The organism is Stagnihabitans tardus, assembly GCF_009925085.1.
GTDB lineage: Bacteria > Pseudomonadota > Alphaproteobacteria > Rhodobacterales > Rhodobacteraceae > Stagnihabitans > Stagnihabitans tardus.
Window position 1 is genome coordinate 1 of record NZ_JAABNR010000010.1, and the last position, 55,029, is coordinate 55,029.

General features: G+C 66.3%; 56 protein-coding genes (1 of these 56 only partly in view). 23 read left to right on the plus strand and 33 right to left on the minus strand.

All coding sequences use genetic code 11. The features are described 5' to 3' along the window. Window positions 1-229: 229 nt before the first annotated feature. The 7 genes from pheT to pyk form a co-directional block, all read right to left on the minus strand. Window positions 230-2,638, minus strand: coding sequence for a phenylalanine--tRNA ligase subunit beta (pheT, locus tag GV832_RS11460; RefSeq protein WP_168775007.1), 2,409 nt, complete (start codon window positions 2,636-2,638; stop codon window positions 230-232). 67 nt (window positions 2,639-2,705) lie between these two features. Further along, window positions 2,706-3,779, minus strand: a complete 1,074-nt coding sequence (gene pheS / locus GV832_RS11465; RefSeq protein WP_168775185.1) for a phenylalanine--tRNA ligase subunit alpha — start codon at window positions 3,777-3,779, stop codon at window positions 2,706-2,708. Between the two features lie 70 nt (window positions 3,780-3,849). Then, the gene (locus GV832_RS11470; RefSeq protein ID WP_168775008.1) at window positions 3,850-4,173 is read right to left on the minus strand and encodes a phosphotyrosine protein phosphatase; all 324 of its coding nucleotides are present in this window, start codon (window positions 4,171-4,173) and stop codon (window positions 3,850-3,852) included. 65 nt (window positions 4,174-4,238) lie between these two features. Further along, the gene (rplT, locus tag GV832_RS11475) at window positions 4,239-4,607 is read right to left on the minus strand and encodes a 50S ribosomal protein L20 (RefSeq protein ID WP_168775009.1); all 369 of its coding nucleotides are present in this window, start codon (window positions 4,605-4,607) and stop codon (window positions 4,239-4,241) included. 12 nt (window positions 4,608-4,619) lie between these two features. Continuing rightward, a complete protein-coding gene (gene rpmI, locus GV832_RS11480; protein ID WP_168775010.1) occupies window positions 4,620-4,820 on the minus strand; it encodes a 50S ribosomal protein L35 in 201 nt (66 codons plus the stop codon). Window positions 4,821-4,923: 103 nt separating this feature from the next. Next, window positions 4,924-5,148: a hypothetical protein gene (locus tag GV832_RS11485; protein ID WP_168775011.1), complete on the minus strand. Its 225-nt coding sequence runs from the start codon at window positions 5,146-5,148 to the stop codon at window positions 4,924-4,926. Between the two features lie 36 nt (window positions 5,149-5,184). Next, window positions 5,185-6,630 (minus strand): pyruvate kinase, encoded by a 1,446-nt coding sequence (gene pyk, locus GV832_RS11490; protein WP_168775012.1) that lies wholly within the window; start codon window positions 6,628-6,630, stop codon window positions 5,185-5,187. A gap of 229 nt (window positions 6,631-6,859) precedes the next feature. On the opposite strand from pyk, the gene GV832_RS11495 reads away from it, so the two are divergent. Then, entirely contained in the window at window positions 6,860-7,582 is a 723-nt protein-coding gene (locus GV832_RS11495) for an N-formylglutamate amidohydrolase (RefSeq protein WP_168775013.1), read from the plus strand. Further along, window positions 7,579-7,890 carry a DUF1244 domain-containing protein gene (locus GV832_RS11500; protein WP_168775014.1) on the plus strand — a complete coding sequence of 104 codons (312 nt, stop codon included), beginning with the start codon at window positions 7,579-7,581 and terminating at the stop codon, window positions 7,888-7,890. Before GV832_RS11495 ends, GV832_RS11500 begins: the two co-directional genes overlap by 4 nt. A 253-nt stretch (window positions 7,891-8,143) precedes the next feature. Here GV832_RS11500 and GV832_RS11505 read toward each other — a convergent pair whose 3' ends face one another. Next, on the minus strand, window positions 8,144-9,004 hold the full coding sequence (locus GV832_RS11505) for a D-amino-acid transaminase (RefSeq protein ID WP_168775015.1): 861 nt from the start codon (window positions 9,002-9,004) through the stop codon (window positions 8,144-8,146). Window positions 9,005-9,187: 183 nt separating this feature from the next. On the opposite strand from GV832_RS11505, the gene GV832_RS11510 reads away from it, so the two are divergent. Then, complete coding sequence (locus tag GV832_RS11510) at window positions 9,188-10,147, plus strand: L-malyl-CoA/beta-methylmalyl-CoA lyase (protein WP_168775186.1); 960 nt, start codon at window positions 9,188-9,190, stop codon at window positions 10,145-10,147. 174 nt (window positions 10,148-10,321) lie between these two features. On the opposite strand, the gene GV832_RS11515 is transcribed toward GV832_RS11510, so the two are convergent. After that, the gene (locus GV832_RS11515) at window positions 10,322-11,155 is read right to left on the minus strand and encodes an AraC family transcriptional regulator (RefSeq protein ID WP_168775016.1); all 834 of its coding nucleotides are present in this window, start codon (window positions 11,153-11,155) and stop codon (window positions 10,322-10,324) included. Between the two features lie 112 nt (window positions 11,156-11,267). Between GV832_RS11515 and GV832_RS11520 the strand changes: the two genes are divergently transcribed. Then, complete coding sequence (locus GV832_RS11520) at window positions 11,268-12,227, plus strand: acetyl-CoA carboxylase carboxyltransferase subunit alpha (RefSeq protein WP_168775017.1); 960 nt, start codon at window positions 11,268-11,270, stop codon at window positions 12,225-12,227. A gap of 249 nt (window positions 12,228-12,476) precedes the next feature. Here the strand turns inward: GV832_RS11520 and GV832_RS11525 are convergent, their stop codons facing one another. From GV832_RS11525 to GV832_RS11535, 3 genes are read right to left on the minus strand one after another with little or no spacing between them, the layout of a single operon-like run. Next, window positions 12,477-13,199 carry a lysophospholipid acyltransferase family protein gene (locus GV832_RS11525; protein ID WP_168775018.1) on the minus strand — a complete coding sequence of 241 codons (723 nt, stop codon included), beginning with the start codon at window positions 13,197-13,199 and terminating at the stop codon, window positions 12,477-12,479. After that, window positions 13,199-14,080, minus strand: a complete 882-nt coding sequence (locus GV832_RS11530) for a cell division protein FtsX (RefSeq protein WP_168775019.1) — start codon at window positions 14,078-14,080, stop codon at window positions 13,199-13,201. Before GV832_RS11530 ends, GV832_RS11525 begins: the two co-directional genes overlap by 1 nt. Continuing rightward, on the minus strand, window positions 14,077-14,748 hold the full coding sequence (locus GV832_RS11535; protein WP_168775020.1) for a cell division ATP-binding protein FtsE: 672 nt from the start codon (window positions 14,746-14,748) through the stop codon (window positions 14,077-14,079). The genes GV832_RS11530 and GV832_RS11535 overlap by 4 nt, the downstream gene beginning before the upstream one ends. A 231-nt stretch (window positions 14,749-14,979) precedes the next feature. On the opposite strand from GV832_RS11535, the gene GV832_RS11540 reads away from it, so the two are divergent. Continuing rightward, the gene (locus tag GV832_RS11540) at window positions 14,980-15,873 is read left to right on the plus strand and encodes a zinc-ribbon domain-containing protein (RefSeq protein WP_168775021.1); all 894 of its coding nucleotides are present in this window, start codon (window positions 14,980-14,982) and stop codon (window positions 15,871-15,873) included. A gap of 282 nt (window positions 15,874-16,155) precedes the next feature. Here GV832_RS11540 and GV832_RS11545 read toward each other — a convergent pair whose 3' ends face one another. The 4 genes from GV832_RS11545 to argH all read right to left on the minus strand — a co-directional run bounded on the left by GV832_RS11545 (window position 16,156) and on the right by argH (window position 21,634). Beyond that, entirely contained in the window at window positions 16,156-18,597 is a 2,442-nt protein-coding gene (locus tag GV832_RS11545) for a DUF4175 domain-containing protein (protein ID WP_168775022.1), read from the minus strand. A gap of 14 nt (window positions 18,598-18,611) precedes the next feature. Beyond that, window positions 18,612-19,871: a diaminopimelate decarboxylase gene (gene lysA, locus GV832_RS11550; RefSeq protein ID WP_168775023.1), complete on the minus strand. Its 1,260-nt coding sequence runs from the start codon at window positions 19,869-19,871 to the stop codon at window positions 18,612-18,614. Window positions 19,872-20,087: 216 nt separating this feature from the next. Continuing rightward, window positions 20,088-20,210: a hypothetical protein gene (locus GV832_RS22330; protein WP_265332511.1), complete on the minus strand. Its 123-nt coding sequence runs from the start codon at window positions 20,208-20,210 to the stop codon at window positions 20,088-20,090. Window positions 20,211-20,239: 29 nt separating this feature from the next. Beyond that, window positions 20,240-21,634: an argininosuccinate lyase gene (argH, locus tag GV832_RS11555; protein WP_168775024.1), complete on the minus strand. Its 1,395-nt coding sequence runs from the start codon at window positions 21,632-21,634 to the stop codon at window positions 20,240-20,242. A 24-nt stretch (window positions 21,635-21,658) separates the two neighbouring features. Here argH and GV832_RS11560 point away from each other — a divergent pair, with 24 nt between their 5' ends. Together GV832_RS11560 and GV832_RS11565 are read left to right on the plus strand one after the other, a co-directional pair. Continuing rightward, on the plus strand, window positions 21,659-22,186 hold the full coding sequence (locus GV832_RS11560) for a TlpA family protein disulfide reductase (protein WP_168775025.1): 528 nt from the start codon (window positions 21,659-21,661) through the stop codon (window positions 22,184-22,186). A 201-nt stretch (window positions 22,187-22,387) separates the two neighbouring features. Beyond that, entirely contained in the window at window positions 22,388-23,605 is a 1,218-nt protein-coding gene (locus GV832_RS11565) for an AGE family epimerase/isomerase (protein ID WP_168775026.1), read from the plus strand. 93 nt (window positions 23,606-23,698) lie between these two features. On the opposite strand, the gene GV832_RS11570 is transcribed toward GV832_RS11565, so the two are convergent. After that, a complete protein-coding gene (locus GV832_RS11570; protein WP_168775027.1) occupies window positions 23,699-24,625 on the minus strand; it encodes an aldo/keto reductase in 927 nt (308 codons plus the stop codon). A gap of 324 nt (window positions 24,626-24,949) precedes the next feature. Between GV832_RS11570 and GV832_RS11575 the strand changes: the two genes are divergently transcribed. From GV832_RS11575 to GV832_RS11610, 8 genes are all read left to right on the plus strand, one after another. Continuing rightward, entirely contained in the window at window positions 24,950-26,209 is a 1,260-nt protein-coding gene (locus tag GV832_RS11575; protein ID WP_168775028.1) for an ABC transporter substrate-binding protein, read from the plus strand. 101 nt (window positions 26,210-26,310) lie between these two features. Further along, on the plus strand, window positions 26,311-27,270 hold the full coding sequence (locus GV832_RS11580) for a carbohydrate ABC transporter permease (protein WP_168775029.1): 960 nt from the start codon (window positions 26,311-26,313) through the stop codon (window positions 27,268-27,270). Continuing rightward, window positions 27,270-28,103 (plus strand): carbohydrate ABC transporter permease, encoded by an 834-nt coding sequence (locus GV832_RS11585; RefSeq protein ID WP_168775030.1) that lies wholly within the window; start codon window positions 27,270-27,272, stop codon window positions 28,101-28,103. The genes GV832_RS11580 and GV832_RS11585 overlap by 1 nt, the downstream gene beginning before the upstream one ends. A gap of 3 nt (window positions 28,104-28,106) precedes the next feature. Further along, complete coding sequence (locus GV832_RS11590) at window positions 28,107-29,108, plus strand: ABC transporter ATP-binding protein (protein WP_168775031.1); 1,002 nt, start codon at window positions 28,107-28,109, stop codon at window positions 29,106-29,108. Window positions 29,109-29,204: 96 nt separating this feature from the next. Next, window positions 29,205-29,990, plus strand: a complete 786-nt coding sequence (locus tag GV832_RS11595) for a ThuA domain-containing protein (protein WP_168775032.1) — start codon at window positions 29,205-29,207, stop codon at window positions 29,988-29,990. Beyond that, window positions 29,990-31,036, plus strand: a complete 1,047-nt coding sequence (locus GV832_RS11600; RefSeq protein WP_227754389.1) for a Gfo/Idh/MocA family protein — start codon at window positions 29,990-29,992, stop codon at window positions 31,034-31,036. The genes GV832_RS11595 and GV832_RS11600 overlap by 1 nt, the downstream gene beginning before the upstream one ends. Before the next feature lie 70 nt (window positions 31,037-31,106). Further along, window positions 31,107-31,295: a CTP synthetase gene (locus GV832_RS11605; RefSeq protein ID WP_168775033.1), complete on the plus strand. Its 189-nt coding sequence runs from the start codon at window positions 31,107-31,109 to the stop codon at window positions 31,293-31,295. A gap of 58 nt (window positions 31,296-31,353) precedes the next feature. Continuing rightward, window positions 31,354-31,836 carry a cytochrome b gene (locus tag GV832_RS11610; RefSeq protein ID WP_168775034.1) on the plus strand — a complete coding sequence of 161 codons (483 nt, stop codon included), beginning with the start codon at window positions 31,354-31,356 and terminating at the stop codon, window positions 31,834-31,836. Here GV832_RS11610 and GV832_RS11615 read toward each other — a convergent pair. After that, a complete protein-coding gene (locus GV832_RS11615) occupies window positions 31,833-32,603 on the minus strand; it encodes an alpha/beta fold hydrolase (RefSeq protein WP_168775035.1) in 771 nt (256 codons plus the stop codon). The two genes, GV832_RS11610 and GV832_RS11615, sit on opposite strands and share 4 nt — an antisense overlap. Before the next feature lie 69 nt (window positions 32,604-32,672). On the opposite strand from GV832_RS11615, the gene GV832_RS11620 reads away from it, so the two are divergent. From GV832_RS11620 to GV832_RS11635, 4 genes are all read left to right on the plus strand, one after another. Then, on the plus strand, window positions 32,673-33,041 hold the full coding sequence (locus GV832_RS11620; RefSeq protein WP_168775036.1) for a hypothetical protein: 369 nt from the start codon (window positions 32,673-32,675) through the stop codon (window positions 33,039-33,041). Window positions 33,042-33,087: 46 nt separating this feature from the next. Then, window positions 33,088-33,699, plus strand: coding sequence for a TetR/AcrR family transcriptional regulator (locus GV832_RS11625; RefSeq protein ID WP_168775037.1), 612 nt, complete (start codon window positions 33,088-33,090; stop codon window positions 33,697-33,699). A gap of 78 nt (window positions 33,700-33,777) precedes the next feature. Next, the gene (locus GV832_RS11630) at window positions 33,778-34,464 is read left to right on the plus strand and encodes a PspA/IM30 family protein (protein ID WP_168775038.1); all 687 of its coding nucleotides are present in this window, start codon (window positions 33,778-33,780) and stop codon (window positions 34,462-34,464) included. A gap of 24 nt (window positions 34,465-34,488) precedes the next feature. Beyond that, window positions 34,489-34,758: a YiaA/YiaB family inner membrane protein gene (locus GV832_RS11635; protein WP_168775039.1), complete on the plus strand. Its 270-nt coding sequence runs from the start codon at window positions 34,489-34,491 to the stop codon at window positions 34,756-34,758. A gap of 196 nt (window positions 34,759-34,954) precedes the next feature. Here the strand turns inward: GV832_RS11635 and glyA are convergent, their stop codons facing one another. Beyond that, window positions 34,955-36,232 carry a serine hydroxymethyltransferase gene (glyA, locus tag GV832_RS11640; protein WP_168775040.1) on the minus strand — a complete coding sequence of 426 codons (1,278 nt, stop codon included), beginning with the start codon at window positions 36,230-36,232 and terminating at the stop codon, window positions 34,955-34,957. A 188-nt stretch (window positions 36,233-36,420) separates the two neighbouring features. Here glyA and GV832_RS11645 point away from each other — a divergent pair, with 188 nt between their 5' ends. Next, window positions 36,421-37,182 (plus strand): NAD kinase, encoded by a 762-nt coding sequence (locus GV832_RS11645; protein ID WP_168775041.1) that lies wholly within the window; start codon window positions 36,421-36,423, stop codon window positions 37,180-37,182. A gap of 176 nt (window positions 37,183-37,358) precedes the next feature. Then, window positions 37,359-38,723, plus strand: a complete 1,365-nt coding sequence (locus tag GV832_RS11650) for a DEAD/DEAH box helicase (RefSeq protein WP_168775042.1) — start codon at window positions 37,359-37,361, stop codon at window positions 38,721-38,723. A gap of 39 nt (window positions 38,724-38,762) precedes the next feature. Here the strand turns inward: GV832_RS11650 and GV832_RS11655 are convergent, their stop codons facing one another. Then, window positions 38,763-39,215: a phage regulatory CII family protein gene (locus GV832_RS11655; protein ID WP_168775043.1), complete on the minus strand. Its 453-nt coding sequence runs from the start codon at window positions 39,213-39,215 to the stop codon at window positions 38,763-38,765. A 222-nt stretch (window positions 39,216-39,437) separates the two neighbouring features. Between GV832_RS11655 and GV832_RS11660 the strand changes: the two genes are divergently transcribed. Then, window positions 39,438-40,016, plus strand: coding sequence for a thymidine kinase (locus GV832_RS11660; RefSeq protein ID WP_168775044.1), 579 nt, complete (start codon window positions 39,438-39,440; stop codon window positions 40,014-40,016). Between the two features lie 77 nt (window positions 40,017-40,093). Here the strand turns inward: GV832_RS11660 and GV832_RS11665 are convergent, their stop codons facing one another. The 5 genes from GV832_RS11665 to GV832_RS11685 all read right to left on the minus strand — a co-directional run bounded on the left by GV832_RS11665 (window position 40,094) and on the right by GV832_RS11685 (window position 46,174). Continuing rightward, window positions 40,094-41,332 (minus strand): NAD(P)/FAD-dependent oxidoreductase, encoded by a 1,239-nt coding sequence (locus GV832_RS11665; protein ID WP_168775045.1) that lies wholly within the window; start codon window positions 41,330-41,332, stop codon window positions 40,094-40,096. A gap of 45 nt (window positions 41,333-41,377) precedes the next feature. After that, window positions 41,378-42,535: an iron-containing alcohol dehydrogenase gene (locus tag GV832_RS11670; protein ID WP_168775046.1), complete on the minus strand. Its 1,158-nt coding sequence runs from the start codon at window positions 42,533-42,535 to the stop codon at window positions 41,378-41,380. A gap of 3 nt (window positions 42,536-42,538) precedes the next feature. After that, window positions 42,539-43,909: an aldehyde dehydrogenase family protein gene (locus GV832_RS11675; RefSeq protein ID WP_168775047.1), complete on the minus strand. Its 1,371-nt coding sequence runs from the start codon at window positions 43,907-43,909 to the stop codon at window positions 42,539-42,541. A gap of 65 nt (window positions 43,910-43,974) precedes the next feature. Further along, the gene (locus GV832_RS11680; RefSeq protein WP_168775048.1) at window positions 43,975-45,342 is read right to left on the minus strand and encodes a glutamine synthetase family protein; all 1,368 of its coding nucleotides are present in this window, start codon (window positions 45,340-45,342) and stop codon (window positions 43,975-43,977) included. A gap of 64 nt (window positions 45,343-45,406) precedes the next feature. Continuing rightward, a complete protein-coding gene (locus GV832_RS11685; RefSeq protein WP_168775049.1) occupies window positions 45,407-46,174 on the minus strand; it encodes an N-formylglutamate amidohydrolase in 768 nt (255 codons plus the stop codon). Window positions 46,175-46,279: 105 nt separating this feature from the next. Here GV832_RS11685 and GV832_RS11690 point away from each other — a divergent pair, with 105 nt between their 5' ends. Continuing rightward, window positions 46,280-47,137, plus strand: coding sequence for a MurR/RpiR family transcriptional regulator (locus GV832_RS11690; protein ID WP_168775050.1), 858 nt, complete (start codon window positions 46,280-46,282; stop codon window positions 47,135-47,137). Between the two features lie 70 nt (window positions 47,138-47,207). Here GV832_RS11690 and GV832_RS11695 read toward each other — a convergent pair whose 3' ends face one another. The 8 genes from GV832_RS11695 to GV832_RS11730 all read right to left on the minus strand — a co-directional run. After that, window positions 47,208-48,068, minus strand: coding sequence for a DMT family transporter (locus tag GV832_RS11695; RefSeq protein ID WP_168775051.1), 861 nt, complete (start codon window positions 48,066-48,068; stop codon window positions 47,208-47,210). A 130-nt stretch (window positions 48,069-48,198) separates the two neighbouring features. Then, window positions 48,199-49,122 (minus strand): 2-hydroxyacid dehydrogenase, encoded by a 924-nt coding sequence (locus GV832_RS11700; protein ID WP_168775052.1) that lies wholly within the window; start codon window positions 49,120-49,122, stop codon window positions 48,199-48,201. Window position 49,123: 1 nt separating this feature from the next. Then, on the minus strand, window positions 49,124-49,738 hold the full coding sequence (locus GV832_RS11705; protein ID WP_168775053.1) for a DUF1345 domain-containing protein: 615 nt from the start codon (window positions 49,736-49,738) through the stop codon (window positions 49,124-49,126). Beyond that, the gene (rodA, locus tag GV832_RS11710) at window positions 49,735-50,874 is read right to left on the minus strand and encodes a rod shape-determining protein RodA (protein WP_168775054.1); all 1,140 of its coding nucleotides are present in this window, start codon (window positions 50,872-50,874) and stop codon (window positions 49,735-49,737) included. The genes GV832_RS11705 and rodA overlap by 4 nt, the downstream gene beginning before the upstream one ends. Before the next feature lie 4 nt (window positions 50,875-50,878). Beyond that, window positions 50,879-52,822, minus strand: a complete 1,944-nt coding sequence (gene mrdA / locus GV832_RS11715; RefSeq protein WP_168775055.1) for a penicillin-binding protein 2 — start codon at window positions 52,820-52,822, stop codon at window positions 50,879-50,881. Continuing rightward, a complete protein-coding gene (locus tag GV832_RS11720) occupies window positions 52,819-53,358 on the minus strand; it encodes a rod shape-determining protein MreD (RefSeq protein ID WP_354001957.1) in 540 nt (179 codons plus the stop codon). The genes mrdA and GV832_RS11720 overlap by 4 nt, the downstream gene beginning before the upstream one ends. Beyond that, the gene (mreC, locus tag GV832_RS11725; protein ID WP_168775057.1) at window positions 53,351-54,346 is read right to left on the minus strand and encodes a rod shape-determining protein MreC; all 996 of its coding nucleotides are present in this window, start codon (window positions 54,344-54,346) and stop codon (window positions 53,351-53,353) included. Before mreC ends, GV832_RS11720 begins: the two co-directional genes overlap by 8 nt. Window positions 54,347-54,355: 9 nt before the next feature. After that, on the minus strand, window positions 54,356-55,029 hold the 3' portion of the coding sequence (locus tag GV832_RS11730) for a rod shape-determining protein (protein WP_168775058.1). Its footprint extends 364 nt past the window's final position; the window shows 674 of its 1,038 coding nt (coding positions 365-1,038); its start codon lies off the right edge, out of view — the gene reads right to left on this strand; the stop codon is at window positions 54,356-54,358.

The following is a 55,029-nucleotide window of genomic DNA, read 5'->3' on the forward strand; positions in this document are numbered from 1 at the left end:
AGCCAGCAGCGCCTACCCCTCTTCATAAGCTCATCCGGGACTCCCGGACGTGCTCACCCGTCGGTCGATCCCGCACATCAAACCGCCACAACCCCAAAATAGATGGGACGCAACCGCCGCATACGGTGGGGCTCGGGGAGGCAGCGCCTCCCCGCCGTCGTGCCAGACGACCGAGTGACGGCGGCGTCAGGCCAAGGGTTTGGGCCAGACGCGCGGTCGGGACGCCGCCTTACTTCCGCAGGGTCCCGCCGGTGGCCTTGGTCACCTTCTCGATGATCTTGGCCGAGACGGCTTCGATATCGGCATCGGTCAGGGTCTTGTCGCGGGGCTGCAGCCGCACCGAGAGCGCGATCGACTTCTTGCCCGCGCCCATCTGCGCCTCGGCCTTTTCGCCGGTGAACTGGTCAAAGACCGCGACCTTCTCGATCAGGACCTTGTCGGCGCCGAGCGCCGCGTTGACCGCCGTCAGGGCCTCGACGCGTGCGTCCACCACGAAGGCGAAGTCGCGTTCCACCGCTTGCAGGTCCGAGAGGCCAAGCGCGGGGCGCGTGGGCGTCTTGACCTTGGGGTCGGGGACATTGGCGACCGCGATGGTCAGCGCCATGGCCGGGCCCTTGACGCCCATCTGCGCCAGCACCTTGGGATGGATCTCGCCGAAGGTGGCCAGCATGTTCGGCCCAAGGCCGATCACGCCAGAGCGGCCGGGGTGGAACCAGGCGGCGACCTTGCGTGAGACTTGCATGCGGGCGGGGGCGCCCAGGGCGGCCAGGACCGCCTCGGCATCGGCCTTGACGTCATAGACATCCACCGGGCGGCGCGAGGCGAAGGGGTCACGCGCAGCGCTTGCACCAACCAGCAAAGCGGTGGCCATCAGCGCCTGCTCCCCGGGCTCACCGCCCGAGAAGACCGGGCCGACCTCGAAAAGGCCGAGGTCCATGAAGCCCCGCGCCTGGTTCCTCGCCGCAGCCCGCAGCAGACCCGGCAAGAGGTCGGGGCGCAGGTGGGTCATTTCCGACGAGATCGGGTTCTCGATCCGCACGGCGTCGGTGCCGCCTCCGAAGAGAGCGGCGTCCTGGCCGTCGATGAAGCTATAGGTCACGCATTCGTTGTAACCCAGGGCCGCCAGGGTCCGGCGTGCGGCGCGCTCCTTGACCTGGAGCGTGGTCAGGATCGGACGCGGCACACCGGCCACGGCGCGGGTCAGGGGCTTGCCCTGCAGCTTGGTCAGGCTTGCGATCCGGGCGACCTCTTCGACCAGGTCGGCCTCGCCCAGCACATCGGGGCGCCAGGTCGGCGGGGTCGCCATATCGCCGTTGAGCGTGAAGCCCAGGGCCTCCAGGGTCTGGCGCTGGGTGGCCTCGGGGATCTCCATGCCCACGAGGCTGATCAGCCGGGCCGGGTCCAGGCGATAGGCGCGGGAGACATCCTTGGGGGCGCCGTCCTGCACCACGTCAGAGGCTTCCCCGCCGCAGAGGTCGAGGATCATCTGCGTGGCCAGCTCCAGCCCCGGAAGCGAGAAGTTGGGGTCCACGCCGCGTTCGAAGCGGTAGCGGGCGTCGGAGTTGATCTTCAAGGCGCGGCCGGTGGCGGCGACCATGATGGGCTCCCACCAGGCGCTTTCCAGGAAGACATCGACGGTCTCTTCGGTGCAGCCCGAGGCCTCGCCGCCCATGATGCCCGCGAGGCTTTCGACCTGGGTGTCATCGGAGATCGCCATCATGCCAGCCGCAAGCGTATAGGTCTTGCCGTCCAGCGCCAGCAGGGTCTCGCCGCCCGTCGCGGCATGGATGCGCAGGTCGCCCTTCACCTTGGCCGCATCGAAGACATGCAGCGGGCGGTTCAGGTCATAGGTGAAATAGTTGGTCACATCGACGAGCGCGTTGATCGGCCGCAGGCCAATGGCCTTGAGCCGCGCTTGCAGCCAATCGGGCGAGGCGCCGTTCTTGACGCCGCGGATGACCCGGCCCGCGAAATGCGGGCAGCCCTTGGCCTTCAGGTCGGCGTCGATCTTCACCCCGATGGGCGAGGGGAAGCCGCCGGGAACCGCAGCGACCTCCAAGGGCTTCAGCACCCCAAGGCCGCGGGCGGCAAGGTCACGCGCCACGCCACGCACGCCCAAGGCATCGGGGCGGTTGGGCGTGATCTTGATCTCGATCATCGGATCGGCGAGCGCCGGGCGGTTGTCGGCCAGCCAGTCGACAAACCGTTCGCCCACGGTGCCGCTATCCAGCTCGATGATGCCGTTGTGCTCATCCGAGAGCATCAGCTCGCGTTCAGAGCACATCATGCCCTGGCTCTCGACGCCCCTGATCTTGCCGACGCCCAAGGTCACGTCGATCCCCGGCACATAATCGCCGGGGCGGGCCAGAACCACCGTGATCCCCGCCCGCGCATTGGGCGCGCCGCAGACGATCTGCTTGACGCCCTCAAGGGTTTCCACCTTGCAGACCCGCAGCTTGTCGGCATCGGGGTGCTTTTCGGCCTCGAGGATCTTGGCCAGGGTGAAGGCGGAGATTTTCGCCAGCGGGTTGGCGATCTCTTCGACCTCGAGGCCCAAATCGGTCAGGGCCTCGGAGATTTCCTCCAGGGTGGCCGAGGTATCCAGGTGATCTTTCAGCCAGGAGAGGGTGAATTTCATGTCTAGTCCCCTTGTGCGGGCGCGAATTCGTTGGCGTAGCCCGGGGTATACCCCGAGGTGCGAGGTGTCAGCGCGAAAGGCCGCCCGGCAAATTCGGCATGTCGAGGCTGGAGAACCCATAGTGCCGAAGCCAGCGGAGGTCGCTGTCGAAAAACGCCCGCAGGTCGGGGATGCCGTATTTCAGCATGGCGATGCGGTCGATGCCCATGCCGAAGGCGAAGCCCTGCCACTGGGTCGGGTCAACGCCTGCCGAGGCCAGGACCTTGGGATGGACCATGCCGGAGCCGAGGATTTCCAGCCAGGAGTCGCCCTCGCCGATCTTCAGCTGGCCGTCTTTCCAGCTGCAGCGGATATCGACCTCGGCCGAAGGCTCGGTGAAGGGGAAGTGGGACGCACGGAAGCGGAGTTCGACCGAAGGCACCTCGAAGAAGGCGCGGCAGAATTCCTCCAGCGTCCATTTCAGGTTGGCCATCGAGATGTCGCGGTCGATGGCCAGGCCCTCGACCTGGTGGAACATCGGCGCATGGGTCTGGTCCATGTCCATCCGGTAGACGCGGCCCGGGGCGATCACGCGGATCGGCGCGCCTTGGGCCATCATGGCGCGGATTTGCACGGGGGAGGTGTGGGTGCGCAGGACATGGGGCGGGCGCGGATCATCCGAGGCGCGGGCCATGAAGAAGGTGTCGTGCTCTTGCCGGGCGGGATGCTCGGGCGGGATGTTCAGGGCGTCGAAGTTGTACCAATCCGACTCGACCTGCGGACCTTCGGCGACCGAGAAGCCCATATCGGCGAAGATCGCGGTCAGCTCTTCCATCACCTGGGAGACCGGGTGGATCGTCCCACGCGGGCGCGGGCGACCGGGCAGGGTGACGTCGAGCCATTCGGAGCGCAGACGCTCATCCAACGCCGCATCGGCGAGGGCTGCCTTCTTGGCACGGAGCGCCGCGTCGATCTCGTCCTTGACCACGTTCAGCATGGCGCCGGCGGCCTTGCGGGCCTCGGGCTCCATCTTGCCAAGGGTGGACATCAGGGCGGAAATCTCGCCCTTCTTGCCCAGGGCGGCCAGGCGCACCTCTTCGAGCGCGGCTTCGCCCGTGGCGCTGCCCAGGGCAGCAAGATATTTGGCTTTCAGCGCGTCCAGACCGTCCATCGGGGCCTCCTTCAATCGGGGTTGGTGCTAACGCCCGAAGGCCCCGGATGCAAGTGGCGCGTCAGTCCTGCCGCAGCGCGACGCGGAGTTTCGGGGTCACAAGCGCCACCAGCGCGGGATCGTTGCGGGCAAAGCGGTCGGGGATGTTCAGGACGACGAGCCGCTTGCCCCGCAGCGCGGCGGGAAAGAGCGCTTGCAGCCTTTTGCGCTGCCGCGCCTCCATCACGAAGACGATATCGGCCCAGTCCAGATGCTCGACCCCGACCTTCTCGTCGGCATCGGCGCTGAGCCCGGCGAAATCAGAGGCAATCCCCCAGCTGGTCGCCAGGTCGGCACAGGTCGGACTGCGGGCGCGGGCCTTGCCGCAGAGGAACAGGGCGTTCATGGGGGCTCCAAAAGAAAAACCCCCGCAGCCTTGAGGGCCACGGGGGTTTTTGAAGTCAAGACAGCTTACGCAGCGGCCATGGCGGCCTTGGCTTGCGCGGCGATGGCGTTGAAAGCCTCGGGCTCACGCACGGCCAGGTCGGCCAGGACCTTGCGGTCGACGACGATGCCGGCCTTGTTCAGGCCGTCGATCAGGCGCGAGTAGGTGAAGGCCGGGTCGAACAACCGCACGGCGGCGTTGATACGGGCGATCCACAGCTGGCGGAATTGACGCTTGCGGGCCTTGCGGTCGCGGGTCGCATACTGCTGGGCCTTGTCGACGGCCTGCGTAGCGGTTTTGAAGTTGGTCGAGCGGGCGGCGTAATAGCCAGCCGCCTTGGCAATGACCTTGCGGTGACGGGCGTGCGTGACCTTGCCGGATTTGACGCGGGACATATCTGGCTCTCCTTAGCGGTTATACGGCATGTATTTTTTGACGATCTTCTCGTCGCTGTCGCACAGGATCATGGTCCCGGCGGCATCACGGACGAACTTGGCCGTCCGCTTGATCATGCCGTGGCGCTTGCCAGCATTGCCTGCCTTCACATGGCCATTGGCCGTGAAGGAGAACCGCTTCTTCGCAGCGGATTTGGTCTTCATCTTGGGCATTTTGATCTCCGATCTTAAGCACGGCGGGCATGCCACATTCGCCCGGTCGTGCAGGGTATTCAGGGGGCCGCGTATAGGCGGCCTTGGCGCGGGGTGCAAGGGGTCAGGGCATCCAGCGGGCAAAGACTCGCAGGAAAACATCGGGCAATTCGGCGAAAGTATAGGGGCGGCCATGGCTGGTCAGCGCCATGACCACGAGAACCCCGCCGATCAGCACGAGGATGGAGCCGATTCGCGGCACCTGCCCCTCGATCCAGGCCGACATCAGGGAGGGGATCGACAGCACAAGGGCCAGCGATCCCACGACGAGCATCAAATCGGTATCCATGAATTCCTCGGAAAAGGGGCCTTTCAGCCCCTCCGATTATTCAGGATCGACGTTGGAAATCAACCGCTCATCACAGGGCGCGACGCGCAGGACATTGGTCGTGCCCTTGACGTTGAAGGGCACGCCGGCGGTCAGGACGATATTGTCCTCGACCGAGGCGAAGCCTTCCTCCCGCGCAGCCTTGACGGCGGCGAGGACCGCGCCCTTCAGCCGGATCTGCGGCTCGCAGATGACGCAGTGCAGGCCCCAGGTCAGCGCCATGCGGCGGGCCGAGGACATGAGCGGCGTCAGGGCGATGATCGGCACGCGCGGGCGTTCGCGCGAGACGAGGCTGGCGGTGGTGCCCGATTGCGAGAAGGTGGCGATGGCCTTGATATTGGTGGCCTCGGCGATCTCGCGCGCGGCCGCCACGATGCCATCGGCAATCGATTCGCGGCGGATGTTGCGGCTGGCCTCGATCACCTGGCGGTAGGTCGGGTCCTTTTCGACCGAGATGGCGACGTTGTTCATCGTCGTCACGGCCTCGATCGGATACTTGCCCGCTGCCGATTCGGCCGAGAGCATGACGGCATCGGCGCCCTCGTAGATCGCGGTGGCGACGTCGGAGACCTCGGCGCGGGTCGGCACGGGGCTTTCGATCATCGATTCGAGCATCTGGGTGGCGACGATCACGGGCTTGGCGGCGGCGCGGGCGCCACGGATCAGGCGCTTCTGGATCGGCGGCACGGTATAGACCGGGAGTTCCACGCCGAGGTCGCCACGGGCGACCATGATGCCATCGGACACCTGGAGGATCGCGTCATAGGCCTTCACAGCGGCGGGCTTTTCGATCTTGGCCAGCACCAGGGCGCGGCCGCGCGCCAGGTCCTTGGCCTCGAGCACGTCCTCGGGGCGCTGCACGAAAGAGAGCGCCAGCCAGTCCACGCCCAGCTCGCAGGCGAATTCCAGGTCGACGCGGTCCTTTTCCGACAGCGCGGCCACGGGCAGCACCACGTCGGGCACGTTCACGCCCTTGCGGTTGGAAATCGCACCGGGCACGGTCACGGTGCAATTGGCAAAGTCCTTGCCGCAGTCATCGACGCGCAGGGCGATCTTGCCGTCATTGACCAGCAGGGTCGCGCCAGGCTCCAGCGCCGCAAAGATCTCGGGATGGGGCAGGTTCACGCGGGTCACGTCGCCGGGAACGGTGGACAGGTCCATGCGGAACTTCGCACCCTCGACCAGCTCGACCGGGCCATCGGCAAAGGTGCCGACGCGCAGTTTCGGGCCCTGGAGGTCGGCCAGGATGCAGATCGGGCGGCCAAGGTCAGCCTCGACCTTGCGGATATGGACATGCCGCGCTCGGATGTCATCATGGGTGCCGTGGCTCATGTTCAGGCGGAACACATCGGCCCCGGCTTCGAACAGGGCGCGGATGGTGGCGTAGTCGCTGGAGGCCGGGCCCAGAGTGGCCACGATCTTAACGTTCCGAAGGCGTCTCATGCCTTGATCCTTTTCGTCGTGTCTCGGTTTGCGGTGGGCCGCGCGTCTTATGGCCGATCCGGCAACGGGGGGCAACTGCCATGACGCCATATGCCACCGAAATGAACATTCTGCGAAGACCGGGGCGCATTTTGCCGGTTTTGGCGGCGCAACCGACGCAAAAGGGCCTCTTCGGGCCGAAAGCGGCATTGTGATTCCCATTTTCCCGCGATTGGCCTATGTGGAGGGCATGAGCGCTTTTCACCTTCACGGGGCGGATCGCCCCGGCCCTTTCCTCATCACGGTGGACCATGCGTCCAACCGCGTGCCCCCGGATGTCTGCGGCGGAGACCTTGGCATCGCGCCGCAAGACATGGCGCGCCACATCGCCTGGGATGTCGGCGCGCTCGGGGTCTCGCTGGCCCTGGGGGAGCTTCTGGACAGTCCCGTCATCGCCAGTGATTTCTCGCGGCTGGTGATCGATCCGAACCGGGGGGAGGAGGATCCGACCCTGGTCATGCGGCTTTATGACGGCACGATCATTCCGGGCAACGCGCGGGTGACCGAGGCCGAGGTGGAGCGGCGGCTCGAGACGCTCTACCGCCCCTATCACGATGCCCTGGCGCAGATGGCCGATGGGCGGGTCGTGGTGGCGATGCACAGCTTCACCCCCTGCCTGCGCGGGCGCGCGCCTCGGCCCTGGCATGTCGGCGTGCTTTACGCCGACGAGGACCCGCGCTTCTCGCGTCCCCTGATCGCGCGGCTGATGGCGGAGCCCGACCTGTGTGTCGGCGACAACGAGCCCTATGCCGGCGCGCTGCCCGGCGACAGCATCGACCGCCACGGGCTGAAACATGGCCGCCACAACACCTTGATCGAGGTGAGGAACGACCTGATATCTGAAGCAGAGGGCCAGAGTGCCTGGGCCGCGCGCCTCGCGCCGCACCTGAAGGCCGTATTGGAGGCGCTATGACCGACCAGAAGACCGAGCTTGAAGCCGCAGCCTTCCGCGCGCTGATCCATCACCTGATGGTCAAGCGCCCGGATGTGCAGAACATCGACCTGATGAACCTGGGCGGGTTTTGCCGCAACTGCCTGAGTCGCTGGTACCAGGAGGCCGCCGCCGAACGCGGCATCGAGATGACCAAGGACGAGGCGCGGGAAGTCGTCTACGGCATGCCCTATGCCGACTGGGTGGCGCAGAATCAGACCGAGGCCGATGCGGCGAAAAAGGCCGCCTTTGACGTGGCTTTCGCGCAGAACGTTGGGCCGAAGGGCTGAGACCCGGGGTGTACCCCGGGCTACGCTGTGACACGAGAGCGCCGGGGCGCAAGCCGGTCGCTTGCGGTCCTTGCTTTCAATTTGGCCAAAATATCCCCGCCTGAGGCTCTTCGGCTGATGTCGGAGCCTCCGGCGGGGATATTTTGGCCAGTGTGAAAGGGCAGGGCGCTGACTCCGCCGCCACGCCCGGGATGCGGCCCGGGTTTTGCCATCGGAGTCGAGGCCCCGGGTCAAGCCCGGGGCGCCGAGGCGCTTAGACCGCCGCCTTGCGCATCTCGTCGAGGTAGATTTCCCGCAGCCGCGCCGCCACGGGGCCGGGCTTGCCGGTCCCCAGGTCCTTGCCGTCGATCTGCACCACCGGCATCACGAAGGCGCTGGCCGAGGTGATGAAGGCCTCGTCGGCCTCTTGTGCCTCGGCCAGGGTGAAGCTCCGTTCGACCACCTCCATCTGGGCCTCGACCGCGAAGCGCAGGACGGCGGCGCGGGTGATGCCGTGCAGGATGTCACTGGACAGCGCCCTTGTGATGATCCGGTTGCCCTTCACGATATAGGCGTTGTTGGAGGTGCCTTCGGTGACAAAACCGTCTTCGACCAGCCAGGCGTCATCGACCCCGGCCTTCTTGGCCGCCATCTTGGCCATCGAGGGGTAAAGCAGCTGCACCGTCTTGATGTCGCGGCGGCCCCAGCGGATGTCATCGACCGAAATCACCTTCCAGCCCGTTTTCGCGGCAGGGCTCTCGGCCAGGCCCGGTTTGGACTGGGTGAACATCACCACCGTGGGGGGCAGATCGGCCGCCGGATAGGCGAAATCCCGGTCGCCCGGATTGCCGCGCGTCACTTGCAGATAGACCATGCCGTCCACGATCTCGTTCCGCGCCACCAGCTGGCGATGCAGCTCCAGCCATTCGGCATCCGTGTGCGGGTTGGTCATCTCGAGCTCACGCAGGCTCCGCGCCAGCCGGAGGCAATGGCCCGCGAAGTCGATCAGCTTGCCGCCGAGCACCGAGGTGACCTCGTAAACCCCATCGGCCATCAGGAAGCCGCGATCGAAGACCGAGACCTTGGCCTCCGCCTCGGGAAGGAACTCGCCGTTGACATGGACGATGCGGGACATGGGGGCCTCCTTGCAGGTTTGGGGCGGTTTGGCCCCAATTGCACAATCCGTCAAGGGCAACGGGCGTCAAGAGCTCTGGCGGCACGCCTCGGCCTTCGCTGCGTCTGCGAATTCGCTTGCGCAGCGTTGCGCAAGATTATAACCATGGCGGCACACAGTTTGAAACTTCCTTGCGAGGCCATCTTGTCCTTCCGGCTGCAACCCACCCCGCCCGCCCGTCCCAATCGCTGCCAGCTCTTCGGCCCCGGCTCGCGACCCGCGCTGTTCGAAAAGATGGCGGCCAGTGCGGCGGATGTGGTGAACCTTGATCTGGAAGACTCCGTCGCGCCCAGTGACAAGGACGCCGCCCGGGCCAATATCATCCGGGCAAGCCATGACATCGACTGGGGCCGCAAGACGCTGTCGGTGCGGATCAACGGGCTCGATACCCCCTGGTGGTATCGCGACGTGGTGGATCTTCTGGAGCAGGGCTCGGAGCGGATCGACCTTCTGATGATCCCCAAGGTGGGCTGTGCCGAAGACCTTTACGCCGTCGATGCCCTGGTGACGGCCATCGAGCGCGCCAAGGGGCGGCAGAAGCGCGTGGGCTTCGAGGTCATCATCGAATCGGCCGCCGGGATTTCCCATGTCGAAGAGATCGCCAAGGGCTCTTCGCGGCTTCAGGCCATGAGCCTGGGGGCTGCCGATTTCGCGGCCTCGATGGGGATGCAGACCACCGGCATCGGCGGCACGCAGGAGAATTACTACATGACCCGCGAGGGGGCGCGCCATTGGCCCGACCCCTGGCACTGGGCGACGGCGGCCATCGTCGCCGCCTGCCGGACCCATGGCATCCTGCCGGTCGACGGCCCCTTCGGCGATTTCAGCGACGACGAGGGCTTTCGCGCCCAGGCGCGCCGGGCGGCGACGCTGGGCATGGTCGGCAAATGGGCGATCCATCCCAAGCAGGTCGCGCTGGCCAACGAGGTCTTCACTCCCTCGGCGGCCACGGTGACCGAAGCGCGGGAGATTCTCTCGGCCATGGAAGCCGCCAAGGCCGCAGGGCAGGGGGCGACGGTCTACAAGGGGCGCCTGGTCGATATCGCCTCGATCAAGCAGGCGGAAGTGATCGTGAAACAGGCGGAACTGCTGGCGGACGCCTGAAAATCGGGCAGTCACAAAAGTGTGTTGACAGGGGCTTCACCCAAGGTCAATCTCCGCTTCGGGCGCGACATTGTGTCCCACGGCATACCCGGCGACGAAGGGAGAGGAGGCCCTCCGTCGCACCTTGGGGAGGAGGCACGCGCCCTGCGACACGCTCGCGGGGCGCTGCTTTTTTCACGCGAGGGGCAAGCAGATCTCGGTCAAGAGATCTTCGGGCGCGGTGTCCATCGGCGTGTTCAGATAGACCTCGAAGACCGGGCTGTCGGCCGGCGTCTCGCCCGAGGCGGGCAGCCAGATGCCGAAGAGCTGGTCATAGGCGGCCTGAAGCCCGGCATAGGGCCCGCGAAAGGTCAGGACGGCGTGACGGCCAGCGGGCAGGGTGATCTCTTCCAGCGGCGCGGCGATCTCGCCCTGCGGGAGCTCCACCCCGGCATGGGAGCGCAGGTCCGCCTCGGCCACGGCGCCGGGGCTGTCGTAATAGACGCCGACCATCAGCCCGGCCTGGCCGTAAAGCCCGCGCGCGCCGAGCGTGGCGCCGAGCTTCTCGAAGGCGCGGCTGATCTGGTAATAGGCGCCCTTGTGGGGCATGGCCGCAAGGCGACGGGCGGGGTCTGTGCGCAGGGTCACGGGATGCATGAGAGGTCCTTTCAGGGGAAGGCTGAGGGTAAAGGGGCGGTGGGCCCCCGACTTGCGAAAGGCCAGAGGCGTGGCGCCGAAGTGATCGGCAAAGGCCCGGGCCAGCGCCGCCCGGCTGGGAAAGCCGCAGGCCCGGGCGATCTGGTCGACAGGTTGGTCGCCCAGGACCAAGGCCACGGCGGCGCGGTGCAGCCGCATCTGCCGCACCAGGGCCGCTGCGGTCATCCCGGTCATCGCCTGGAAAACCCGGTGGAAGTGGAAGCGCGACAGCGCCGCCACATCCGCCAGGGCATCCAGCGACAGGTCCCCATCGGGGTTGTCGTGAATATGGTCGATGACCCGGGTCAGCCGCCTTTCGTAATCCTGCGCCATGATGCCTCCTTTCGCAGGCCCTTTCTGACCCGGCATGATGCGACAAATCTTGCCGAGTTGCACTTGGCTGGCTCAGGCGCCATATAGGGGCAGTCATTCTCTGGAGCCTGCGATGAACTACCTTGAATTCGAAAAGCCCCTGGCCGAGATCGAAGGCAAGGCCGAGGAGCTTCGGGCCTTGGCGCGGGCCAATCCGTCGATGGATGTGGCCAAGGAGGCCGAGGGCCTGGACCGCAAGGCCGAGACCATGCTGAAGGACCTGTATAAGGCCCTGAACCCCTGGCAGAAATGCCAGGTGGCGCGCCACCAGGACCGCCCGCATTGCAAGGACTATATCGAGGGTCTGTTTACCGAGTTCACGCCCCTGGCAGGCGACCGCAACTTCGCCGATGACCATGCGATCATGGGCGGGCTCGCGCGGTTCAACGACCAGGCCGTCGTGGTCATGGGCCAGGAAAAGGGCCATGACACGAAAACCCGCATCGAGCGCAATTTCGGCATGGCCCGGCCCGAGGGCTATCGCAAGGCGATCCGCCTGATGGAGATGGCCGACCGCTTCCGCCTGCCCGTGGTGACCCTGGTCGACACGCCCGGCGCCTATCCGGGCAAAGGGGCGGAGGAGCGCGGCCAGGCCGAGGCCATCGCGCGGGCCACGGAAAAGAGCCTGATGCTGGGCGTTCCGGTGATCTCGGTGGTGATCGGCGAGGGCGGTTCGGGCGGGGCCGTGGCCCTTGCGACCGCGAACCGCATCGCGATGCTGGAACACTCGATCTATTCGGTGATCTCGCCCGAGGGCTGCGCCAGCATCCTGTGGAAGGATTCCGACAAGATGCGCGAAGCGGCGGAAGCCCTGCGCCTGACGGCCCAGGACCTGCAGAAGCTGGGCGTGATCGACCGCATCGTCAAGGAACCCTTGGGGGGCGCGCAGCGCGGCCGCAAGGAAACCATCGAGGCGGTGGGCAAGGCGATCGAGGCCATGCTGAAGGAGCTCTCCGGCAAGAAGCCCGAGGCCCTGATCAAGGACCGCCGTGAAAAGTTCCTCGACATGGGCGTCAAGGGCCTCGCCGCCTGACCGCTTCCAAAAGGAGCGCCTGCGGCGCAAGATAATTGCCTCACCTCTGGGCCTGCGGCCCAACCGGCTCAGGCGCATGGCCTGCGCGACGCCAAAGGACAAAGGGCTCGGGTCTTCACCCGCGCCCTGTTTCATCTTTTCCCAAATATCCCGGGGGAGTCCCGCAAGGGACGGGGGCAGCGCCCCCCACCTGAGGCGCAGGCGCAGCCGGAGCCGAGGCAAAAGGCTTGGCCGGAGGCCTCCGCTTGGTCAGGTCTCTGCCGGTGTCCAGCCGCCCTCGCGCATCAGGGCCTCCGAGGCGGGTTCGATCACGGCTTCGACCTGGGTCATGAACTCCTTCACCCGCAGGCCGGGCGCGATGGGGGGCAGGAACTCGATCACCGCGAGGCCCGGCTTGCGCAGGATCCCGTGGCGCGGCCAAAAGATGCCGACATTGGTGGCCACGGGGATGCAGACCTGCTCCAGTTGGTCATACAGCAGCCCGGCGCCCACCTTGTAGGGCAGCTCTGCCCCCGGGGCGACCCGCGTCCCCTGCGGGAAGATGATCAACTGGCCCTTGACCGGGCTAGCCATCACATCCTGCTTCATCTTGGCAATCGCCGCCCCCCGCTTGCCCCGGTTCACCGGGATGCAGCCGGTCCGCAGCCCGTAAAACCCGATGAAGGGCGTATAGAGCAACTCGCGCTTCATGATGAACTTCGGGCGGGGCAGGGCCGAGGCCAGGAGGATGATGTCGAAGAAGCTCTGATGCTTCGATGCGATCAGCACCTCGCCCTGGGGCACCTCTCCGCGCACTTCCGACCGCAGGCCCACCAGGACCTTCGCCGACCAGCGCACGTAATGGCAATAGACATGGATCGCCAGGAAAGCCGCGCGGCGGTCGATCAGGGCGGGGATCCCGAAGCCCAGGGCCACCACGGCCAGGGCCACATACATCTGGACGATGAAGAACAGCGACAAAAGCCAGCGCATCAGGTCAGCCCCCTCAGGGTGCGTAGCGCCGCGAGCTGCGTCGCCACGAAGGCGACCAGGGCGGCCAGGGGAATGAAGGCCAGGGGCAGAAGCCAGCCCCAGCCCGTGAAGCCAAGGCCGGTCAGAAAGCCCCCCGCCGCATCCTGGGCGGGCAGGGCAAAGACCCCGGCAGCGCCGACCAGGGCACCCACGGCGGCCCCGGTCGCGGCGCGCATGGTAAAGCGGCGCGTGAAGGCCCTTGCGATATAGCTGTCCGTGGCGCCGACCAGCCGCAGGACCTTGATGACCTGGGCATTGGCCGCCAGGGCCGCACTGGCCGCCAGGGTGATCATCGCGGCCATGGCCAGGCCGATCAGCCCGATCGCTCCAAGGCCCAAGAGCCGCAGCGTGCTGGCCGCCTGGGCCAGGGGCCTCCGCCAGCGCAGGTGGTCGTCCAGCACCGCGCCGGGCGCCTCGGCGGCGAGCCTCTGGCGCAGGCCCTCGCCGTCATAGCCCTCGGGCGCCTCGGTCAGCTCGACCAGCTGCGGCAGGGGCAGGTCGGTCAGGGGCAGGTCGGGGCCGAACCAGGGCTCAAGGAGCGCCCGCGTCTCCTCCCCCGTCAGCGCCCGCGCTGCGGCAATGCCCGGCGTCTCGGCCAAGAGCGACAGGACCGCCTTGGTCTGCAACGCCATTTGGTCGTCGGGGGCCGAGATGCGGATCGTCGCGGTCCGGTTCAGCGCCTCGGCCCAGCGGGTCGCCAGGCGGTCCGAGGCCAGGGACAGGGCCAGGGCAAAGACCGCAAGGAAGGTCATCGCCCCGGCGGTGAAGGTCGTCAGCCAGGCGGGCGCACCCGAAGGCGGCACGATCCGGTCATGGAAATTCTCGGGCGCCGCGTTGCTCACAGGTCCGCCCCCGCCAGTTGGATGCGCCGCTTGGAAATCCGCAGCACCCGGGTCGAGACCTGGGACTTGGCCTGGCGGATCAGGTTCAGGTCATGGGTCGCCACCACGATGGTCTTGCCCATCCGGTTCAGCTCGACCAGCAGCGTCAGAAGCCTGAGCGACAGCTCCCAATCCAGGTTCCCGGTGGGTTCGTCGGCCAGGATCACATCCGGCCCGGTGATCACCGCCCGCGCCAGGGCCGCCCTTTGCCGCTCGCCGCCCGACAGCGAGGGCGGCAGGGCCGTGGCCAATTGCCCCAGGCCGACCCAGGCCAAAAGGTCCGACAGGTCGCGCGCGGGCGTCGGCCTGCCCGAGACCAAAAGCGGCAGGGCCACGTTCGAGGCGACCGGCAGATGGTCCAGGAACTGGCAATCCTGGTGCACCACCCCGATCCGCCGCCGCGTCAGCGCCACGCCATCGCGGCTGAGCCCCCGGACCTCGCGGTCGAAAAGCGTGACCCGCCCCGCCGTGGGCAGAAGCTCGCCGTAACAGAGCTTCAGGAAGGTCGATTTGCCCGAGCCCGAAGGCCCGGTCAGAAAGTGGAAGGACCCCGGCGCCAGGCGCAGCGATATCTCGGAGAGCAGCTCTCCGCCTCCATAGGAATAGGCAGCGTTGTCGAAGGCGATCACGGGCGGGTTCCGCTGGTTTGGGGCCATCAGGCCGGGCCGGAGAATTGCCGAGATGGGCGCGGGATTCAATCGGCCCCGTGCTGTATGGGGCGAAAGATGTGAGGGAATCCAGCACCAATCCCAAGGCTGCGGCGAAATTGTTAACGTTTGCGGGACAAACCATTGGACGATGCTGGTTAACTTGCTACAACCGGACGCAAAAGGCCGCTTTGCGCGGCGGGACGGGTTCTGATGCGGCTTCAATGCCCCAATTGCGATGCTGAGTACGAGGTCGATGACGCCGCCATCCCGGCAAGCGGCCGCGATGTGCAGTGTTCGGCCTGCGGTCATGCCTGGTTCCAGGAACATCCCCATGTGAAGGCCGAGGCCGAAGAGGAAGAGGCGCTGTTCGGCGCGCCCTCGGCCGAAAGGGATGCGCCCGAACCCGCCTTGGCCGCTGAGGACCCCGAAGCGGTCGAAACGCCTGCGCCCCAGGTGGTTGCAGAGCCCGAGACTTTGCCCGCCTGGGAGCCCGAGGATGTCCTGGCCGCCGAGGCCGCGGTCCCTCTGAACCCGGTTCCAGAACCCGAGCCCGCGCCCGAGCCCGAGCCCCTGCGGCGGTCGATCGACGAAAGCGTCCTGGCCGTGCTGCGCGAAGAGGCCGAGCGCGAAGCCGCCGCCCGGCGCGGCGAGCGTCCCCGGATCGAGACCCAGACCGAGATGACCCTGACCGACGCGCCGCGCCCGACGCGCCCCTTGGCGCGGACCTCGCCGGTGGTCGCCGAGCCTGAAGCCCAGCCCGAAACTCTGCCGGAGGCGCCGCGCAAGCGCACGCTCTTGCCCGAGATCGAGGAAATCAAGTCCTCGCTGAACCCCGCGGCCGACCCCGAGGACGAGAGCGCCGCGCGCGCGCCCGCGACGGGCGAAGGGGGCTTCCGCCGCGGCTTCGTCTTTGCGCTGCTCTTCGCCGTGATCCTTCTGGCGCTTTACGTCATGGCGCCCCTGATCGTGGCCAAGCTCCCGGCGCTGAAGGGCCCGATGGAAGCCTATGTCCAGGCCGTCAACAGCCTGCGCCGCGCGCTTGACACCCAGGTGCGCGGGTTGATCGGTTGGCTGCAGTCGCTGGCAGGCGGCTCGGCCGGCTGAGGCGGGGAGCCTCGGCCGAGGCTTTTCGCCTTCACAAGCTGGCCGGACTCGCGGGGGCTGCGTTCTGACCGCCCGAGTTGTGGTGCGCGCTCTCGGGGTAAGGGGGGGTTGCTGGCCTGCGAGCCCCCCGCTGTATCCCCGGGGCTAGGGGGGCAAAGGACAGCGTGGGTTCCAGGGCGCGCGACACGGGGTCTAGGGCATGAGGCTGAACGCGCGCGCTCCGTCGGGTAGCCCGGGGTATACCCCGGGTCTGGCTGCGGAGGTCGGCTTGACGGCCCCGGCCTAGAACAGGTCCAGCAGGCGCTTCAGATAACCGCGCTCCTCGGCGCTGCGGTCCTGTTCGCCCGCGCGTTTGCGGATCTCGTCCAAGAGGTCCTGCGCCCGTCGGTAGACATCCTCGCCCTGGAGGATCGGACCGTCGCTGCCCATGGTCATGCCTTCACCCGCCTCGCGGCCCAGGGGGTCTTTCTGACCCTTGGGACCGTTCTCGGCAAAGCTCTCGCCATCGGCGGCGCGGTTGTCTTCGGCCTGCTGCTGGGCTTGGCCAAAGTTCCGGATGCCGTTGCGCAGCGCGTCCAGCGCCTCGGCTTGGCTGTCCAGCGCGCCGGAGGTGTCGCCTTCGCGCAGCGCCCGTTCGGCCTCTTCCATGGCGCGGCCCGCGTCGTCGAGGTTCTGCCGCCCCTTGTCGCCCAGCTCGGTCCCCGCGCCGGGCAGCTCGCCGCCCTGTTGCATCCCCTCGATCCGGTCGCGCAGCTCTTGCTGGCGGTCGGCCAGGTCCTGGCCGCCCTCGCCGCCCTGCTGCATGTCGCGGAAGGCATCGTCCGAGAGCCCTTGCTGGTCGCGGAGCGTCTGGCCCAGGTCCTTCATCGCCTGGCCGCCCGGACCGCCCTGGCCCTCGCCTTCCCCCTGGCCCTGGCCTTGCTGGACCTGCATGTTCTCCATGAACTGGCGCAGTTGGTCCATCAAGGCTTGCGCCTCGGCCGTCTTGCCCTCTTTCATCAGCTGCTGAAGCTTGTCCAGCATCTGCTGAAGCTGGTCCTGCGTCATGGTCATGCCGCCCTGGTCGCCGCTGTTCGGCTCGTCGGGACCGGAGGGGTTTTTCTGCGCCTCCTGCTTCATGAACTCGTTCAGCGCCTGACGCATCTCTTTCATCAGGCGGTCGATCTCGGCCGGAGAGGCGCCGTTGCGAATCGCCTCGTCCAGCCGGTCCTGGGCGCGGTCCAGGCGGTCGCGGGCATCGGCGAGCTTGCCCTCTTCGATGGCGATGGCGAGCTTCCACATCTCTTCGGCCAGGTCGTCGCGGGCCTTGTCGTCCAGCGGCTGGCCGAGGCGCGGGATCAGGCCGCGCAGCTGGTCGCGCAGGGCGCGGTCGCGGAAGATCGGGTCCTGTTGGTCCTCGGGCTCCCAGGTGATCGCCTTCAACAGGTCGGCGATGCGGGGCGCATTGGCGCGGTTCCACAACAGGTCGCGGCGCTGTTCGGCCACGGCGGCGGCCAGGGGCTCGAAGAAGCGGCGACCGGGCAGGACGACGGCCAGGGGCTGGCTTGCGGCGGTCTGGCCCGCCGCATCGCTGGCCTTCAGCGAAAGCGTCACGGGCAGGTTCGACAGGACGGATTTGGACAGGTCATCGACGATCACGCCCTCGACCTGGGTGCGGTCGCGCTTTTGCGGCAGGGGCAGGTCCAGGGTCTCGGGCTTTTGCGGCTCGGGGTCGATGGAAAGGCCGTAGCGGCGGGAGACCTGGGGCAGGTCCAGCGCGACTGAGACCTCGCCCTTGGTGACGCCGTAGTCGTCGCTGGCGGTGAAGGGCTGGCGGAAGCGGCCCTGGCCGTCGCGGTCGATGCTGCCTGCCGTGGCAATCGCGGGGGCGGCGTCGGGGATCATGGTGACGAGCCACTCGCGCCCGCCGGTTCCCTGGATGGCGAGGCGGCCCGAGCTTGTCACGGTGAACTCTTGTTGCATGGCGCTGGCGGGGGGCACATCGGTGCGGCCCGAGACGGTCTCGGCCAGGATCAGCGCCCCCGGCGCGCCGTAAAACCGCAGGCGGAGCTTGGTGCCCTGGGGCAGAAGCAGGGCCTCCTCCGCCTGGTCGCGCAGGTAAAGCGCGGGCTTGCGGGTATAGGCCGGGGGCTCGGCCCAGCCTTCCCAGGCGGGACCAGCGGCGGCCTGGGCCTCGCTGCCCGGGGTGGGCAGGGAGCTCACCGAGGCCACGCGCCAGACCGACCCAAAGAGCAGCGCCACGGCCAGAAGCGTCAGCGCCATGTAGCGCAGGGCATAAGGATCGCGGGAGGCGAGGCGCAGGTCGGGCTCGACCGCGCGGGCCTTGGCGGCGCGCTCGGCCATCCGGGCGCGGTGGGCGGCCCAAAGCGCCTGCGTGGCCGGGTCGGTATCGCCAAGCGCCAGGGTATCCAGAAGCGCCGCGATGGGGCGGCCCTGCAGGCGGCTATCCAGCCGGATCAGCGCCTCGGCCCTCGTCGGACGGCGGAAGCCCCGCAGCCCATGGATCAGCGCCCAAAGCGCCGAACCGGCCAGGGAGACCATGAGGAACCAGGATGCTTCCAGCGGAAGGCTGTCCTGCAGGCCAAAGGAGGCCAGCGCCACCGAAAGGATCACCAGCGACCAGAGCGGCCAGAAGCCACGCGCCAACCGCTCCGCCCAAAGCCCCAGGAGGGTCAGGCGCAGGGGTGTCTCGATCCGCTTCAGGGCCTCATCCGGTTTGGCCATCTTCCTCTTTCAAGTCAAAGCCATGAGGGGATGCTATCCCGGTTCAGGATTTCCTCAAAGCTCGGTCTTTGCCGAATGACAGCGAATTGATCGCCCATCACAAGGACTTCGGGGATCAGGGGGCGGGTGTTGTATTCCGACGCCATGACGGCGCCATAAGCCCCCGCCGAGCGGAAGGCGATGAGGTCGCCGGGTTCCAGCCGGGCCAGGGCGCGGCCCTTGGCGAAAGTGTCGCCCGTCTCGCAGACCGGGCCCACGACGTCATAATCCTGGCGGTCGGCTGTGCTTTCGATCACCGGGACGATGTCGTGATGGGCGCCATACATCGAGGGCCGCACCAGATCATTCATCGCCGCATCGACGATGAGAAAGGTCCGCCCCTCGCCCTCTTTCACATAGATGACCTCGGAGACCAGGAGGCCCGAGTTGCCCGAGATCAGCCGCCCCGGCTCGATCTCGATCTCGCAATTCAGGTGGCCGAGGGTCCGCTTGACCATGGCGCCGTAATCGGTGGGCAGGGGCGGGGCCTCGTTCGAGCGGGTATAGGGGATGCCGAGGCCCCCGCCCAGGTCGAGCCTTGTGATCTCGTGCCCGTCTTCGCGCAGTTGCAGGGTCAGCTCGGCAACCTTCTGGAAGGCGGCCTCGAAGGGGGCAAGGTCGGTCAACTGGCTGCCGATATGGACATCGACGCCCACGACCTTGATGCCGGGAAGGGTGGCGGCCAGCGCATAGACCGCGCGGGCCTTGGCGATGGGGATGCCGAATTTGTTCTCGGACTTGCCGGTGGCGATCTTCTCATGGGTCTTGGCGTCCACGTCGGGGTTCACCCGAAGGGTGATGGGCGCCGTGGCCCCCATGGCGCTTGCGACCTCCGACAGGGCCAGAAGCTCGGGCTCGGATTCCACGTTGAACTGGCGGATGCCATGGGTCAGGGCGAGGCGCATCTCCTCGCGCGTCTTGCCGACGCCGGAGAAGACGATCCGGTCGCCCGGCACGCCCGCGGCCAAAGCCCTGCGGTATTCCCCGCCCGAAACCACATCCATCCCGGCGCCAAGGTCGCCCAAAAGCTTCAGGACCGCGATGTTCGAGAGCGACTTGATGGCAAAGCAAACCTGGTGCGGCAGGGGAGAGAGCGCCTCGGTGAAGAGCTTGTAATGCCGGGTCAGGGTGGCTGCGGAATAGACATAGAAGGGCGTGCCGACCGCGCGGGCGATCTCGGTCAGGTCGACGTCCTCGGCATGCAGTTTGCCGTCTTTGTAGATGAAATGGTCCATGCCCGCCTCCTGATCACGCGCCCCCTTCTAGCAGAAGCCGCGCCCGTGTCCACGCAGGTCCAAAGAGCCTCCGGCGGGGATATTTGAGCAAGTGTGAAAGCTGTGTCGTCTTTCATACTTGCCCAAACACTCACGGGGTTTCCAAAGGGGAGCGTGCTCCCCTTTGGGCGGGGGGTGCGGGGGGCGGCAGCCCCCCGCTACGAGAAGGATGCCGACCTAAAGGCCGCCGGACACGCCGGCCGAGGCTTCGCCGGTGACGGTGACCCCCGGCGCGGGGGCTTCGGGGGAACCGGCTGCGCCGCAGGCGGCGAGGAGCAGGAAGAGGGCGAGTTTTTTCATGGAAATCTCCTTTGGGTTTTCAATCTTGCTTAGCCCAGGAGGGTTTTCCAGCGCGCCACTTGCGCCCTGACCTGGTCCGGCGCCGTTCCGCCGTAGCTCATGCGCGACCGGACCGAGTTCTCGACGCCGAGGACTGAATAGACCTCTTGGGTGATCCCGGGATGGGCGGAGGTCATCTCGGAGAGCGACAGGTCGGGCAGGTCGCAGCCCTTTTCCTCGGCCAAGGCCACCAGGCGGCCCGTGACGTGATGCGCCTCGCGGAAGGGCAGGCCAAGGCTGCGCACCAGCCAATCGGCCAGGTCGGTGGCGGTGGAGAAGCCGCTGGATGCCGCCTTGTGCAGGGCCTCGCGGTTGGCGGTCATGTCACTGACCATGCCGGTCATGGCGGCCAAGGACAGCATCAGCGTGTCGGCGGCGTCGAAGACCTGTTCCTTGTCCTCTTGCATGTCCTTGGAATAGGTCAGGGGCAGGCCCTTCATGATGGTAAACAGAGCCACGGTCGAGCCCAGGATCCGCCCGATCTTGGCGCGCAGAAGCTCCGCCGCATCGGGGTTCTTTTTCTGCGGCATGATGGAGGAGCCGGTCGTCCATTTGTCCGAGAGCTTGACGAAGCGGAACTGGGCGGTGGACCAGATCACCAGCTCTTCGGCAAAGCGCGAGAGGTGGGTGGCGCAGATGGCGGAGGCGCTCAGGAACTCCAGCGCGAAGTCGCGGTCGGAGACGGAGTCGAGGCTGTTGGCGGTGGGGCGGTCGAAACCGAGGGCGCTGGCTGTCATGTGGCGGTCGATGGGGAAGCCGGTGCCGGCGAGCGCCGCTGCGCCCAGGGGGCATTCGTTCATGCGGCGGCGGGCGTCTTCAAAGCGGCTCCGGTCGCGGGCCAGCATCTCGACATAGGCCAGCATGTGATGGCCCCAGGTCACGGGTTGCGCGGTTTGCAGATGGGTGAAGCCGGGCATGATCCAGTCGGCCCCGGCCTCGGCCTGGGCGAGGAAGGCTTGCATCAGCGCGGTCAGGCCGGTGATCGCCGCGTCGCATTGGTCGCGGGTCCAGAGGCGGAAGTCGACGGCCACCTGGTCGTTGCGGCTCCGCCCGGTGTGGAGGCGCTTGCCCGCCTCGCCGATCATCTCTGTGAGCTTGGATTCGATGTTGAGGTGGATGTCCTCCAGCGCCTCGGAGAATTGGAAGCGGCCCGCCTCGATCTCTGACAGGATCGTGAGGAGACCTTGCCGGATCGCCGTGGCATCTTCCTCGGTGATGATGCCCTGGGCGGCCAGCATGGCGGCATGGGCGCGGGATCCTGCGATGTCTTGCGCGTAAAGCCGTTTGTCGAAGGAGATCGAGGCATTGATGGCCGTCATGATCGCATCGGGGCCGGTGGCAAAGCGGCCGCCCCACATGCTATTGGCGGAATTGTCCTGGGTCATGGGATGGCCCCTTTCGGAGGTGAGATGCGGATCATTCGGGCGGCTGTTTATACCCTGGCGCTGGCTTGCGCAAACATGGCTTTGGCGGAGGTCGATCCGGCGCTCTTGACGGGCGAGATGGCGAAACTCGTGCCCTCGGAGCCCAAGGCGCTGCCGGGGGTCGAGCTTCTGGACATGGCCGATGGCGTGGCGGCCCTGCCCGGGGGCAAGTGGCAGGTGGTGAACTTCTGGGCGACCTGGTGCCTGCCCTGCCGGGAAGAGATGCCCGCGCTGGAGGCCCTGGCCGTGGCCCGGCCCGATGTGGCGGTGACGGCGGTGGCCGTGGGGCCCAATCCGGTGGCCAAGATCACGGCTTTCATGGAGGAAGTGGGCGCGACCCATATCGGGCTCTTGCGCGACCCCAGGCAGCAATTCGCGCGGGAGGCCGGGGTCCTGGGCCTGCCGGTGACGGTGATCGTGAACCCGGAGGGACAGGAGGTCGCCCGGCTGATCGGCGGGGCGGATTGGGGCGGGGCCGAGGCCCTGGCCGTGATGGATGCGCTGATGAAGTGAGGGGTCCTGCAGGTTTCAGAGGCATGAAATGCCACTGAAACCTGCAGGAGGACGCGGGGGGCTTTCGCCCCCCGCACCCCCCAACCAAAGGGGAGCACACTCCCCTTTGGAAACCCCGTGGATATTTCGGAAAAGATGAAAGAGGGGGCTTGGCGGCGGCGGTTGGGGCTGTAGTTTGGCGGCCAAACCGGGGAGGCGTTGATGGATCGTTGGACGGACAAGCTGTTGCACCGCGAATGGCTTTGGGGGCAGGCCGAGGGGCTTTGGGACTTCTTCCAGAAGGGCTTCGTCGATCCCTCGGGCGGGTTCTATGACCTGGCGCCTTCGGGCGTTCCCCTGGACCCGGCGGGCCAGGTCCATCCGATCCATATCGCGGCGCGGGCGGTGCATTGCTTTGCCATCGGGCAGCTCTTGGGGCGGCCCGGGTCTTCCTCGGTGGTCGATCACGGGATGGAGATGCTCTGGCGCCAGCACCGGGACCAAGTCAACGGCGGGTATTTCTGGTCGGTCAAGGGCGGCGCCCCGGTCGATGGCAACAAGCAGGGCTATGGCCATGCCTTCGTGCTTCTGGCGGCCTCTTCGGCCAAGCTGGTGGGGCATCCTTTGGCCGATCAGATGCTGGGGGATATCACCGAGGTTCTGAACGCCCGCTTCTGGGAGAAGCAATTCGGCGCCATTGCCGAGGAATTCACCGCCGATTGGCAGCCCCTGGAGGGCGGGAGCTATCGCGGGCAGAACTCCAACATGCACCTGACCGAGGCGCTGATGGCGGCCCATGAGGCGACGGGGGAGGGCGAATACCTGTCGAAGGCCAAGGCGATCTCGGAACGGGTGATCGGCCAATCGGCAAGGGCTTGCAACTGGCGGGTGGCAGAGCATTTCACCGCCGATTGGACGTTGGACCGTGATTACTACCACCCCAACGAGATGTTCCGCCCGGCGGGCACCACGCCGGGCCATGCGATGGAATGGGCGCGGCTGATCCTGCAGCTTTGGGTCCTGGACGGCAAGCGCGAGGCCTGGATGGTCGAGGCGGCGCAGGGGCTCTTCCGCGAGGCCATGGGGCTCGGTTGGGACCGCGAGAAGGGCGGGCTCTTCTATACGCTGGATTGGGACAACAAGCCCGCCAAGCGGATGAAGCTCTGGTGGCCGCTTTGCGAGGCGGCGGCGGCGGCGCATTGGCTGAACGAACTGGTCCCCGGCGATTGGGAGGCCGATTACCGCCGCATCTGGGATGTCATCGGCAGCCATTTCGTCGACCGCCAGAACGGCGGCTGGCACGAGGAGCGGACCGAGGACCTGAAACCCTCCTACGAGATCTTCCCGGGCAAGGGCGATATCTACCACGCGCTCCAGGCCTGCCTGATCCCGCTTTACCCGGCCACGGGCAGCCTGACCAAGGCGATCCGCGAGGACTAGGGCAGACCCGGGGTATACCCCGGGCTACGCTGCTGAAGCAGAGCGCCCGATCCCGGGGCGGGGCTCGGGCGGGTCTGCGCAGCCCGGGGGCGCTCAGGGCACCGAATAGCCCGCCTCGCGGAACAGGCGATACCATTCCTCGCGTGTGAGCCGCGCCCCGGCGCCCGCGACGCAATCGCGGACGCGCTGCGGATTGGTCGTGCCCAGAACCACCTGCATCTGGGCGGGATGGCGCGTGATCCAGGCCACGGCCACGCCGGTGGGCGTGATGCCATGGGCCTCGGCGATCTCGTTGAGCGCCCGGTTCAGTGCCGGAAGCTCGGGGTCGCCGACGAAGACCCCGTCGAACCAGCGCTTCTGGAAGGGCGACCAGGCCTGCAGGGTCATCTTGTTCAGGCGGGAGTAATCCAGGAGCCCAAGCGTGCGGTCGATGGATTGCTCCAGCCCCTCCATGTTGATCGCCACCCCCTGCGCGACCAGGGTCGCATGGGTGATCGAAAGCTGCACCTGGTTGCAGATCAGCGGCTGGTTCAGGCTGCGCTTCAACAGCTCCACCTGGCCCGGGGTCTGGTTCGACACGCCGAAATGCCGGACCTTGCCCTGGGCGTGCAAGAGGTCGAAGGCCGCCGCGACCTCTTCGGGCTCGACCAGCGCATCGGGGCGGTGCAGGAGAAGGATGTCGATGTAATCGGTCTTGAGCGCGCGCAAGCTGCCCTCGACCGAGGCCAGGATATGGTCCTTGGAAAAATCGAAGAACCCCTCGCGGATGCCGCATTTCGTCTGGATCAGCATGCGCTGCCTTTGGGAGGGTGTCAGCTCCAGGGCCTCGGCGAAACGCGCCTCGCAGGTGTGGACGGGCGGGCGGCCGTAGATGTCGGCATGGTCCATCATGGTGATCCCCGCCTCGAGGCTGGCGGCAACCAGGTTGCGGATGGCCGCATCCTCCATCGTGGCAATCCGCATCAGGCCAAGGATCACTTGCGAGGCGGGCAGGGTGCCGCCCACGGAAATCGTCTGCATCGGTCGCTCCTTCGCGATGGCGTTCAAGGCGACAGGATGGGCTGCCACGGGCGCCTTGGCAAGGTGGCCTTCCGGGGCCCTGCAGGGACATGGGCTTGAAAGCGCTTTGAAAAGACCTCTCGGCCCTGCTGGGGCTTCGCATTTCTGCGGCTGCGAAGGAGAATTGAAAGCGCTTTGAAGCGAGAATCGTTGACTTATGCGGCGATCCTGCGCTAGACCACCCGAAACGCTTCGGAGGAGGCCCGCAACAGACGGGAAGGTTCGTGGCGTTTTAAGGGAGCACGCGCCGTCAAGGCGCATATCAATCGTTTAGGGAGGAAACCCATGTCCCATGGATATCGGGCGACGGCTTTTGCCGCGATGATGGCTGTCTTCGGCGCGCCGGTCGCGGCCGAGGAAATCACCTATGTTTCGGGCGCCGTGGGCGCTGCGGTCGAAAACTTCGCGGCGCTGGTGAAGCCCTGGGAAGAAGCCACCGGCAACACTGTCAAGCTGGTGCCGATGCCCGCCTCGACCACCGACCAGTTCGGCCAGTATCGCCTGTGGCTCGCCGCCGGCAATGGCGACATCGACCTCTATCAGACCGACGTGATCTGGGCTCCGCAACTGGCCGATCACTTCGTCGACCTGACCGAAGCCGCCAAGGACCTGGCGCCGACCCACTTCCCCTCGATCATCGAGAGCCAGACCGTCGACGGCAAGCTGGTCGCCCTGCCGATCTTCACCGATGCGCCCGCGCTCTACTACCGCAAGGACCTCTTGGAGAAGTATGGCGTCGCCGTTCCCAAGACCTGGGCGGAGCTGACTGCCGCCGCGCAAAAGATCCAGGACGGCGAGCGCGCTGCCGGCAAGGGTGACTTCTGGGGCTTCGTCTGGCAGGGCAATGCCTATGAGGGTCTGACCTGCGACGCGCTGGAATGGGTCAAGTCCCATGGCGGCGGCCAGATCGTCGAGCCCGATGGCACGATCTCGATCAACAACCCGCAGGCCGTGGCCGCGCTGGAACAGGCCAAGGCCTGGGTCGGCACGATCTCGCCCGAAGGTGTCCTGTCCTACCAGGAAGAAGAATCGCGCGGCGTCTGGCAGACCGGCAACGCGGCCTTCATGCGCAACTGGCCCTATGCCTATGGCCTGGGCAATGGCGATGACTCCGCCGTCAAGGGCCTGTTCGACGTGACCACCCTGCCGACCGGCGGCGAGGGCATGTCCTCGGCGGCGACGCTGGGTGGCTGGAACGTGGCCGTGTCGAAGTATTCGACCAAGCAAGAGGCCGCGATCTCGCTGGCCATGTATCTGGCTGGCCCCGAGGCGCAGAAGAACCGCGCGATCAACGAGTCGAGCCTGCCGACCATCGTCGCGCTTTATGACGATGCCGACATCGCGACCGCCCAGCCGATCATCCCGCGCTGGAAGGACGTCTTCCTGCAGGCGGTTCCGCGGCCCTCGGCTCCGACCCGTGGCGACTACAACGAAGTCTCGACCCTGTTCTTCACGGCGGTCCACTCGGTTCTCTCGGGCTCGACCCCGGCTGCCGACGCCCTGGCCGCCCTTGAAGGCGACCTGGAAGACCTGCTGCAAAAGTGACCTTCCCCCAGGGGTGAACGGCCCGGGCGGAGCAATCTGCCCGGGCCTCTTGCCGGATCGGCGGCCGGGAGGGGCGTTTGACCGGCTGACGGGAGGCATTGATGACGACTTCCAAGATTGCGAAGGGGCCCAGCCTGCAACAGCAACGCGTCCGAGCCGCGTTCTGGTTCCTGGCCCCGATGCTGGTGATGCTGGCCATCGTGGCCGCCTGGCCGCTGTTCCGCTCGATCAGCTTTTCCTTCACCGATGCGACGGCCGACACGATCTTCAACGGCAAGGCCGCCTGGGTGGGGTTTGACAATTACATCGAACAGCGCGTGCGCTCGAACGGCGAGATCCGCTGGCGCGGCGTGCTTCTGGACGCGGAATGGTGGAACGCGGTGTGGAACACCGTCCGCTTCTCGCTGGTCTCGGTTGCGCTGGAGACCGTGCTTGGCCTTCTGGTCGCCCTGGTCTTGAACGCCGAGTTCAAGGGCCGCGGCCTGGTGCGCGCCGCCATCCTGATCCCCTGGGCCATCCCGACCATCGTCTCGGCCCGGATGTGGGGCTGGATGCTGAATGACCAATTCGGCGTCATCAACCAGATGCTGCTGACCGTGGGCCTGATTTCCGAGCCCATCGCCTGGACCGCCCGTGCCGATACGGCGATGCTGGCTGTCCTGATCGTGGACGTCTGGAAGACGACGCCCTTCATGGCGCTTCTGATCCTGGCGGGTCTGCAAATGATCCCGCGTGACATGTATGAGGCCGCCAAGCTGGACGGCATCCATCCGGTCAAGGTCTTCTTCCGCGTGACCTTGCCGCTCTTGAAGCCCGCGCTCCTGGTCGCGGTGATCTTCCGCGTGCTGGATGCCCTGCGCATCTTCGACCTGATCTATGTGCTGACGCCGCAATCGGATGCCACGGTGACCATGTCGGTCCTGTCCTATCGCCAGATCCAGCAGTTCGGCGACTATGGCGAGGGTTCGGCCATGTCGACGCTCCTGTTCCTCATCATCACGGCCTTCGTGCTCTTGTATATCAAGCTCGGCCGCGTCGATCTTTCGGGGGAGAAGTCCTGATGTCCCGCCGCACTCCTTTCTGGACCGTGATGTTCTATCTGGGCGTCGCCCTGATCGTTCTGATCGCGGTCTTCCCCTTCTATTACGCCGTCATGACCAGCTTCGAGACGGGAACGGCGATCTTCTCGCCCAATATCCTGCCCGAGATGTTCTCGCTGGACAATTACGCCAGCGTCATGAACGGGCGCAACTTTATCCGCTCGGTCGGCAATTCGGTGCTGATCGCCGGGGTGACGGTGGTTTGCGCCCTGTTCCTGGCCGTCACCGCCTCCTATGCCTTGGCGCGGGTGCGGTTCCGGGGCAGGGGGCTTTTGCTCATGACCATCCTGGCCGTGTCGATGTTCCCGCAAATCGCGGTTCTGTCGGGGCTCTATGAGCTGATCAAGCTCTTCGGCATCTACAACACGCCCTTCGCGCTGATGCTGTCCTACACGATCTTCACCCTGCCTTTCACCGTCTGGGTGCTGACCACCTTCATGCGCGATCTGCCCGTCGAGATCGAGGAAGCCGCCATCGTCGATGGTGCGACGCCCTGGATCATCATCACCCAGGTCTTCATGCCGCTTCTGTGGCCCGCCCTGGTGACGACCGGCCTTCTGGCCTTCATCGGCGCCTGGAACGAGTTCCTCTTCGCGCTGACCTTCACCATCTCGGAGACCGAGCGCACCGTGCCGGTGGCCATTGCACTTCTGTCGGGCGCCTCGGTGCAAGAGATCCCCTGGGGCCCGATCATGGCAGCCAGTGTCATCGTGACCGTGCCGCTGATCATCCTCGTCCTCATCTTCCAACGCAAGATCGTCGCGGGCCTGACCGCGGGCGGCGTGAAGGGTTAAACCATGGCCAAGATCGAACTGAAGAACGTCAAGAAATCCTACGGCGCGGTGGATGTCATCAAGGGCATCGACCTGACCATCGAAAAGGGCGAGTTCATGGTCTTCGTCGGGCCCTCGGGCTGCGGCAAGTCGACCCTCTTGCGCCTGGTCTCGGGGCTGGAAGACATCACCACGGGCGACATGCTCTTTGACGGCGAGCGGGTGAACGACATCCTGCCCTCGGAGCGCGGCATCGCCATGGTGTTCCAGAGCTATGCGCTTTATCCGCATATGAAGGTCTATGACAACATGGCCTTCGGGATGAAGCTGGCGAAATCCTCGAAGGAGGAGATCGACAAGCGCGTGCGCGAGGCGGCAAAGCTCTTGCAGATCGAGCATCTCCTGGACCGTCTGCCCAAGCAGCTTTCGGGCGGGCAGCGTCAGCGGGTGGCGATCGGGCGGGCCATCACGCGCGATCCGCGGGTCTTCCTGTTCGACGAGCCGCTGTCGAACCTGGATGCTGCTCTGCGGGTGCAGACCCGGTTGGAAATCGCCAAGCTGCATCACCAGATGGGCAATGTGACGATGATCTACGTCACCCATGACCAGGTCGAGGCCATGACCCTGGCCGACCGCATCGCCGTCTTGCGCGATGGGCGGCTGGAGCAGGTGGGCACGCCGACCGAGCTTTATGAGCGGCCCAATTCGCTCTTTGTGGCGGGCTTCATCGGCAGCCCGAAGATGAACTTCCTGACCGGTCCCTTCGCCGCCGCACATGGCTGCGAGACCCTGGGCATAAGGTCGGAACATGTCGTCCTGGGCGAGGATCAGCCCTGGGCGGGCGAGGTCCTGCATGTCGAGGACCTCGGGAGCGACCATTTCCTGTTCATCGAGCTGGGCGCCTCGGAGCCCTTGATCTGCCGCCGCCCGGGCAAGACCGATATCGCGCTTGGCACGAAAGTGAAGGTCGGCCCGCATCCGGACCACTTGCATCGCTTTGACAAGGATGGGAAGCCTCTGCGCTGACCCCCCCGGGGAGGGCGCTGCCCTCCCCGGACCCCACCCGGGATATTTATGAAAAGATGAAATGGGGGGCGGTCCCCCATTCGAGAGGAAACGAAGATGGCTATTCGCGTCACCGTCTGGGGCGAGAACGTTCACGAGCAGAAGAACAAGGTCGTGGCGGGGGTCTATCCCCTGACCATGCATGGCACGATTGCCGGGTTCCTCAACAAGGAAGAGGGGATCACGGCGTCCTCCGTGACCTTGCAGGACCCTGAGCATGGCATGACCGAGGCCAAGCTGGCCGAGACGGATGTGCTGATCTGGTGGGGCCATGCGGCCCATGGCCAGGTTGATGACAAGATCGTCGAGCGGGTCTGTGACGCGGTCTGGGGCGGCATGGGGGTGATCTTCCTGCACTCCGCCCATTTCGCCAAGCCCTTCAAGCGGCTGATGGGCGCGCCCTGCAACCTGACCTGGCGTGAGGCCGGGGAACGGGAGCGTATCTGGGTCACCTCGCGCCAGCATCCGATCGCGCGCGGCCTGCCCGATCACTTCGAGCTGGAAACCGAGGAGATGTATGGCGAGCCCTTCGGCGTGCCGGAGCCCCTGGAGACGGTCTTCATCTCCTGGTTCCAGGGCGGCGAGGTTTTCCGGTCTGGCCTGACCTATCGTCGTGGCGCGGGGAATATCTTCTACTTCCGCCCGGGGCACGAGACCTATCCGACCTATCACGATGCGAATGTGCAGAAGGTGATCGCGAACGGTGTGCGTTGGGCCTTCAACCCCGAGGCGCGGATCGCAAAGCCCAACGATGCGCCGAACACCCCGGTCGACAAGGCGCTGGAGCCCATCGTGGAGCGCGGCCCCCGTCTGCACCATGACGGCGAAGAAGGGTTCAAGTGATGATCCGCATCCTGATCATCGGCACCGGCGGCATGGCCAACAACCATGCCACCGAGTTCAACAAGATCGAAGGCGTCAAGGTTGTCGCGGGCGTCGATACGCGGCCCGAACAGCTCAAGGCCTTTTGCGAGAAGCATGGGATCGAGCATGGCTTCGCTTCCCTCGCCGAGGCGCTCGCCTGGGGTGAGTTCGACGCGGTGACCAATGTGACGCCGGATGCGGCCCATTATGCCACCACCATGCCGGTGCTGGCGGCGGGCAAGCATATCCTCTGCGAAAAGCCCCTGGCGACCAACGAGGCGCAGGCGGACGAGATGGCTGCCGCCGCCGCCAAGGCGGGCGTCGTCAACATGGTCAACCTGTCCTACCGCAACGTCGCGGCGCTTCAGCAGGCGGCCAAGATGGTGCGCGAGGGCGCCATTGGCGAGATCCGGCATTTCGAGGCCAGCTACCTGCAATCCTGGCTCACCCAGCCTGCCTGGGGGCATTGGGACAAGGAGAGCCAGTGGCTCTGGCGGCTTTCGACCAAGCATGGGTCGAAGGGGGTTCTGGGCGATGTGGGCATCCATATCCTGGACTATGCGACCTTCATCGCGGGGCTTCCGGTGGACGAGATCTCCTGTCGGCTCGCGACCTTCCACAAGGCGCCCGGAGACCAGATCGGCGAATATCCCTTGGATGCCAATGATAGTGCGACCATGCAGGTCGTCCTCGGCAACGGCGCGCTTGGCACCGTTGCGGCCACGCGCTTTGCCACCGGTCACCTGAACGACCTGCGGCTCAGGCTCTATGGCACCAAGGGCGGCATGGAAGTCCTGTGGGAGCGCAACGTCTCGACCCTGCGGGCCTGCCTTGGCGACCTGGAAAAGGCCGAGTGGCGCGAGGTCGAGGCGCCGGTCCTGGCCAATATCTACCAGCGCTTCATCGCGGCCATCCGGGGCGAGGGCGCCGCCGATCCCGACTTCGCCCGGGGCGCGCAGCTGCAACAGATGCTGGACCGCGCCGAGCAATCGGCGGCCAAAGGCGGGCTTTCGCTGAAAGTTTGACGCAGATCATGGCGGCCCCCGGGGCCGCCATGTCATGCAAGGCCGACCGCGCCTCTGCATGGAGGCAGAAATGCTTCGTTTGACAATGATGCTCTATTCGCTGATCGGCACGACACTGGCCGGGACGATCATGGTGGCCGCCTTGACCATGGGGCAGGTGACGGCCCAGGCGCTGATCGGCTCAGCCGTTCTGGGCTTTGTCCTCGGCCTTCCGGTCAGTTGGCTGGTCGCACGCGCAATCCTGAACCGCGAGACCTGAAAAGGCTGGACATTCCGCCGGGCTCTGGCTTTCCTGCGGCGAAACGGAGGGAGTAACCATGGTTCAGGGCTATTCGCGGCTTCAGATCATCCTGCACTGGGTCGTTGGCGTGCTGATCCTGTATCAGCTCTTGATGGGCGAGGACATGAAGCCGCTCTGGGACGAGTTGCAGCGCAATGGCAGCTATACGATGACGCTGGGCGGGCTCTTGCATATCCTCTTCGGCGTGCTGATCCTGGCGCTGGTCCTGTGGCGCCTGGTGCTGCGGCTGACCCGCGGCGTGCCAGATGCGCCCGATTCCACCCCGGCGATGGAGACGGCGGCCAAGATCGGTCACCTGGCGATCTATGCGCTGATGATCGGCCTGCCGGTCACCGGGCTCTTGGCCTTTTTCGCGGGCATCGACATCTTGGCCGAGCTGCACGAGGGGCCGCTGAAGGCGCTGTTGTGGGTGCTGATCCTGGGCCATGTCGTCATGGCGCTCTATCACCAGTTCGTGCTGAAGGACGGGCTTCTGGACCGGATGCGGACGCCGCGCTAGGCCGACAAGAACACCCGGACCGTCTCTTCGAATTCGCGGGGCTTGTCGGCATGCAGCCAATGGCCCGCGCCGGGAAGCTTGGCGAAGCGTGCCTTGGGGAACTGGGCGCGGATGGCGTCGCGGTATTCGGGGCGGACGTAGTGGCTCTCCGAGCCTGACAGGAAGAGCGTCGGGCCGGGGAAGGCGCCAGGCGTGCCGGGCCAGCCGATGATCTTGTCCATCTCGGCCTCCAGCACGTCATGGTTCAGCCGCCACTCGGGCGGGTTGGCCTTCAGGTCCAGGGATTGCAGGAAGAAGGCCCGCAGCGCGGGGTCGGGCTCGACCAGGGCGAGGCGGCGGTCGGCCTCCAGCCGCGAGGTCAGGCCGGTCAGGTCCAGCCCGCGCATCGCGGCGATATGGCCGCTTTGGTCATGGGTATAGGCGACCGGGGCGATATCAGCCACGACCAGGCGGCGGACCAGCTCGGGCCGCGTCAGGGCTAGTTGCATGGCGGCCTTGCCGCCCATGGAATGGCCCAGAAGATCGACCGGGGCACCCAGCGCCTCGATGACCTCGGCCAGGTCCTCCCCCATGTCTTCATAGCTGTTGGTGGGAAAGCGCGGGCTGGACCCGTGATTCCTCTGATCCACCGTCACCACGTCGCGCGGCCCCGCCAGGTTCCGCGCAATCGCCCCCCAGTTGCGCGCCGACCCGAAAAGCCCATGCACGATCAGCAAGGTCGGCAGGCTGGGCGTCTCTTTTGCGGGATGAAGCACCTGGTTCAGCATTTTCGCCGTCTTCTCCTCGTTGAAATGCCCTTTTCTCAGGTCTAAGGATCAGGAGCAAGCGAGGGCAAGATGAGCCGAACCACGATCACGCAGATGGCTGACCGCGTCTCGGGCCTGATGGCCGAGCGGCTGAAGATCAAGGGCAACCTGGAGACCCAGGTCAAGCGCGCCAAGCGCCAGCTCCCGCGCGAAGTCTTTGCGGCAGCGGAGGCCCTGGTCGAGGCCGTGCAGCTTTCGGCCAACCCCAAGTTCCTGCCGCGCATCGACCTCGAGGCCGTGTCGGTCGCCTATGACATCCTGGTCAAGCACTTGAACAGCGTGAACCGGGCCGAGCGGCGCAAGGGGATGGTCCTGGACATCGCCGCCCGCATCGCCTTTGCGGTCCTGGTCGTGGCGGTCCTTTGGGTCGCGGCGCTTTATTGGCGCGGGCATATTTAAGCCTGGGCCGGGGCATGCTATCCTGAACGCCGTTCAAGGAGGCCCCATGTCGAAAGTCGAAGCCCCATCCAAAGTGGAAGGTCGCCGCGCCGAGCTGCGCGAGACCCTTGTGGCCCTGGCCGAGGCGCAGATCGTTCAGGGTGGCATGTCCAGCGTCAAGGCGCGCGACCTTGCGGGCAAGGCCGGTTGCGCGGTGGGTGCGATCTACAACGTCTTCCCCGACATGACCGCGCTGATCATGGCGGTGAACCTCCGGACCTTCCTGCGAATCGGGGTCGAGGTGGCGGGGGCGGTGGTTGGCCATGAGGCCCTGGCCCCCGAGCGGCGGCTGGTCCTCTTGGCCCGCGCCTATCTGCGCTTTGCCGATCAGAACCACCACCTGTGGAAGGCGCTCTTCGACCTGGAGATGCCGCGCGATTCCGATGTGCCGCCGGCCTACAACCAGGCGCTGGAAGAGCTTTTCGACCACATCGCCCGCCCGGTCTCCGAGCTTTTTCAAGAGCTTGATCCGGATGGCGTGCAGTTGATGGCCCGGACGCTGTTTTCCTCGGTCCATGGCATCGTCTCTTTGGGGCTGCAGAACCGGCTCTCGGGCGTGCCGCTGGAGCGGGTCGAGGCGATGATCGAGGCCCTGCTGCTGCGCGTTGCAAAAACTTGAACGCCGTTCAATAAATATCTTGAACGGCGTTCAAACTCTGCTACAAAGATCCCATGAACAGCGTTCATGGAGGGTCGAATGTTCGGAACACTGAGGACTTTGTGGGCTGGGGCCGAAGCGCGGGCGGAAGAAAAACTGCGTCAGACCTATGCGGTCGAGCTGATCGACCAGAAAATCCGCGAGGCAGAAGAAGCGCTGCGCCAGGCCAAGTCCGTGCTGGCCAGCCTGATCCTGCGCGAGCGGGCCGAGGCCAAGGGGCTGGCCGTGCTGGAGAGCCGCTTGGCCGATTTGACCTCGCGGGCCATGGCGGCCCTGGCTGCGGGCCGTGAGGACCTGGGCCTTCAGGCGGCCGAGGCCATGGCGGCCCTGGAGAACGAGGCGCAAATGCGGCGTGAGACGCGGAGCCGGCTCGAGGCCCGCATCCTGCGGCTGCAGGAAAGCGTGGCGGCGAGCCATCGCAAGATCATCGACCTGCGCCAGGGCGCGGTCTCGGCCCGGGCTTACCGCGACGAGCAGGGCTTGCAGGCGAAGCTCCGGGCGGGGCGTGGGGGCCCCGGCGCGATGGAGGAGGCCGAGACGCTGATCGCCCAAGTCCTGGGCCGCGAGGACCGGTTTGAGGAGGCGGAAGTGCTGGCCGAGATCGACCGCGGTCTCTCGGGCGCGCATGTGGCGGAACAGATGGCGGCGGCGGGCTTTGGACCGGCGCTGAAGGTGACGGGCGCCGAGGTCATGGCGCGGTTGAAATCGCAGGGCAACGCGGCCTGAGCCGCCAAAGGATGAGGGATTATCATGAAGAACGATAATGGGCTGATCATCAACCTGAACCTGGGCGGCGTCGTCGTGGCCTATGTGCTTCTGGGGATTTCACTGTGGCTCTCGACCGAGGTGCCGCTGGCCACCAAGGGATACTGGGGCATGGGGGTCATGCTCTTGACCATCAGCCTGATCAACGTGGTCAAGTACCGGATGGATGCCAAGCTTTTCGACGACCGCATCCGGCTGATCGAAGAGGCCAAGAACGAGCGCATGCTGGCGGAATTCGTGGGCGAGAAGAAGTGACGGGCCGAGGGCCAGCGCCGCAGGGAACCTGCGGGGCTGACGCCTTCGGCGGAAGCGGGGGCTGCCGCCCCCGCACCCCCGCCCGGGGGAGGGGCACGCCCCTCCCCCGGACCCCCTCCGTGGATATTTGTGAAAAGATGAAATGGGGAAGGGGCTGGCGGTTGGGCCAGCCCCTTTTTGTCACTGCGTTCCGGGGTCAGAGGCCGGGGTAGAGGGGGAACTTCTGGCAGAGTGCCTCGACCTTGGCTTTGACGGCGGCTTCGACATGGGCATTGCCCTCTTCGCCATTGGCGGCCAGGCCGTCGACGACCTCGACGATCCACTGGCCGATCTGGCGGAATTCGGCCTCACCGAAGCCGCGCGTCGTGCCTGCGGGGGTGCCGAGGCGCACGCCCGAGGTGATGGTGGGCTTTTCCGGGTCGAAGGGGATGCCGTTCTTGTTGCAGGTGATATGGGCGCGGCCGAGGGCCTTCTCTGTCGCATTGCCCTTCACGCCTTTCGGGCGCAGGTCCACCAGCATGACATGGGTATCGGTGCCGCCGGTGACGATATCGAGGCCGCCCTTCATCAGCTGGTCGGCCAGGGCCTGGGCGTTCTTGATCACCTGGGCGGCATAGGCCTTGAACTCGGGGCGCAGGGCCTCGCCGAAAGCCACGGCCTTGGCCGCGATCACATGCATCAGGGGGCCGCCCTGGATGCCCGGGAAGATGGCGGAGTTGATCTTCTTGGCGATCTCTTCCGAGTTCGTCAGGATCATCCCGCCACGGGGTCCGCGCAGGGTCTTGTGGGTCGTGGTCGTCGCCACATCGGCATAGGGGAAGGGCGAGGGATGCACGCCGCCGGCCACCAGGCCTGCGAAGTGGGCCATGTCCACCATCAGGTAAGCGCCCACCTTGTCGGCAATCGCGCGGAAGCGGGCGAAGTCGATCTGACGCGGCACGGCGGAGCCACCGGCGATGATCAGCTTGGGCTGATGCTCGACGGCCAGCGCCTCGACCTGGTCATAGTCGATCAGGTTGTCCTGTTGACGGACACCGTACTGGATCGCGTTGAACCACTTGCCCGACTGGTTCGGAGCCGCGCCATGGGTCAGGTGACCGCCCGAGGCCAGGTTCATGCCCAGGATCGTATCGCCGGGCTTGATCAGCGCGGTAAACACGCCCTGGTTGGCCTGGGAGCCCGAGTTCGGCTGGACGTTCGCGTAAGCCACGCCAAACAGCGCACAGGCCCGGTCGATGGCCAGCTGCTCGGCCACGTCCACGAACTGGCAGCCGCCGTAATAGCGCTTGCCCGGGTAGCCCTCGGCGTATTTGTTCGTCATGACGGAGCCCTGGGCCTCCATCACGGCGCGGGAGACGATGTTTTCCGAGGCGATCAGCTCGATCTCGTCGCGCTGACGGCCGAGTTCATCGGTGATCGAGCCGAAAAGCTCGGGGTCACGGGTCGCAAGGCTTTCGGTGAAGAAATTCGACATGGGTTTCTCCTGCTGGTTGGCGCCATTTAGACGCAACTGGGCGACAGGGACAGGCAGAAAAACGACAGGTTTCGCCACAAGCGCGAAAAAAGTTTCCGATCGGAAACTTCCTTTAAGATGCGACCGAATTTCTCCGGGGGGGTTGAGTTCCGCCACTCCCCGGTCAAGATGGCGGCCGGAGGAACACCATGCCCCGCAACATCGCCTTTCGTGCCTCGCGTGCGCCTGCGGCCCAGGAGGCTTTTGCGGCCCTGACCGCGCTGCATGGCCAAAGCCCGCTGACCGAGGCCGAGGTGATCGTGGCACTGGGTGGCGATGGGTTCATGCTTCAGACGTTGCATGAGGTCCAGGCCTCGGGGCTGCCGGTCTACGGGATGAATTGCGGCACGGTGGGCTTCCTGATGAACGCCTATAGCGTCGAGGCCTTGGCCGAAAGGCTGGAGGCGGCGCAGGAGGTCAGTCTGAACCCGCTGCACATGACGGCGGTGGATGAAGAGGGGCGGGTGACTGAAGCCCTTGCGATCAATGAGGTTTCGCTTCTGCGGATGGGAGCCCAGGCGGCCAAGCTGCGCATCCTGGTGGACGGGGTGGAACGCATGCCGGAGCTGGTTTGCGACGGCTGCCTTCTGGCCACGCCTGCGGGATCGACGGCCTATAACTATTCGGCCCATGGGCCCATTCTGCCCATCGGGGCCGATGTCCTGGCCCTGACCTCGGTCGCGGCCTTCCGCCCCCGGCGCTGGCGTGGCGCGCTGCTCCCGAAGTCCGCCGTGGTGCGGTTCGAGGTCATCGACCCCGGCAAACGCCCGGTTCGCGCCGATGCCGATACGATGCCGGTAACCCATGTCGTCTCTGTCGAGATCCGCTCGGCGCCGGAGACCTGTCACCGCATCCTCTTTGACCCGGGCCATGGGCTGGAGGAACGGCTGATCGTCGAGCAATTCGCATAAGGCTTGACTTTGCGGCGAAAGGGCCCCATCTGCCGGGGGTCCGATGTCCGTGCCGCGTGAGCACTTGATCGACCCGGACACAGGTTCCCACCATCACGCAGGGGTGCCCACAAAGGCACGGGTGTCAGGATGTTCTGGCGCCGAGGGCCTTTGGTCCTTTTGCGATGGTGTCACAAATGACCACTTTTGCCGAACTCGGGCTTTCGCCCAAACTGCTCAAGGCCCTCGAGGCCACCAATCTTTCCACGCCCACGCCGATCCAGGCCCAGGCGATCCCCCATATCATGAAGGGCGCCGACCTGATGGGCCTGGCCCAGACCGGCACCGGCAAGACGGCGGCCTTCGGCCTGCCCTTGGCGCATCGCCTTCTGGACATCGGCCATCCCCCTGCGCCCAAACATGTCCGCGCCCTGATCCTGGCGCCGACGCGCGAACTCGTCTCCCAGATCTTCGACAACATCGCCTCCTTCACCAAGGGGACGGCGGTCAAGATCACCATGGTCGTGGGCGGCGCCTCGATCTTCAAACAGGCCGAGCGGCTGAAGCGCGGGTCCGATGTGCTGGTGGCGACGCCGGGCCGTCTGATCGACCTCCTGGACCGCGGCGATGTGACGCTGGAATCCTGCGGCTACCTGGTCTTGGACGAGGCGGACCATATGTTGGACATGGGCTTCATCCATGCCCTGCGCAAGATTGCCAAGTTCATCCCGCAAAAGCGCCAGACCATGCTCTTCTCGGCCACCATGCCCGCTGACATCAGCGAGATCGCCGAGACCTATCTGCGCAACCCGGTCAAGGTCCAGGTCGCGCCTCCGGGCAAGCCTGCCGACAAGATCGTCCAGGCGGTGCATTACATCCCCAATGGCGACAAGGCCAAGCTGTTGGAAGAATACCTGAAGAAGCACCCGGGCGAGCAGGCCCTGGTCTTTGGCCGCACCAAGCATGGGTCGGAGAAGCTCTTCAAGCTCCTGGTCTCCTGGGGCTTCAAGGCGGGTTCCATCCATGGCAACAAGAGCCAGAACCAGCGCGACCGGACCTTGACCGAGTTCCGGGATGGCGCTTTGGACGTGCTGGTGGCCACCGATGTGGCGGCGCGGGGCATCGACATTCCGGGCGTGCGGCACGTCTATAACTTCGACATGCCGAATGTGCCGGAAAACTATGTCCACCGCATCGGCCGCACCGCGCGTGCGGGGGCCGAGGGCAATGCGACCTCGTTTGTCTCGCCCTCCGAGATGGGCGAATTGCAGGCCGTCGAGAAGCTGTTGAAGAAGACCATCGCGGTCGTGGGTGGGGCGCCCTGGTCGGCTGCGGCGGTGGCTGCGGCCCCGTCCAAGCCGGGCCAAGGCAAGGGCCGCCAGGGCAACCGCCCCTCCGACGCGCCGCGCCCGCAAGGCCAGGGCCGTCCGCAAGGCGCCAAGCCCGCCGCGCATTGGCAGGGCAAGCCCGGCGCCAAGCCCGCTGGTAGCGGCCCGCGTCCCGCAGCCAAGCCCGCCCGTCCGGCGGGTGGCGGCCAGGCCCCGCAACGCAAACCGAAGTGATGCAAGGGGCGGTCGCAAGACCGCCCTTTTCGCAAGACCTCAGCTCATCCCCTGTTCCAGGTTCAGCTTCATCGTCAAAAGCACCTCTTGCAGCGAAAGCGTCTCGCGCAAGAGCCTCTTGGCCTCGTTCGGCGAGATCTTCCCGTCCTCGATGGCGATGTTGTATTCCGCCATCAGCTGGGCGAAGCGCTGGGCCAGGGTCACGACGTCATGGTTCACCCCGCCCGAGGTCGCGTTGCGCTTTTCCGGGCTGTAGGACAGCGTGATGCCGCGCAGATCGGCCAGGGCGGCCGTGACATGGGGAAAGCGCGCCGCCGCTTCCAGTTGCGCCACGACATCGACCGGCATGAAGCGGTCGCCGTGTTCGTCCTGGTCCGAGTAATAGCGCCCGAGCGTCGCCTTGGACTTGCCGGTCAGGGCGCAGGCGGCCTCGATGCCGACATCCTTGACCAAAGCCTCGGCGTGTTTCTTCAGATAACCTTCGACCGACATGTGCTGAACCCTGAGGCGCGGGAAATTCCCGCAACTTTTCCCATTAATCAGGAACTAAAGGTTTGTCATGCATAAAGGTGGCCCGATGTTCGGGATTGTGCGAGTGACCGGTGCAAACCGGTAATGGGTGGGGGTCCGCCGGGGCCTATGTCTCGCAAACCGGGGATTTGGCGGACCCGTCCCCACCTTGCCTTGGGCCGTGGCTTTCGGCTAAAGGGCGCCATGGCCAAGCTCTATTTCCACTACTCCACCATGAATGCGGGCAAGTCGACGCTGCTACTGCAGGCGTCGCACAATTACCGCGAGGGGGGGATGGTGACCTATCTCATCACCGCCCGTTTCGACAACCGCGCCGGAGAGGGGCGGATCGCCAGCCGCATCGGCATCGGCGAGGAGGCCGATACGTTCGAACCGGGCGAGGACCTTTTCGCGAAGATCGCGGCGCGGCTGGCCCAGGGCCGCGTCGATTGCATCTTCCTAGACGAGGCGCAGTTCCTGTCGAAAGAGCAGGTCTGGCAACTGGCCCGGGCCGTCGATGACCTGGGCGTGCCGGTGATGTGCTATGGCCTCCGGGTCGATTTCCAGGGCAACCTCTTCCCCGGCTCGGCGGCTTTGCTGGCCTGGGCCGACGAGATGCGCGAGGTCCGCACGATCTGCCATTGCGGCAAGAAGGCCACGATGGTCATCCGGCGCGGCCCGGATGGGCGGGCGCTGAAGGAGGGCGACCAGGTGCAGATCGGCGGGAACGAGACCTATGTCAGCCTCTGCCGCCGCCACTGGCGCGAGGCCGTGGGCGACTGATCTCTTTCATACTGGATCAAATATCCGGGGGGGGGGGCCCGAAGGGCGGGGGGCAGCGCCCCCCTCGACCGTGACCCCTAGAACCGGTCCGCCCGGCAGGCGCTGATATCCCGCCCGGGCTCGCGCCCCATCACCAGGTCGGTCACGATCTGCGCCGTCACCGGGGCCAGCGTCAGGCCGATATGGCCATGGCCAAAGGCATGGATCACCTCTCCCCCCGCCCGGCTGGGCCCGATCACCGGCACCGAATCGGGGATCGAGGGCCGGAAGCCCATCCAGGTCCGGTCCGGCTCGCCCAGATGCGGAAAGACCGACCGGGCGCCCTCCAAGAGCCGCGCGATGCGGTGCGCCGAGGGCGGCGCGGTCAGCCCCCCAAGCTCCACCGTCCCCGCCACCCGCAAGCGCCCCGTCATGGGGCAAAGGTAAAAGCCGCGCGCCGTCGGGCAGCAGGGCCGGTTCAACAGTGGCCGGTCCATGTCGAATTCGACGTGATAGCCGCGCTCGGTGTCCAGGGGCACCTTGTCGCCCGCCATCCGGGCCAGGTCGCGCGAATGCGCCCCTGCCGCCAGGATCACCCTCTTGGCATGAAGCTTGAACGCCTCCCCCTCCAGAAGGATGCCGTCGAATTGCCGGGTCAGGCGGTCGACCCGCCCGGTCAGGAGCCCGGCATATTGCAGCGCCGCCTGGGCCAGCCGCGTGACCATGGCACCCGGGTCCGAGAGAAACACCGCGTTGGGGAAATAGGCCGCCCCCGCCATGCCCTGCAACCCCGGCTCCAGCTGCGCAAGCCCCCGGTCGTCGATCAGCTCGACCTCGACCCCCAATGACCGGCGGAAGTCCATATCGGCCTCGGCGCCCTTCAAGGCGCGCTCGGTCTCATAGAGATAAAGGCAGCCCTCGGCCCGCATCAGGTCCAGGCCGCCGATCCTTGCGGCAAGGTCGGTCCAGAGGTCCTTTGCGCCCTCCAAAAGCCCCGCAATCGCCATGGCATTGCGCAGCGCGGGCCCCGGCAGGCTTTGGCGCGCGAACCGCAAGAGCCAGGGCGCCAGGGCCCCCAGCGCGCCGGGCCGGATGGCCAGAGGCGAGTTGCGGTTGAACAAGAGCGAGGGCAGCGACTTCAGCACATCCGGGCTGCCCACCGGCATCACCGCGTAATCGGCAATCGTCCCGGCATTGCCATAGCTCGCCCCCGAACCCGGAGGCTCGGGGTCGATCAGCACGACCTCCAGCCCCTCGGCACAAAGCGCCTCGGCAATGGCGAGCCCCACGACCCCCGCGCCCACCACGGCGATTTCGGTAGAGATGTGCTGAACCATTTGCGTCTCCCGGGCCGAGGGGCGATCCCCCCGGCCCGTCAGAGGTTACATGCAGGCCTCGAAGAGCGCACGGGTGTTTTCCGCCGTCATCACCACCGGGTTACCGCCGCAGGACGGGTCCTCCAGCGCGAATTCGGTGAGCTGGTCGAGGTCCTCGCTCTTGACGCCAAGGGCGGTGAGGTTCGCCGGGATGCCGAGCTTCGCCCGCAGCTCCATGACGGCTTGCTTGAAGCCGTCGAAGCCCTTGAAGCCCAGGTAGGCGGCGGCGGCGGCGATCCGGTCCTCGATCACCGCCCGGTTGAAGTCCAGGACCATGGGCATGACGACCGCGTTGGTCGTGCCGTGGTGGGTGTTGTAAAGCGCGCCGATCGGGTGGGAGAGGCTGTGGATCGCGCCGAGCCCCTTCTGGAAGGCCACGGCGCCCATGGCGGCAGCGCTCATCATATGCGCGCGGGCATCCAGGTCATTCGGGTTGTCATACACCTTCGGCAGGTTTTCGAAGACCAGCCGCATGCCCTCCAGCGCGATGCCCTGGGACATCGGGTGGTAGAAGGGGCTGCTGTAAGCCTCCAGGCAATGGGCCAGGGCGTCCATCCCCGTGCCAGCGGTGATGAAACGCGGCATGCCGACGGTCAGGGCCGGGTCGCAGATCGTGACCTTGGGCATCAGGGCCGGGTGGAAGATGATCTTCTTCTTGTGCGTCGCCGCATTGGTCAAAACCCCCGCACGGCCCACTTCGGACCCCGTCCCCGCCGTGGTCGGCACCGCGATGATCGGCGCGATCTTCGAGGCATCGGCGCGGGTATACCAGTCGTCGACATCCTCCAGGTCCCAGACGCTCAGGTCCTTCCGCTGATGCGCCATCAGGGCGATCATCTTCCCAAGGTCCAGCCCCGAGCCGCCGCCAAAGGCCACGACGCCGTCATGACCTCCGGCCAGGTAGACAGCGATGCCGTCTTCCATGTTCTTCTCGTTCGGGTTCGGATCGACCTCGGAGAAGACCGCGCGGCCAAGGCCCGCCTTTTCCAGCACGTCCAGCGCCTGGGTGGTGATCGGCAAGGAGGCCAGGGCCTTGTCGGTCACCAAAAGCGGCTTCTTGATCCCCACCGAGAGGCAATGTTCGGCCAGTTCGGCAATCCGGCCCACGCCGAATTTGATCGCGGTCGGGTAGTTCCAATTCCGGTTCGGAACGTTGTGCGTCATGTCTCAGACCTTCTTCAGATGATAGGATTTCGGCCGGGTGACCGACATATAGCCGAGGTAGGACAGCGAGCCCCCCCGCCCGGTGTCCTTGCAGCCCGTCCAGCACAGCGCCGGGTCGAGGTAATCGGCGCGGTTCATGAAGACCGTGCCGGTCTCGATCTGCGCGCCGATCTGGGCGGCGGTGTCATAGTCTTCGGTCCAGATGGAGGCGGTCAGGCCATAGGGCGAGTCGTTCATCAGCGCGAGCGCTTCTTCGTCCGACTTGACCTTCATGATGCCGACCACGGGCCCAAAGGTCTCTTCCGTCATGACCTTCATGGAATGGTCCACGTTGACCAGGACCTGCGGCATGACATAGGCGCCGCCGTCCATCGGGAAGTCCTTCGGATCGATCAGGGCCTTGGCGCCCTTGGCGAGCGCATCGGCCACATGATCGCGCACCACGGCGGCGAAGCGGACATTGGCCATCGGGCCCAGGGTCGTGCCCTCGTCAAAGGGATTGCCCAGCGTCAGGGCCTTGGCCCAGGCGGCGGCCTTTTCGACGAAGGCGTCGTAGAGGCTCTCATGGACATAGATCCGCTCGATCCCGCAGCAGCACTGGCCCGCGTTGAACATCGCGCCATCCATCAGCGTATCGACCGCCGCATCGAGGTTGGCATCGGCGCGGACATAGCCCGGGTCCTTGCCGCCGAGCTCCAGCCCGAGGGGCGTGAAGGTCCCCGCCGCTGCGCGCTCGATGGCCTGGCCGCCCGCGACAGAGCCCGTGAAGTTCACGAAGTTGAAGCTTCGCGCCTTGATCAGCGCCTCGGTCGTCGCATGGTCGAGGACCACGTTCTGGAAGACATCCTCCGGCACGCCCGCCGCATGGAAGGCCTCGGCGAGGCGCTCGCCCGCCAGCAAGGTCTGCGAGGCATGCTTCAGCACGACCGTATTCCCGGCAATCAGCGCCGGAACGATGGTGTTGATCGCGGTCAGGTAGGCATAGTTCCAGGGCGCGATGACGAAGACGACGCCCAGAGCCTCGCGCGCGATATAGCGGCGGAAGGAGGCCGAATCCTCGATGACCTTCGGCGCCAGGGTCTCGGCGGCGATCTCGGCCATATAGTTGGTGCGAGCATTCACGCCGCCGAACTCGTTATAGCGGGTCGGGCGGCCCATCTGCCAGGCGGCTTCCTCGACGATCTGGGCCTTTTTCTCGTTCAGCTTGGCGATGCCCGCCCGCACCAGGGCGATGCGCTCGGCCAGGGGACGCGAGGCCCAGGCCTTCTGCGCCGCGCGGGCCCGGGTGGCAGCGGCAAAGGCGGCGTCCTGGGACAACGGCTGCCGCTCGGCATAGACCCGGCCATCGACCGGGGAAATCAGTTGGATCATCATACACCTCGTAGGGCGGGGTTCACCCCGCCGTTCGGCGAAAGGCGGGGTGAACCCCGCCCTCCGCATTAAGCCCGCTCGAAGCCGCGTTGCAGTTCGAAATCCGTCACCACGCGGTCAGTCTCGGAAATCTCCCATTGGCAGGCGTGATGGTAGTGCTCGACCACGTCATCGCCAAAGGCCGCCCGCAGCATCGCCGAGCCATGCATCAGCGCCGCCGCATCGCGCAGCGTCTTGGGGATCTCGCGGATGCCCTGGGTCTGGTACATGTCGCCGCGCATTTCGGGCTCCAGCGCCATCTTCTTCTCGATCCCGTCCAGACCCGCCGCCAGAAGCGCGGCACAGGCCATATAGGGGTTCACGTCCGACCCCGGGATGCGACATTCCACCCGGATCGCCTTGGTGCCCTCGCCACACACCCGGAAGCCTGCCGTGCGGTTGTCGGACGACCAGACCGCCTTGGTCGGCGCGAAAAGCCCCACGCAGAAGCGCTTGTAGCTGTTGACGTAGGGCGCGAGGAAGGCCGTGATGTCGCGCGCATGGTGCAGCTGGCCTGCCATGTAGTGCCGCATCAGGTCGGACATGCCATGCTCGCCCGCCTCGTCCTGGAAGGCGGGCTTGCCGTCCAGGGTCCAGAGGCTCTGGTGGATATGGCTGGAGGACCCGGCCTTCTTGGTGTCATACTTCGCCATGAAGGTGACCGACTTGCCCGCCTTCCAGGCGATCTCCTTGACGCCGTTCTTCACGATGGAATGGTTGTCGGCCGTGTCGAGCGCATCGGAATAGCGGTAGTTGATCTCTTCCTGCCCCGCATCGGCCTCGCCCTTGGAGTTCTCGACCGGGATGCCCGCGCCGTAAAGCCCGTTGCGGACGGCGCGCATCACGTCCTCTTCCTTGGTGGTCTGGAAGATGTGGTAATCCTCGTTATAGGCGCTGACCGGCTGCAAGGCCTTCAAGCCGCCATCGCGCAGGTTGTTGTAGGAGTTCTCGAAGAGATAGAACTCCAGCTCGGTCGCCATCATCGCATCGAAGCCCATGGCCTTCGCGCGGGCGACCTGGCGTTTCAGCACGGCGCGGGGGGAGTGCGGGACTTCTGCATGGGTGTGGTGGTCGATCAGGTCGCAAAGGACCAGAGCGGTCCCCTCCAGCCAGGGCACCATGCGCAAGGTGCCGAGGTCGGGCTTCATGACATAATCGCCATAGCCCGTGGTCCAGGAGCTGCTCTTATAGCCCTGCACCGTGTTCATCTCCTGATCGACGGTCAGCAGGTAGTCGCAGCAATGGGTTTCCTTGTAGCCGCCATTGACGAAGAAGGCGGCGTGGAAGCGCTTGCCGACGAGGCGCCCCCACATATCCACCGCAGCCACCAGAACGGTGTCGATGCGGCCTTGGTCGACGAGGTCTTTCAATTGGTCTAGGGTCAGATTGCCGGGCATATCTGGGTTCCTCTGTTGGGTGTGGCCCCTTTCCGGGGCTTCAAGGTGGCAGGTCGAGGCGCCCTCAGGACGCCTTCGCCTGCTTCTGGATCTCGGTCAGGCCCATGTTGATCACCGGGGCCAGGGTCGCGGCCATCTGATCCGCCGCCGCGTCATCCGCGATCAGGTCGTTGCGGATTTCCAGCATGGCATTGGGCAGGCCATAGGGCGTCGCCTGGACGCGCAGGGTATGGGTCACGTCATCGGCGGCGGAATAGGGCGCGTTCAGCTCGGCATTCAGCCGGGTCAGGCGGCGGGCCGCGTCATGGATCGCGACCGCCAGGGTGGCATCGGCGTCATGGATCACGCCGAATTCGACCGAGCGTGGACGGCCGTGATAGATGGGCGTAAAGGAATGGATCGTGACCAGGACCGGCGCCAGGCCGAGGGCAATGCGCCTTGCGATCAGGTTGTGCAGCCCATTGGCCCAGGGCAGGTACAGCGCCTCGGTCCGCGCGAGGCGCTCCGTGGCCGAGATCGCCGCATTGCCCGGGATGTCGTGGATCTCCGACCGCGCGGGCATGGCGCCCAGCATATCCGGCGCCCGGTTCAGGTCATAGATCAGCCGGGTCGCGGGCGCATGGATCAGGACCGCGTCCAGCCGCCTTGCCAGGCCTCGCGCCACGGCCAGCGCGCCCGGGTCCCAGGCGATATGGGCGCGGCGCTGCTCTGCCGTCAGCCCCAGGTCGCCCCAGGGCGCCGGGAAGGCGTTGGAGGCATGTTCGCAGACCAGCACCAGCCGCCCGGTCGAGGCCTCGTTTTCGATGATCGGCGCAAGGACCTTTGCGGCCATCGCAGTCTCCCTGTTTTTCGCAGGCTGTCGTGGCGCGGGCCGACTGTCAAGATTGTTTCCTGCGTGGGAATCCTGTTACGATGTTTACATCGCGGGGAGGTGAGCATGACACTGGACGATCAACTGCGCACGGCGCTTCCCGATCTGACCCGGGCCGAGCGGCAATTGGCCACCCATATCCTGTCGCATTACCCGGTGGCGGCCCTGGGCTCGATCACCCAGCTGGCCAAGGCGGCCCAGGTGTCCACGCCGACCGTCGTGCGGCTGGCGCAAAAGCTGGGCTACAAGGGCTATCCCGACTTCCAGGGCTCGATTCGCGGCGAGGTCGAGGCCATGCTGGTCACGCCCATCACCAAGCAGGCGATGCGGGCCCAGGGCGTGCCCTCGGGCCATATGCTGACCCGCTTCGCCGAAGCCGTGGTGGCCAATCTGCAGGCGACGCTGAACCAGATCGACCCCCAGGATTTCGACGCGGTGGTGGGGCTTTTGGCCGACCCTTCGCGGCGGGTCTTTGCGCTGGGCGGGCGGATCACCCATGCCCTGGCCGATTACTTCGCAAGCCTGATGTCGGCGATCCGGCCCGAGGTCACCTTGCTGTCCGACAATTCCGCCACCTGGCCGCCTGCGCTCTTGGAGATGCAGGCGGGCGATGTGCTCTTGGTCTTCGACATCCGCCGCTATGAGAATGCGGTGCTGCAGGTGACCGAGATGGCGAAGGAGCAGGGGGCGGAGATCGTGCTGATCACCGACCGCTGGGTCTCTCCGGCGGCGACCCATGCGCGGCACGTGATGTGCGCCCATGTCGAGGCGCCAAGCGCCTGGGACAGCAACGCGGTGCTGATGGTCCTGGTCGAGACGCTTCTGGCCGCGGTGCAGAACGCGACCTGGGAGGTGACGGAGCCCCGGCTTCGGCGGCTGGAAGAGCTTTACGCGCGGACGCGGTTCTTTCGGCGGCATCGCTAGCTTCACCCCCGGGAGGGTTTCACACCCTCCCGGACCCTCCCGTGGGATATTTATGAAAAGCTGAAAGGGATCAGCGGCGCTGGAGGCCCAGGGCGGCGTTCAGGGCGACGGCTGTCAGGAGGATGGCGCCTCCGATTGCGGTGTTTTTGGACAGGGTCTCCGACAGGAAGGCCCAGGCCCAGAGGGGCGCCAGCAGGACCTCGATCAGGGAGAAGAGCGTGGCCTGGGCGGCGGGGACGACGCGGGAGCCTGCGGTGTAAAGCGCCATGCCGCCTGTCAGCGTGACGGCGCCCATGCCGAAGGCCAGGGAGATGTCGAGGGGCGGCACGAGGAGCGGCTGGCTCGTGACAAGGGCTACGAGCCCGCCCACCAGCATCGAGAAGACCCCGCCCAGAAGCACGGCGGGGCGAGTGTCGCTGACCCGGCCCCAGCGGACCGCCACGGTGAAGGCCGCAAAGCCCGCCGCCGAAAGGAGCGCCGCCAGTGTGCCAAAGCCGGTGCCGCCGCCGATCTGGCCCACGCCGCCCACCATGACGAGGATGCCGCCCAGGGCCAGCGCAATGGCGCCCCAGGTCAGGGCGCTGACCCTCTCGCCCAGGATCACCCGGCCGAAGAGCGCGGCCAGGAAGGGCGAGGCCGAGAACAAGAGGACCGCATTGGCCACCGTGGTCGATTGCAGCGCGGTGATGGCGCCGCCGAAGGCAAAGACCAGGCCCAGCCCGCCCAGGACCCCGGCCCAGCCCATGGCGCGGATCGCCTCCCAGGTCTGGCCCGGGCCGATCCACAACAGCATCACCGGCAGCATCCCCAGCGACCGCCACAAGAGCACCGTCCAAGACCCAGCCTCGGCGATATTGCCGATCAGCACGCCCTGCACCGACCAGACCACGCCCGCCGCCACGACCAGCGCAGCCCCCGTCCCATACCGCATCCAAGCCCCCGTTTTCCCGCGACCTTAACCGGGGGCGCGCGGGGCTGATGGCAGGAAAGCGACCTCTATGGCTTTCAATTTGGCCCAAATATCTCCGGGAGGGTCCGGGAGGGCAGCGCCCTCCCGGCGCTTAGTAGCCGCGGCTCCGGTCGACGAGATGCAAGAGCGGCAGGCCGTCGCGGGCGCGGGCGATGTTCGCCACCAGGACCTCGACTGCCGTCTCGGCCCGCGTGTCGGCGGCGATATGGGGGGTGACGGTGACCTTCGGATGGGCCCAGAACGGGTGATCCTGCGGCAGGGGCTCGACCCGGAAGACATCCAGCGTCGCATGGGCCACCTGGCCCGCGTCCAGGGCGGCCAGAAGCGCTTCGTCGTCGATCAGGGGCCCGCGCCCCGGGTTCAGGATCACGGCGCCCTTGGGAAGCCAGGAGAGCCGCTCGGCGTTCAAGAGGTTCTCGGTCTCGGGCGTCTTGGGCAAAAGCGTCACCACGATCTGCGCGGTCGAGAGCGCCTGACGCAGGCCCTCTTTGCCGGAAAGGCAGGTCAGGCCGGGGATCTCCTTGGCCGTGCGGCTCCAGCCGGTCACGGGGAAGTTCATCGCCTGAAGCGCACGCGCGGCGGCCAGGCCAAGCGCGCCGAGCCCCAGCATCGCCACGGGACGCGAGCGGGCCAGCGGCGGGCAGGTGGGGTCCCAGACATGGCCAGGGTTCACGATTTGGCGATCCATCCCCAGGTGGTGGCGGAGCGCATGACCGACCACCCATTCCACCATCCCCTCGGTCAGGCCCGGATCGACCATCCGGGCCAGGGGCTGGGTCAGGGTCGCATTGCCCACGATCCGCTCCACCCCCGCCCAAAGGTTCAAGACCGCCTTGGCCTTCACATAGGGCGTGAAGTCCTGCAGCCAGGAGGAGGGGGCATAGATGATGATGTCGACCTCGGCCGGATCCGCCTCGGTCACCACTTGGGCCTCGATCCCCGCACGGGCCAGGGCAGCGGGCAGAAGGGTCTCGTATTCCGGCCAAAGTGCGGGGGCGGCGAAAAGGATCAGCATGTTACCTCGATAAGGCCAGGGCGGCATTCACCGCCAGGGCCAGGATGACGGTGTTGAAGAAGAAGCTCCCCAGCCCATGCAGCATCACCATCCGCCGCAGCCGGGGCGAGGTCACGACCACGTCCGAGACCTGGAAAGTCATCCCCACGGTCAGGGCGAAGTAGAAGAAATCCCAGATGTCGGGCGGCGTCTCGCCGGGGAAGACAAGGCCGCCCTCGGGCTCGGCTGCGAACCAGAGATGGGCATAGCGGAAGGCGGCCATGACCTGCAACGTCGCCCAGCCCAAAGGCGCGGCGGCCAGGGCAAAGAGCGCCTCGGGCAGGCTGCTTTCGCGGTTCAAGACCAGGAAGACGGCCGAAAGGCTGACCCCTACCCCCAAGAGCGCGAGGATCAGGATCAGGGCGGCGCCCTCGTCCTCGATCTCGGCATGGGCGCGCAGGGCCTCGGGCGTCAGGCTGCGGCCCATGAGGGCCACGAGAAGGAGGTAAGTGAAGAAGAACCCGTTCACCCCGGCCAGGGCCCGCATCTCGGGCGCAAGGCCAAAGCCCGCAGCCCAGATCGCCAGCCCCAGGGCCAGGGCCAGCAGGAAGCGCTTATGTTTGCGCCAAAGCCTCATCTCAGCCGGTGGACGATGGCGCTTTGCGCCAGGCCAAAGGCGATCAGCAGAACCAGCGTCGCCGAGCCGCCGTAACTCAGGAAGGGCAGGGGCACGCCGACCACGGGGGCGAGCCCCATGACCATGGCGAGGTTCACGGCCAGGTAAAGGAAGAAGTTCATCGCGATGCCGATGAGCAGAAGCGACGAGAAGCGGTCCTTGTTTTGCAGCGCGGCCCAGAACAGGAAGACCAGGATCACGGCGTAAAGCGTCAGGAGCGATATTGCTCCGACGAAGCCGAACTCCTCTCCCAGCGTCGTGAAGATGAAGTCGGTGTGCTTCTCCGGCAGGAAGTTCAGGCGGCTTTGGGTGCCCTGCATGAAGCCCTTGCCCGTCCAGCCTCCCGAACCGAGCGCGATCTTGGCCTGGGTGATGTTGTAGCCTGCGCCCAAGGGATCGGCGGAAGGGTCGAGGAATGTGTCGATCCGCTTGTATTGATAATCGTGGATCAGTTGCCAGGGCGTGCCGCGCAACAGGAAGATCCCCGCCACTCCGGCGCCGAAGACCCCGGCCACGGCGGCGAAATACCACAGGCTCACCCCGGCGGCGAACATCACCCCGGCGCCCGCGACGACCAGCATCAGCGTGGTGCCGAGGTTGGGCTCCAGAAAGACCAGGGCGGCGGGCGCCAGGATCAGCGCCACCGGGACCAGCACCCACAAGGGCCGCGAAACGCGCCGGTCGGGCAGCCAGTCGTAATAGGTCGCCAGGATCATGACCAGGGCGACCTTCATCAGCTCGGAGGGTTGCAGGCGCATGAAGCCGATGTCGATCCAGCGCTGCGCCCCCATGCCCACGACGCCGAAGAACTGCACGATCAGCAAAAGCACGAAGGTCGCGCAATAGGCCGCCACGGACATGGACCGCCAGAACCAGATCGGAGTCAGGCAGATCATCAGTGACAGGACCAGGCCCGCCGCAAAGCGCTTCATCTGGGGCCCGGCCCATTGGTCCATATCCCCGCCCGAGATCGAATAGAGCATCAGCCAGCCGATGGCCGCGCAGGCGGTGATGACAAGGTAAAGCCCCCAGTTGACGTAAAGCACCTTGCCGAAGCCGGTGGGGGCGAATTTGACCCGGTATTCCAGGAATGACATCGTCCTAGACCTTCTTCTCGGCGGGCATCGTGCCATCGGGGTTGCGCAGGCGCAGCTCCTCCAGCATCGACTGGATGCGCTTGCGCTGGGTCTCGGGATAGTCGGCCGGGTCGGGCAGGGCGCCGGTCAGGACGCGCAGAAGCACGTCCCGCGCCACCGGCGCCGCCGCCGATGACCCGCCGCCGCCATGTTCCACCACCACCGCCACCGCATAGCGCGGCGCATCGGCCGGGGCATAGGCCACGAACAGCGCATGGTCGCGGAATTTCCAGGGCAGGTCGGTGTTGGCGACGACCCCCGTCTCACGCTCGCTGGCCGAGATGTTGCGGACCTGGCTTGTCCCCGACTTCCCCGCCATCTTCTTGTCCGCCGCCGCCACCCGCGCCCCGTAAGAGGTGCCGTGCTGGCTGTTGACCACGCTGTTCATCCCCGCCCGCACCGCCTCCAGGTGGCTTTCGGGGATGCCCAGGCTCTCGGCCTCGGCCACCTTGGTCTCGACCCCGTCGATGGCGCGGATCAGGCGCGGCACGACCGCCCGCCCCGTCGCCGTCCGCGCCGTCATCACCGCCAGTTGCAGCGGCGAGGCCAGGACATAGCCCTGACCGATCGAGGCATTGATCGTGTCGCCGATCCGCCAGTCTTGCTTGTACTTGGTCTGCTTCCATTCCTTGGTGGGCAGGATGCCCTCGGTGATGGCCGACATGGGCAGATCATGGCGCATCCCCAGGCCAAGCCGCCGCCCCATCTCGGAGATCTTGTCGATGCCGACCTTCTGGGCGATCTCGTAGTAAAAGACGTCGCAGCTTTCGGCCAGGCTGCGGGCGAGGTCCACCTTGCCATGGCCGCCATGCTTCCAGCAGTGAAAGCGCCGCCCGCCGAACTCCAGGTAACCCGGGCAACGCACCGTGGTCTCGACGTCCAGGCTGCCATCGGCCAGCGCCGCCAGCGCCGTCACCATCTTGAAGGTCGAGCCCGGCGGATAGGCGCCCTGCACGACCTTGTTGGCAAGCGGTCGGTGGTCGTTCTGCATCAGCACGTTGTAATTGGCCGAGGAAATCCCGCGCACGAAGAGGTTCGGGTCGAAAGAGGGCGCCGAGGCCGCCGCGATGATATCGCCGTTCGTCACATCCATGACGACGCAAGAGGCGCTTTCCTCGCCCAACCGCACCTGGACGAAGTTCTGCACATCGGCGTCGATGGTCAGCATCAGGTCGGCGCCGGCCTCGCCCTCGGTCCGCTCCAGCTCGCGCATGACGCGGCCGACGTGGTTGACCTCGATCTTGCGGTTGCCCGCCGCTCCCCGCAGCACATCCTCGCGCCACTTCTCGACCCCGATCTTGCCGATCTGGAACTTGGGGATGCGCAGCAGGGGATCGGGGTTCTCGATCCCTTCGAGGTCTTTCTCGGACACCGGGCCGACATAGCCCACGACATGGGCGAAATCGGTGTCGCGCGGATAGACCCGGCTCAAGCCCACATCCGGAGACACGCCCGGCAGGGCGGGCGCATTGACCGTCACGCGCGAGAATTCCTCCCAGGACAGCCGATCCTTGACCGGGATCGGCACGAAGGAGGGGTTGCGGCCGACATCGCGCAACACGCGTTCCATGTCGCCCCGCGTCAGGGGGATCAGGTGGGAAAGCCGGTTCAGCACGGCCTCGACATCGCCCGCGCCCTCCCGGGTGATGACGACACGGTAATTCTGCTCGTTCCCGGCGATCAGCTTGCCGTTGCGGTCGGTGATCAGGCCGCGGTCGGGGGGGATCAGCTGGATGTTGACGCGGTTCTGCTCGGCCAGAAGGGCGAAGTCCTCGGCCTGGTCGACGCCAAGATAGCGCATCCGCCCGCCCAGCACCGCAATCGTCGCCGCCATCGCGCCGCCCATGACCAGGGCGCGCCGCGTCAGCTTGCGGTGGCTGTCCTCGCTGTCGCGCACCGGTCGTCTCATAGCCGCCGCCCCCTTTCGTCGATTTCTCCGGTGGCGGGCTTGTGCAGGTCAAGCCCATAGCGGCTGAAGGCCACGACGGCGGGATAGGCCAGCACCGACCACAGGATCTGCACCAGGCCCATGCCAAAGGCCGGTTGCTCGACGAAGGCCAGGCCCAGAAGCAGGCGGTTGGCGGCAAAGACCCCCATCATGACCCCCGCGACCAGAAGCCATTCAACCCCGAAGGACAGTTCCCGCGTCAGGGCAGAGCGCGAGCGGATGAACTCCGCCCCCACCAGCACCAGGGCCGCCCAAAGGCCAGGGGGGCGCATCAGAAGCAGGTCCTCGACCAGGACCACGGCGGCGATCATCGGCGCGGGCAGGTATTCCGGCCGCCGCACCATCCAGGCGAAGATCAGGCAGATCAAGAGGTCCGGCCCCGGGACATGGCCCGCCGTGGTGTTCAAGGGCAAGAGGCGGACCAAAAGCAGCACCAGCACCACGGCCAGGAAGACCAGCCGGTGCAGCCAGAGCTCTCCGATCCAGGCCCTAATCACTGCGCGCCTCGTTCGTGGCATCCTCCACCGGGGCGGCAGGCGCCGAGGCGGCGGGGTCGGTGTTGGTGACGGGCAGGCCCTCGGCCGGCAAGAGCGGTCCCTGGAAGCCTGCGGGCAGGGGCTTGGGCGGCTCGGGCACCAGAAGCGCGCCGGGGTCGGAGATCGGCGCCGAGGCATAGGACCGCAACACGCGCAGATATTCCAGCCGCTGGTAATCAGCGGCGAGGTTCACCCGCAGGCGCTTGTCGGCGCCAAGGACAACCTCTCCGACCAGGAGCCCGCCCGGAAAGACCCCGCCATCCCCCGCGGTGACCACGCGGTCCCCCGGGCTGATCTGGTCGGGATGTTCCAGGTAATCCAGCGCCGGATACATGGAATTGTCGCCAGAAAGGATGCCCTTCAGCCCCGAGGGCTGGACGACGACCGGAATGCGGCTGGAGCTGTCGGTCAGCAAGAGCACCCGCGCCGTGCGCTCTCCGACGCCCGAGATGCGCCCGACCAGGCCGATGCCGTCCATCGTCCCCCAGCCGTCGCGGATGCCGTCCCTTTGTCCGACGTTCAACAGGACGGATTGCCGAAAGGGGCTGCCGCTGTCGGCCAGGACCTGCCCCGTCACCTGGGTCAGCATCGGATCGAGCCGCACGTTGTTCAGATCCAGAAGGCGGGCGTTCTTTTGTTCCAGCTGAAGTGCTGCCTCTTTCCAGGCCTTCATCCGCTGCAACTCGTCGCGCAGCTCCTGGTTTTGTTCGTAAAGCCGGGCGTAGCTTTGAAAGTTCTCGACCATGCCCGAGGCCTTGGTGACCGGCACCATGGCCCAGCTCAAGTCGGGAACCACGCGGTCCAGAAGCGCCGTGCGAAAACGTTCGACCCTTGGGCTGTCGATGCGCCAGATCAGAAAAAGGACAAGCAGGAAAAGGACCAGAAGGCCCACAAGCACCCGGCGCAGCGGCCGGGTGAAATCTTCGGTCTCGTAGCGGGCGCGGGCCATGACGGGCCTTTAGCTGTCGTAGTCGATCACATGGCGAAGCTGCTTTTCATACTCCAAAGCCTTGCCCGTGCCCAGAGCCACGCAGTTCAAAGGTTCGTTGGCCACCGAGATCGAGAGCCCGGTCTGTTCGCGCAAGGACAGGTCCAGGTCGCCCAGGAGAGCCCCGCCCCCGGTCAGCATCACGCCACGGTCCACGATATCGGCGGCGAGGTCGGGCGGGGTGGTCTCCAGCGCCTGCATGACCGCGTCGCAGATCGCCTGGACGGGTTCGGACAGGGCCTCGGCGACCTGGGCCTGGTTGATCTCGGTCTCTTTCGGCACGCCGTTCAACAGGTCGCGGCCCCGGATGGTGATCGAGGCGCCACGGCCGTCGTCAGGCATCCGCGCCGTGCCGATGGTGGTCTTGATCCGCTCGGCGGTGGATTCGCCGATCAAGAGGTTCTGGTGACGGCGGAGATAGCTGATGATCGCCTCGTCCATCCGGTCACCGCCGACGCGGACCGAGCGGGCATAGACGATGTCGCCCAGCGACAGGACCGCGACTTCGGTCGTGCCGCCGCCGATGTCGACGACCATGTTGCCGGTCGGATCGGTGATGGGCATGCCCGCGCCGATGGCCGCCGCAATGGGCTCGGCAATCAGGCCCGCGCGGCGGGCGCCGGCGGACAGGACCGACTGCCGGA

Bases quoted from the DNA above. Each gene is read 5' to 3' on its own strand.
- pheT (WP_168775007.1), bottom strand. From the start codon at position 2,638: ATGAAATTCACCCTCTCCTGGCTGAAAGATCACCTGGATACCTCGGCC.
- GV832_RS11470 (WP_168775008.1), bottom strand. From the start codon at position 4,173: ATGAACGCCCTGTTCCTCTGCGGCAAGGCCCGCGCCCGCAGTCCGACC.
- rplT (WP_168775009.1), bottom strand. From the start codon at position 4,607: ATGTCCCGCGTCAAATCCGGCAAGGTCACGCACGCCCGTCACCGCAAG.
- rpmI (WP_168775010.1), bottom strand. From the start codon at position 4,820: ATGCCCAAGATGAAGACCAAATCCGCTGCGAAGAAGCGGTTCTCCTTC.
- GV832_RS11485 (WP_168775011.1), bottom strand. From the start codon at position 5,148: ATGGATACCGATTTGATGCTCGTCGTGGGATCGCTGGCCCTTGTGCTG.
- pyk (WP_168775012.1), bottom strand. From the start codon at position 6,630: ATGAGACGCCTTCGGAACGTTAAGATCGTGGCCACTCTGGGCCCGGCC.
- GV832_RS11495 (WP_168775013.1), top strand. From the start codon at position 6,860: ATGAGCGCTTTTCACCTTCACGGGGCGGATCGCCCCGGCCCTTTCCTC.
- GV832_RS11500 (WP_168775014.1), top strand. From the start codon at position 7,579: ATGACCGACCAGAAGACCGAGCTTGAAGCCGCAGCCTTCCGCGCGCTG.
- GV832_RS11505 (WP_168775015.1), bottom strand. From the start codon at position 9,004: ATGTCCCGCATCGTCCATGTCAACGGCGAGTTCCTTCCCGAGGCGGAG.
- GV832_RS11515 (WP_168775016.1), bottom strand. From the start codon at position 11,155: ATGGCGCAGGATTACGAAAGGCGGCTGACCCGGGTCATCGACCATATT.
- GV832_RS11520 (WP_168775017.1), top strand. From the start codon at position 11,268: ATGAACTACCTTGAATTCGAAAAGCCCCTGGCCGAGATCGAAGGCAAG.
- GV832_RS11525 (WP_168775018.1), bottom strand. From the start codon at position 13,199: ATGCGCTGGCTTTTGTCGCTGTTCTTCATCGTCCAGATGTATGTGGCC.
- GV832_RS11540 (WP_168775021.1), top strand. From the start codon at position 14,980: ATGCGGCTTCAATGCCCCAATTGCGATGCTGAGTACGAGGTCGATGAC.
- GV832_RS11545 (WP_168775022.1), bottom strand. From the start codon at position 18,597: ATGGCCAAACCGGATGAGGCCCTGAAGCGGATCGAGACACCCCTGCGC.
- lysA (WP_168775023.1), bottom strand. From the start codon at position 19,871: ATGGACCATTTCATCTACAAAGACGGCAAACTGCATGCCGAGGACGTC.
- GV832_RS22330 (WP_265332511.1), bottom strand. From the start codon at position 20,210: ATGAAAAAACTCGCCCTCTTCCTGCTCCTCGCCGCCTGCGGCGCAGCC.
- argH (WP_168775024.1), bottom strand. From the start codon at position 21,634: ATGACCCAGGACAATTCCGCCAATAGCATGTGGGGCGGCCGCTTTGCC.
- GV832_RS11560 (WP_168775025.1), top strand. From the start codon at position 21,659: ATGCGGATCATTCGGGCGGCTGTTTATACCCTGGCGCTGGCTTGCGCA.
- GV832_RS11565 (WP_168775026.1), top strand. From the start codon at position 22,388: ATGGATCGTTGGACGGACAAGCTGTTGCACCGCGAATGGCTTTGGGGG.
- GV832_RS11570 (WP_168775027.1), bottom strand. From the start codon at position 24,625: ATGCAGACGATTTCCGTGGGCGGCACCCTGCCCGCCTCGCAAGTGATC.
- GV832_RS11575 (WP_168775028.1), top strand. From the start codon at position 24,950: ATGTCCCATGGATATCGGGCGACGGCTTTTGCCGCGATGATGGCTGTC.
- GV832_RS11580 (WP_168775029.1), top strand. From the start codon at position 26,311: ATGACGACTTCCAAGATTGCGAAGGGGCCCAGCCTGCAACAGCAACGC.
- GV832_RS11585 (WP_168775030.1), top strand. From the start codon at position 27,270: ATGTCCCGCCGCACTCCTTTCTGGACCGTGATGTTCTATCTGGGCGTC.
- GV832_RS11590 (WP_168775031.1), top strand. From the start codon at position 28,107: ATGGCCAAGATCGAACTGAAGAACGTCAAGAAATCCTACGGCGCGGTG.
- GV832_RS11595 (WP_168775032.1), top strand. From the start codon at position 29,205: ATGGCTATTCGCGTCACCGTCTGGGGCGAGAACGTTCACGAGCAGAAG.
- GV832_RS11600 (WP_227754389.1), top strand. From the start codon at position 29,990: ATGATCCGCATCCTGATCATCGGCACCGGCGGCATGGCCAACAACCAT.
- GV832_RS11605 (WP_168775033.1), top strand. From the start codon at position 31,107: ATGCTTCGTTTGACAATGATGCTCTATTCGCTGATCGGCACGACACTG.
- GV832_RS11610 (WP_168775034.1), top strand. From the start codon at position 31,354: ATGGTTCAGGGCTATTCGCGGCTTCAGATCATCCTGCACTGGGTCGTT.
- GV832_RS11615 (WP_168775035.1), bottom strand. From the start codon at position 32,603: ATGCTGAACCAGGTGCTTCATCCCGCAAAAGAGACGCCCAGCCTGCCG.
- GV832_RS11620 (WP_168775036.1), top strand. From the start codon at position 32,673: ATGAGCCGAACCACGATCACGCAGATGGCTGACCGCGTCTCGGGCCTG.
- GV832_RS11625 (WP_168775037.1), top strand. From the start codon at position 33,088: ATGTCGAAAGTCGAAGCCCCATCCAAAGTGGAAGGTCGCCGCGCCGAG.
- GV832_RS11630 (WP_168775038.1), top strand. From the start codon at position 33,778: ATGTTCGGAACACTGAGGACTTTGTGGGCTGGGGCCGAAGCGCGGGCG.
- GV832_RS11635 (WP_168775039.1), top strand. From the start codon at position 34,489: ATGAAGAACGATAATGGGCTGATCATCAACCTGAACCTGGGCGGCGTC.
- glyA (WP_168775040.1), bottom strand. From the start codon at position 36,232: ATGTCGAATTTCTTCACCGAAAGCCTTGCGACCCGTGACCCCGAGCTT.
- GV832_RS11645 (WP_168775041.1), top strand. From the start codon at position 36,421: ATGCCCCGCAACATCGCCTTTCGTGCCTCGCGTGCGCCTGCGGCCCAG.
- GV832_RS11650 (WP_168775042.1), top strand. From the start codon at position 37,359: ATGACCACTTTTGCCGAACTCGGGCTTTCGCCCAAACTGCTCAAGGCC.
- GV832_RS11655 (WP_168775043.1), bottom strand. From the start codon at position 39,215: ATGTCGGTCGAAGGTTATCTGAAGAAACACGCCGAGGCTTTGGTCAAG.
- GV832_RS11660 (WP_168775044.1), top strand. From the start codon at position 39,438: ATGGCCAAGCTCTATTTCCACTACTCCACCATGAATGCGGGCAAGTCG.
- GV832_RS11665 (WP_168775045.1), bottom strand. From the start codon at position 41,332: ATGGTTCAGCACATCTCTACCGAAATCGCCGTGGTGGGCGCGGGGGTC.
- GV832_RS11670 (WP_168775046.1), bottom strand. From the start codon at position 42,535: ATGACGCACAACGTTCCGAACCGGAATTGGAACTACCCGACCGCGATC.
- GV832_RS11675 (WP_168775047.1), bottom strand. From the start codon at position 43,909: ATGATGATCCAACTGATTTCCCCGGTCGATGGCCGGGTCTATGCCGAG.
- GV832_RS11680 (WP_168775048.1), bottom strand. From the start codon at position 45,342: ATGCCCGGCAATCTGACCCTAGACCAATTGAAAGACCTCGTCGACCAA.
- GV832_RS11685 (WP_168775049.1), bottom strand. From the start codon at position 46,174: ATGGCCGCAAAGGTCCTTGCGCCGATCATCGAAAACGAGGCCTCGACC.
- GV832_RS11690 (WP_168775050.1), top strand. From the start codon at position 46,280: ATGACACTGGACGATCAACTGCGCACGGCGCTTCCCGATCTGACCCGG.
- GV832_RS11695 (WP_168775051.1), bottom strand. From the start codon at position 48,068: ATGCGGTATGGGACGGGGGCTGCGCTGGTCGTGGCGGCGGGCGTGGTC.
- GV832_RS11700 (WP_168775052.1), bottom strand. From the start codon at position 49,122: ATGCTGATCCTTTTCGCCGCCCCCGCACTTTGGCCGGAATACGAGACC.
- GV832_RS11705 (WP_168775053.1), bottom strand. From the start codon at position 49,738: ATGAGGCTTTGGCGCAAACATAAGCGCTTCCTGCTGGCCCTGGCCCTG.
- rodA (WP_168775054.1), bottom strand. From the start codon at position 50,874: ATGTCATTCCTGGAATACCGGGTCAAATTCGCCCCCACCGGCTTCGGC.
- mrdA (WP_168775055.1), bottom strand. From the start codon at position 52,822: ATGAGACGACCGGTGCGCGACAGCGAGGACAGCCACCGCAAGCTGACG.
- mreC (WP_168775057.1), bottom strand. From the start codon at position 54,346: ATGGCCCGCGCCCGCTACGAGACCGAAGATTTCACCCGGCCGCTGCGC.